This window comes from Variovorax sp. LjRoot130, from assembly GCF_964253755.1.
GTDB lineage: Bacteria > Pseudomonadota > Gammaproteobacteria > Burkholderiales > Burkholderiaceae_C > Variovorax.
Window position 1 is genome coordinate 824,680 of the sequence record NZ_CAXURM020000001.1, and the last position, 47,821, is coordinate 872,500.

A 47,821-nucleotide genomic window follows, 5' to 3' on the forward strand; every position below is an offset into this window, starting at 1 on the left:
ACAGGTGTAGCGCAAGGCCCCGCGCAGCCGAAGAAGTACGAAAGCGTCGCGGTGTCGGTGGCCCGCAACCCGTTTGACGATCCCCAATCGTTGGACGACTCGGCGCTGCGGCCAGCGTTTTCAGTCAGGCGTCTTTGGCCGCGCGTTTGACAGTAGCCAGAAGAGCCCCGGCACCCATGAAGGTGAGACCTGATAGTCGGTTGAAGAGCTTGGCTCGCCCTTTGACCCGCAACCATGGCGCAACACGCGAGGCAAACGTGGCGTAGAACATGAGCCAGAACAGCTCGAAGCACACGAATGTGCCCCCGAGAAGCAGGAACTGCGGAAGCTGAGGCGCGGCCGGATCGATGAACTGAGGGAAGAACGCCGTGAAGAACAGCAATGCCTTCGGATTGCTCGCGCCGACCAGCAAACCCTTGACGTAGAGCGCCAGGCGGCTTGCTCGGCTAGCGACCTGGGACGGAAGGTCAAAACTCGATGTCGTGGACCGCAGCGTGCCGATGCCGATGTAGAGGAGGTAGCCGACGCCAAACCACTTGATCGCGTGGAACAGCGTCTCGGACGCGGCAAGCGCCGCGCCTACGCCGACGGCAGAGCACGTCATGATGCCGACCACCGCTGTGACGCTGCCGATGGCCGAAAAGAATGTGCGTCGCGCACCATGGTTGACTGCGTTGGTGACGCACATCAGGACGCTGGGGCCGGGCGTTACGGTCAGAACAAAGACAGCTGCGACATACAGCAACCATGTTTGGAGGGACATGCAGATTCCTAGCGAATGAAGAGGACTTCTCCGTCCCGAACTGGCCGCGATGCGGCAACCGGCATCGAAGTGCCGCGATGCGACGTGCGAATTCTCGCCTCCTAAGACCGAACCGGGAAATTTCAGCGGGCTGCTGTTGCAGATCTACCGCGCGGCGCAGGAGCTGGCCAAGGCTGCGAGGTCTACTCGGCCGCGACATAGTCCGGGTACTGACGGCAGATCTCGTCCACCGCGCTGAGCGTGCCCGACAGGTGCTTGCGTAACGCGGCCTGGGCGGCGGTCGGGTCCTTCGCTTCGATGCCGCGCACGATGGCGCGGTGGTCGCGCAGGATCGCCTCGGTCTTGCCGGCAGTGGGCAAGTGCAGGAGGCGCAGCCGGTCCACGTGGCCCGAGACGCGGCCCACCAGCTCCCACAGGTCGGGCACGCCGCCGGCTTCGTACATCAGGCGATGGAAGGCGCGGTCGGCGCCGACGAAGTCGCCGTAGCGCTGTGCCGCCGACAGCGCTGCCTGCCGGGCGATGGTGGCCTTCATCTGCTCGACCAGCCCCGCGGGCGCGTCCAGCGCGAGCTGGTGTACCAACTCCAGCTCGATGGAGCGGCGCAGGAAATGCGCCTGGCGCGCCGCCGCGATGTCGATGCGGCTGACCAGCGTGGCGTGCTGCGGGAACACGTCCACCAGTCCTTCTTCGCTGAGGCGCAGCAGCGCCTCGCGCACCGGCGTCTGGCTCACGCCGAAGTGGTCGGCCAGTTCCTGCCGCGCCAGCACGGTGCCGGGTGCCAGTTCCAGAGAGAGGATGGCGTCGCGCAGTTGCTCCAGCACCTGGGGCGCGGCCAGGCGGGTGCGGTCGAGTCGGATCTTGGGGAGGGCACTCATCGGGGTCGGATTGTGGCATTGACGTACTAATATATTAATGTTTTAATCCCGTCGACGCGACCTGCGGTCCAAGAGACAACCCCCAATGAAACGCCCCTACGAATCGCTGCGCAGCGCCCGCTGGTTCGCGCCCGACGACTTCCGCTCCTTCGGCCACCGCTCGCGCGTGCTGCAGATGGGCTACAGCTATGCCGACTGGATGGGCAAGCCGGTGATCGCCATCGTCAACACCTGGAGCGATGCCAACCAGTGCCACGCGCATTTCAAGCAGCGGGTGGAGGACGTCAAGCGCGGCATTCTGCAGGCGGGCGGCTTCCCGCTGGAACTGCCGGCCATCTCGCTGTCGGAAAGCATGGTCAAGCCCACCACCATGCTCTACCGCAACTTCCTGGCGATGGAAACCGAAGAGCTGCTGCGCAGCCACCCGGTCGACGGCGCGGTGCTGATGGGCGGCTGCGACAAGACCACGCCCGGCCTCACGATGGGGGCCCTCAGCATGGGCATCCCCTTCATCTACCTGCCGGCCGGGCCCATGCTGCGCGGCAACTGGAAGGGCAAGGTGTTGGGCTCGGGCTCCGACGCCTTCAAGTACTGGGACGAGCGCCGCGCCGGCCGGCTCGGCGAGCAGGCCTGGGCCGAGATGGAAGCCGGCATCGCCCGCAGCCATGGCACCTGCATGACCATGGGCACGGCCGCCACCATGATGGGCATCGCCGAGGCGGTGGGCCTGAGCCTGCCGGGCGCCTCCAGCATTCCCGCGGCCGACGCCAACCACATCCGCATGAGCGCCGACTGCGGCCGCCGCATCGTCGAGATGGTGTGGGAAGACCTCACGCCCGCGAAGATGCTCACGCGCGCCAGCTTCGAGAACGGCATCGCCTGCGCGATGGCCATGGGCTGCAGCACCAACGCCATCGTGCACCTGATCGCGATGTCGCGCCGCGCCGGCCATGCGGTGAGCCTGGATGACTTCGATGCCTTCAGCCGCCGCGTGCCCGTCATCGCCAACATCCGGCCCAGCGGCGACGCCTACCTGATGGAGGACTTCTTCTACGCCGGCGGCCTGCCCGCGATGCTGGAGCGCATCCGCGGCCACCTGCACACCGAGGCGCTCACCGTCAACGGCCGCACCCTCGGCGAGAACATCGAAGGCGCCGAGGTCTATGACGACGATGTCATCCGTCCGCTCGCCAACCCCATCTATGCGGAAGGCGCACTCGCCGTGCTGCGCGGCAACCTGGCGCCCGACGGTGTGGTGATCAAGCCCAGCGCCTGCGCGCCGCACCTCCTGCAGCACAGCGGCCGCGCGCTGGTGTTCGACGACTACCCGGCGCTCAAGAAGGCGGTGGAGGACCCCGAACTCGACGTGACGGGCGACGACATCCTGGTGCTGCGCAACGCCGGCCCGCGCGGTGCCGGCATGCCGGAGTGGGGCATGCTGCCGATCCCGACCAAGCTGCTCAAGCAGGGCGTCAAGGACATGCTGCGCTTGTCCGATGCGCGCATGAGCGGCACCAGCTACGGCGGCTGCCTGCTGCACTGCTCGCCCGAGGCGGCCATCGGCGGCCCGCTGGCGCTGGTGAAGACCGGCGACCGCATCAGCGTGGACGTGCCGGCGCGGCGCATCCACCTTGAGGTCAGCGACGAGGAACTCGCGCTCCGCAAGGCCGGATGGACGCCGCCGCCGCCGCGCTACGAGCGCGGCTACGGCTGGATGTTCGGCCGCCACATCAAGCAGGCCAATGAAGGCTGCGACTTCGACTTCCTGGAAACCGGCTTCGGCAAGCCGGTGCCCGAGCCCGACATCTTCTGATCAGCCTTTAAACCCCACCTTCTTTCGAGAACGGAGACCCTACGTGAATCCCGCCACCCGCGAGCAGCTCATGAAGGTGAGCACCGCCACCCTGTGCACGGCCCTGTTCAAACGCGGCCTGCGCAACCAATTCATCCAGGACGTGCGACCGCTCAACCCGGCCTTGCCCAACATGGTGGGCGAGGCCTTCACGCTGCGCTACATGCCGGCGCGCGAAGACCTGAACCCGATCAGCGTCTTCCTCGACCGCAACCATCCGCAGCGCCAGGCGGTGGAGCAATGTCCCGAAGGCGCCGTGCTGGTGATCGACAGCCGCAAGGACGCGCGCGCCGCCTCGGCCGGCGGCATCCTGGTCACGCGGCTGATGAAGCGCGGCACCGCCGGCGTGGTGACCGACGGCGGCTTCCGCGACAGCCCCGACATTGCGAAGCTCGGCTTCCCGGCCTACCACTGCCGCCCCAGCGCGCCGACCAACCTCACGGTGCACCAGGCCATCGACATCAACGTGCCCATCGGCTGCGGCGACGCGCCGGTGTTTCCCGGTGACGTGATCGTGGGCGATGCCGAAGGCGTGATCGTCATCCCGGCCCACCTGGCCGACGAGATCGCCGCCGAAGCGATCGAGATGACGGCCTTCGAAGACTTCGTGCAGGAAAAGGTGCTCGAAGGCCGCTCCATCCTCGGCCTGTACCCGCCCACCGACGAACAGAGCCGCGCCGACTTCGCAGCCTGGCGCCAGGCCAAAGGCCGCTGAGGTCTTTTCCTTTTTTCACCCCCGAGGAGACAAACCATGCGCTTCACCCGCCGCGCCGCCGCGCTGCTTCTGGCCGCGCTCGCCCCTGTGGCCGCCTGGGCCCAGGCACCCGAATGGCCGGGCGCCAAGCCCATCGTCTACGTCGTGCCCTTCACGGCCGGCGGCTCCACCGACATCGTCGGCCGCACGCTGGCCCAGAAGCTGAGCGAAAGCCTCAAGCAATCGGTGGTGGTCGAGAACAAGCCCGGCCAGGCCGGCGGCATCGGTGCTGCCTACGTGGCCAAGGCCGCGCCCGACGGCTACACCCTCTTCGGCGGCACCATCAGCACGCATGCCATCAACGCCAGCCTCTACAAGAAGCTGCCCTACGACCCGATGAAGGACTTCGAGCCGGTCTCGCTGGTCGCGCGCCTGCCCAACGTGCTGATCGTCAACAGCCAGCTCGGCGTGAACTCGGTGGCCGAACTGGTGGCGCTCTTGAAAAAGGACGAGAGCAAGCGCAGCTTCGCGTCATCCGGCGCCGGCACCTCCACCCACCTGGCCGGCGAGATGTTCGCCGACCTGATCGGCGTGAAGCTCACCCATGTGCCGTATAAGGGCACGCCGCCGGCCATGACCGACGTGGCCGCGGGGCTGGTGCCCTTCATGTTCGATCAGGTGACGGCGGCGCTGCCGCTGGTCAAGAGCGGCAAGCTCAAGCTGCTGGCCGTGACCACCGGCAAGCGCATCGCGCTCGCGCCCGAGCTGCCGACCATGATCGAATCGGGCATTCCCGGCTTCGAGATGTCGTCGTGGCAGGCGGTGTACGCGCCCAAGGGCACACCCAAACCGATCGTGCAGCGCCTCAACGCCGAGATCGTCAAGGCGCTCAAGCAGCCCGACGTGCAGGCCAAGCTCTCGGACCAACTGGCGATGGAAATCGTGGGCAGCACGCCCGAAGAACTGCGCGAGCACATGGCCCGCGAGATCCCGCGCTGGGCCGAACTGGTGAAGAAGTCCGGCGCGACGGCGGACTGATCCGAATCAACCGCGATCAGTGATCGTGGTGCAGGTAGGCCGCCTGCCGCGGCAGCCGCCAGCTCACGAAGAAGGCGATCGCCATCATCGCTGTCACGTACCAGAAGAAGCTCGATTCGTGGCCCAGCGACTTGAGGCCCAGGGCCACGTATTCGGCCGAGCCGCCGAAGATCGCGTTGGCCACCGCGTAGGCCAGGCCGACTCCGAGGGCGCGCACTTCGGGCGGGAACATCTCGGCCTTCACGATGCCGCTGATCGATGTGTAGAAGCTCACGATCGCCAGCGCCACGATGATCAGCACAAAGGCGAGCCCCGGGCTCGTCACGCTTTGCAGCGCAGTGAGGATCGGCACGGTGGCCAGCGCGCCGAGTCCACCGAACAGCAGCATGTTGTTGCGCCGGCCGATGCGGTCCGACAGCGCGCCGAAGACCGGCTGCATGCACATGTAGACGAAGAGGGCGCAGGTCATCACGTAGCTGGTGGTCTTGATCGGCAGGCCGACCGTGTTGACCAGGTACTTCTGCATGTAGGTGGTGAAGGTGTAGAAGATCAGCGAGCCGCCCGCGGTGAAGCCCAGCACCGTGAAGAAGGCCGCCTTGTGGTGGCGGAACAGGCCCGCGAGCGTGCCGGCCTCCTTGTTGCTGCGGCTCTCGGTGCTCGAAGTCTCGTGCAACTGCCGGCGCAGCTGCATCGCGACCACGGCGGTGATGGCGCCGATCACGAAGGGAATACGCCAGCCCCAGGCCTTGAGTTCGGCCTCGCTCAGCAGCTGTTCGAGAACCACGATCACCAGCACCGCGAGCAGCTGGCCGCCGATCAGCGTGACGTACTGGAAGGACGAGAAGAAGCCGCGCTGGCCGCGCAGCGCCACCTCGCTCATGTAGGTGGCGGTGGTGCCGTACTCGCCGCCGACCGAAAGTCCCTGAAACAGACGCGCGACCAGCAGCAGCGCTGGCGCCCAGGCGCCGATGCTGTCATAGGTCGGCAGACAGGCGATCGCCAGCGAGCCCGCGCACATCATCGTGACGGAGATCACCATCGAGGTCTTGCGACCCTTGCGGTCCGCGATGCGGCCGAACAGCCAGCCGCCGATCGGCCGCATCAGGAAGCCGGCCGCGAAAACGCCCGCGGTGTTGAGCAGTTGCGCGGTGGGGTCGGATTTCGGGAAGAACGATGCCGCGAAGTAGATCGACGAGAACGCGTAGACGTAGAAGTCGAACCACTCGACCAGATTGCCTGAAGAGGCCCCGACGATGGCGAAGATGCGGTGGCGCTTTTCTTCGGCGGTGTAGTGCTGCGGCACCGTGGCGTCCGCGGCGATGCCCGAAACGGGCGTGACTGCGCTCATGCGAGCCTCCGTGTCTTGGTGTGTTGTACGGGAGAACCCTCATGCTAAGGCCGCCGGCCACCCGGCATCGGCCAGACGCCGCGATGTCCCTAGAAATCGACCAGGCTCAGGCCGATGCTCAGCACGGTGCGCTTGCGGTTGTAGTCGACCAGCGTGTCGCCATAGCCGTGAAACAGCTGCGTGTGGAAGCGCAGGTTGCTCCTGCTCGAGTTGCCGAGGTCCTTGAGCCATTCGAGCCGCATCGAACCGCGCCCGCTCTCGCGCAGGTTGTTGCGCACCGTCAGCCCGAGCGTGTTGTAGGGGTTCAGATTCCAGCGGCCCGTGAGCTCGGCGCGGCCGATGTAGTTGGAGATGTCGGGGTTGTCGTCCTTCGCAGCATCCTCATGCAGGCGCTGCCACACGCGGCCGGTGAGGGTGAAGCGGTCGTCCAGCTCCATGCCGCCCATCAGGTAGACGCGGTTCCAGCTGCGCGAATAAGGCAGGCTCTGGCCGTTCGACTGGTGCACCAGGCCGAGGCCCGCATAGCGCCAGCGCCAGCCGCCCGCCAGCTGCACGTCGGTGGGATAGACATACATCAGTTCCGGCTCGTGGTCGGTGGTGCGGAAGGGCCGCGAGATCGCGCCGTTGAAGAGCTGCCAGGTGGACTGCTGGCTGTAGCCGAACCACAGCGAATCCTTCTTGACCGGATCGTTCAGCGTCAGCATGCCCTGGATCAGCTTGGTGCGCACCGAAAGCCCGATGCGCATCTCGTTGGCCTGGTAGGCGATGTCGCTGCCGTTGTGGCCGGCAGAGGGCGAGGTCGGCGTCTGCGGCTTGTCCTTGGCCGCCGAGGCGGACACGTTGAGCGGCCGGTAGGCGCGGAAGCTGAAGGTGCCGCAGTCGGTGCCATTCTCGAGTTCCCAGAAACGCGAGAGCGCGGAGTACTGGCGGTCGCGGCAGCCTTCTTCGGTGGCGACGGAGACCACGCGCGTGGCGGGCACGGCGGCGTCCACCGGCGCGGGCGGCTGCGTGTTGGCGAGCACGGGCGGCGCCGCCGGTACCGAGGCCGCGGGCAAGGTCTGCTGCTGGGCCCAGCGGTCGAAGCAGGCCAGCCGCGCCTCCTTACTGTCGGCGAGGCGCTGGCACTGCTGCCAGGTCAGCTGCGCTTCGGCCAGCGGGCTCTGCGGTCTCTCTGCAGGTTGCGCGTGCGCGCCTGCGATGCCGAGGCCGGCAAAGAGCGCCGCGAAAGTGGTGGTGCGTGTGTTCATCATTGCCAACTGCCCGTCTTGGTTAGTACAAAAGGACGTGTGCTGTCGTCGGCGGCGTTTCGCCAGGTTCCTTTGAACTCCTTGCCGCAGGATCCGGCCTGCAGCTCGCCGAGCCAGACGCCGCTGATCGCGCGGCCGTCCATCGATTCGTCGATGTTGAGTTGGCCCTCGTCGTCGATGTCGCCCGCGAGCTGCGCGACCGAGCGGCTTGCCGCGCCGCCGTCACGCGTGATGGTGCCGCGCACGCCGGCGTATTCAGGATGCTTGGCGAGTTGCAGCCGCGCGATGCCCGGCACGCCTTCGAAGCGTGCCTCCCATTGGCCATAGAGCGCCTCGACCGGCAGGTCGCGGCCGCTGGCGGGGCATGCCGGCTGGGCTCCGGCGCTGCCGGCGGCAATGCACAAAGCAGTGAGCAGCGCGTGGCACTTCATGGGGCTGCCGCGGCGGCCGCCGCTGCGGCAGCGTTGTCCTGGACCTTGCGCGCGAATTCGGCGCGCAGTGCCTTGAGTTTCTCGCGCGGGTCTTCCTTGATGGTCTTCTTGTCGAGCGCCATCTCGGCGATGAAGCGGCTCGGCTGCGCCGGCACCATCTCGCGGCCCTGCTTGCGTCGCTTGGTCCAGCTCACCGCCAGGCTGCGCTGCGCGCGCGTGATGCCCACGTACATCAGGCGGCGCTCTTCCTGCAGGCGCTGCAGCGTGTCCTCGCTGACCTTCTCCTGCCGGCCGCCGTCGTCGTCGAGCTTGAAGGGCAAGAGCCCCTCGGTCACGCCGATCAGCATCACGTGCGGCCATTCGAGGCCCTTGGCCGCATGCAGCGTGGAGAGCGTGACCACGTTCTGGTCCTTCTCCCGTTCGCTGATGGTGGAGAGCAGCGAGATGGTCTGCGCGACTTCGAGCAGGCTCTTGCGTTCGCTCTCGACCGTCGCTCCGGAGGCATCGTCGATCTGCCCGCCGCAGCGCTGCGACATCCAGTCGCAGAACTCGAGCACATTGGTCCAGCGGCTGGCCGCGGCCTGTTCGCTGTCCTCGCCGTCGTAGAGGTGCTTCTCGTAGTCGATCTCTTTCAGCCAGTCGGCCAGGAAGCTGCGCGCGTCCTCGGCGCCCATGGTGCGGCGCGCGCGGTATTCGAGGTCGTTGATGTAGCGGCCGAACTCGTGCAGGCCTTCCTGCGCGCGCTTCGGCATCACGCTCGGCAGCGAGGGCGAGAACAGGGCCTCGAACAGGCTCAGCTTGTACTGGCTCGCGAAGGTGCCCAGGCTGGCCAGCGTGGTGTGGCCGATGCCGCGCTTGGGCGTGGTCACGGCGCGCAGGAAGGCCGGGTCGTCGTCGTTGTTGACCCAGAGCCGGAACCAGCCGCACAGGTCCTTGATCTCGGCGCGGTCGAAGAAGCTCTGGCCGCCCGAAACCTTGTAGGGGATCTGCGCTTTGCGCAAGGCCTGCTCGAACACCCGGGCCTGGTGGTTGGCGCGGTAGAGGATCGCGAAATCGCGGAACTCCTTGTACTGCTGGCCTTGCGTGGTGGCGTCGCCGCCGCGCAGGCTCTGGATGCGCGCCACCGTGCGTTCGGCCTCGTGCGCCTCGCTGTCGGCATCGACCACGCGCACCGGCTCGCCCTCGCCGAGTTCGCTGAACAGCGTCTTCGGAAAGAGCTTGGGGTTCGGTCCGATCACGTTGTTGGCCGCGCGCAGGATCGCGCTGGTGCTGCGGTAGTTCTGCTCGAGCTTGATGACCTTGAGATTCGGGTAGTCGATCGGCAGCTTCTTCAGGTTGTCGAGCGTCGCGCCGCGCCAGCCGTAGATCGACTGGTCGTCGTCGCCCACCGCTGTGAAGCGCCCGCGCTCTCCTACAAGCGCCTTCAGCACCTCGTACTGCGTGGCGTTGGTGTCCTGGTATTCGTCGACCAGCACGTGGCCGAGCGCGGCCTGCCACTTGGCGCGCACCTCGTCATGCTGCTGCAGAAGCTTGAGCGGCATGCCGATGAGGTCATCGAAATCCACGCTCTGGTAGGCAGCGAGCCGCTCTTCGTAGCGCCCCATGATGCGCGCCGTGATGCGCTCGTTGTCGTCGGCAGCCTGGGCCTCGGCCTGGGCGGCATTGAGCCCCATGTTCTTCCACTTGCTGATGGTCCACTGCCAGATGCGCGCGGTCGCGGCGTCGGTGGTGCCGCCGGCGTCCTTCAGGATCTTCGTCACGTCGTCGCTGTCGAGGATGCTGAAGGCCGGCTTCAGGCCCAGCACGGCGCCGTCTTCGCGCATCATGCGCACGCCCAGCGCGTGGAAGGTGCACACCACCACATGCTTCGCGTCGCGTCCGATCAGCCCCTTGGCGCGCTCGCGCATCTCGGCTGCTGCCTTGTTGGTGAAGGTGATGGCCGCGATGCGCTTGGGCTCCAGCCCCGCCTGGATCAGGCGCGCGATCTTGTGCGTGATGACGCGCGTCTTGCCCGAACCCGCACCCGCGAGCACGAGGCAGGGACCGTGCATGTAGTTGACGGCTTCTTGTTGCGCGAGGTTGAGACCGGAGGACATGAGGCGAGGGGAAGGGGGCGCAAAGCGGGCAATGATACGGGGCGCCGTCGGACGACCTCAGATGTATGGCGGTGTTAAACCCGTTCGCATTTGTGATCGGCGCCGCCGCATGTAGAAAACAAGACATCCGCTCACCATCGCCTTCTGGTCCGCGCTCGCCACGGTGGCGGCAACGCTGGTCGTGCTGAACTTCCTGCCCGGCGAAAAGAAGATCGAGCAGCACATCGAGCGCGAGTACAGCCTGCACGATGCGCAATTCCGCCGTGCGATGGGCGTCCTGCTCGGGCCGCCGGTCACGGAGGGCAACCGGTTCGAGGCGCTGATCAACGGCGACCGGATCTTGCCGCCGATGCTCGCGGCCATCCGCGGCGCGAAGAAGAGCGTCACCTTCGAGACCTAGATCTACTGGTCCGGCGACATCGGCCGCGCCTTTGCCGATGCGCTGTCGGAACGCGCCCGCGCCGGCATCAAGGTGCATGTGCTGCTCGACTGGGTAGGCAGCCAGAAGATCGAGGAGAAGCTTCTGCAATCGATGGAAAAAGCAGGCGTGGAGATCCGCGGGTTCCACAAGCCGAGCTGGTACGACATCGCGCGTTTCAACAACCGCACGCACCGCAAGCTGCTGGTGGTCGACGGCGTGGTGGGCTTCACCGGCGGCGTGGGCATCGCGCCCGAGTGGACCGGCAACGCGCAGGACCCCGACCATTGGCGCGACTCGCGCTACAAGGTGGGACGCGCAGACCGTGCGCCGCGCGTCGCGCGCCGGATGGGGTCCGCTGCTCGAAGCCGGCGTGCAGATGAGCGAATACCAGCCGACCATGTACCACTGCAAGGTGATGGTGGTCGACGACCTGTTGGTGTCTGTCGGCTCGACCAACTTCGACAACCGTTCCTTGCGCCTCAACGACGAGGCCAACCTCAATATCTACGACGAGGCCTTCGCCCGGGCGCAGGTGGCGGTGTTCGAGGACGATCTCGCGAAGAGCAAGGCGGTGAGCTTCGCCCAGTGGCAGGACCGGCCATGGCGCGAGAAGTTGATGGAGCACCTGGCCGCGCTGCTGGGGCCGCAGCTCTGAGTACCGCGGCAACGACAATCGCCCGCGTGCTGCAGATCCTCTTCGTCACCATCCCCTTCTTCGCCTTGATCGCGGCCGGCTACGCAGCGGCTCGCACCGGTGCGCTGCCGCTCGCGGCAATTCCGGGGCTCAATGCCTTCGTGCTCTATTTCGCGCTGCCGTGCATGCTGTTTCGCTTCGGCGCTGCAGCGCCGATCGCGCAGCTGCTCGATGCCGGCGTGGCGCTGGTGTGGGGGGCGAGCGCGTTGATCGTGGTTGCAGCCACGGTGGCCCTGGCGCGCAGGCAGCGCATCGGTTGGAACGATGCGGCCTTCGGTGCGCTGGTGGCTGCGTTTCCGAACACGGGCTTCATGGGCGTGCCACTGCTGGTCGCGATCCTCGGCACGCAGGCGGCGTCTCCGATGATCATCACGATCGCTTTCGATCTGGTCGTGACCTCTTCGCTGTGCATCGCGCTGTCGCGCCTGGCCGGCGCCGACGAGCACGGTGCGGCCAAGGCAGCCCGACAGGCCTTGCGCGGCATCGTGCAGAACCCGATGCCATGGGCCATCGTGCTCGGCGGGCTGGCATCGGCCACGCGCCTTGGGCTCCCGGCGCCGGTCGAACGCACGATCGCGATGCTGGCCGATGCCGCCTCGCCGGTGGCGCTGTTCACCATCGGCGCGGTGCTGGCGCGCTCGTCGCTGCTGGCGCGCAAGCACCGGGCGAGCGCGCTCGTCGCCGCCGCGATGGGCAGCGCCTCGCAGCCGCTGCGAAAGGCGCCGCTTGCCGACGTGCTCTGCGTCGCGGCGATCAAGCTGCTGCTGCATCCCTTGCTGGTCTATGGCCTCGCGCGAGGCGCGATCGCGCTGGGCCTGCCGCTCGGCCAACCGGCGCTGATGGCGATCGTTCTGGTGGCCGCGCTGCCGAGCGCAAGCAACGTGTCGATGCTGGCCGAGCGCTTCGGCGCCGACAACGGGCGCATTGCGCGCGTCATTCTGTGGACCACCGTGGCAGCCTTCTTCAGCTTTCCCCTGGCGGTGAGATGGATGGCTAGTCGGGGCTAACTTCGGAAGCCCATTGCCGTCGGCAATCTCTGTTTCAGAATATTTCCTACAAGACGCCGTCACTCCTCGGTGGATAGTGTGAACTATTGCTTTTGACTAATGCTTAGGTTTGCATTCGCGCTGCTAAAGTGGCGCCAGATACCGGGGGAACGGCATGACGACTTTGACGCGCTGGGTGCTTTGGGTAGCGTGGCTCGCTACCGTCAGTTGGCTTTGGCTCGTGGGTGCGCTGGGCATCGGTAGTGCGCTCGCGACGGGCGCAGCGAGCCTTTTGCTGTTCGCATGGCCGGGTCATTCGCACCGGCGGCGCCGGTCGGAACTGCGCTATATCGAGATGGGCAAGCAGCCCGTGGGCCTGCCCTGAGCCGCACTCAGATGCTGTGCGGGTCCACGTCGACCAGCCAGCGGATCACGCCCTTGCCCTCGGGCTGCCGTCGCAGTTCGTGCAACAGCGGCTGCCAGGCCGCCAGCAGGCGCTGAAGCGCCGCGCGCGACGCGCTTTCGACCAGCATCTGCGCCCGCTCCACATTCGCCACGCGCTGGATCGCCAGCGGCACGGCCGGGTAGCGGGTCACGCGCTCGGCCCCTTCCAGCGCATCGGCCGCCTCGCTGGCGGCATTCAGAAAAGCCTGTGCCGCCTCCTGCGTACGGGCGTCGGCCCGCAGCAACGCCTGGAAGGCGTAGGGCGGCATGCCGGCAGCGGCGCGCTCTTCGAGTTCGCGCTGGGCGAAAGCCGGGTAGTCATGCCGGCGCAGCGCCGCGAACAGCGCATGCTGCGGATGGTGGGTCTGGATCCACATCTCGGCGGTCGCGCCCTGCGCTGAAAGATAGGCGGCGTCGCGTCCCGCGCGTCCCGCCGACTGCATCAGCAGGCTGAACAGCCGTTCCGGCGCGCGGAAATCACTCGAGAAGAGCGCGCCGTCGGGATTGACCGCGGCCACCAGCGTGATGCGCCGGAAGTCGTGGCCCTTGGCGATCATTTGCGTGCCCACCAGCACGTCGACCTCGCCCGCATGCACGGCGGCGAGCTGCGATTCGAGCGCGCCTTGGCGGCGCGTACTGTCGGCGTCGATGCGCGCGATGCGCACCGCGCTGCCATCGGGCCGCTTCACGCTCGCGAACAGCTCGCCCAGGTGCTCCTCGAGACGTTCCGTGCCGCGGCCCACCGGCGCGATGTCGGGGTTGCCGCAGGCCGGGCAGGCGCGCGGCACGCGCTCGGTGAAGCCGCAGTGGTGGCAGCGCAGCGTGCGGTCGATCTTGTGGAACACGCGGTAGGCGCTGCAGTGCGGGCATTCGCTCTTCCAGCCGCAGTCGCCGCAGGCCAGCACCGGCGCATAGCCGCGCCGATTGAGGAACACCATGCTTTGCTCGCCGCGCGCGATGCGCTGGCCGATGGCATCGAGCAGCGCGGCCGAAAGCACGGTCCTGGGCGGCTGCAGGTTCATGTCGACCAGCCGAACGGCGGGCAGCGCCACGGCGCCGATGCGCGAGGGCATCGCCAGCCGCAGATAGCGCCCGCCGGCATCCTCGCCCGCGGCCGGCCGGCTCTGGTGCCAGCTTTCGAGCGAGGGCGTGGCCGAGCCGAGCATCACCTTCGCGCCTTCGCGCTGGCCGCGCCACACCGCCAGGTCGCGCGCCGAGTAGCGCGCGCCTTCCTGCTGCTTGTAGCTGGGGTCGTGCTCCTCGTCGACCACGATCAACTTCAGCGCCGGCATCGACGCGAACACTGCCATGCGCGTGCCGAGCACGATGCGCGCTGCGCCGTTGTGCGCCGCGAGCCAGCTGGCCAGGCGCTGCGGATTCGTCATGCCGCTGTGCAACGAGACCACGGTGCCGTCGCCGAAGCGCTCCTTGAAGCGTGCTTCGAGCTGCGGCGTGAGGTTGATCTCGGGCACCATCACCAGCGCTTGCGCGGAGGGCTCGCGCGCCAGCAGCGCCGCCACGGCCTGCAGGTAGATCTCGGTCTTGCCGCTGCCGGTGCTGCCGAACAGCAGGAAGGGGCCGGTCTCGGCATCGAAGCGGGCCAGTGCGTCGGCTTGCTCGGCAGACAGTGCCAGGCCGTCGGGCGCCGTGCCGGCGGCAGGGGAGTGCGCCGGCACGGCTTGGCGCTTGAGCCGCCGCGCCAGCTGCACCGCGCTCAGGTCGCGCAGCTGGGGCGGCAGCGCGGCCAGCGCAATCTCGCCGAGCGAGCGCTGGTAGTAGCGGGCGGCAAAGGCCACCAGGTCGCGCCAGGCATCGTTCAGCGGCGGCAACCCATCGAGCACGGCGGCGACGGGCTTGAGTTCCATGGCGGGCGCCGCGCCGTCCTCGAGCGCATGGACCGCCCATGCCACGCCCAGCACCTCGCGACGACCCAGCGGCACCCGCAGCAAGGACCCGATGGCCGGCGTTTCGGCGCTGGCGTAGCTCAGTACATCCCCTAATGCGCTGTGCGCAGGAGTCTGGACCGCGACGTCGATGCGCCAGTTCAAGGCGTGGTCCTGTTACGGCCGTTGGTTAAAGCAAGTTGTAGCAATGCGGCTTAAGTCGTTGATTTGCCTGCGCTTTGGAAGCCATCCAGAGTTTGTGTGGATAACTTTGTTGATATCCGGGCCCGACTCGCCGCCAGCCCTTGAAAATCAAGGCTCCGGCTGGAATGCCCGCAAAAAAAGCAAAGTTCAAAGTCCATATAAATCAATGACTTAGCGACGCTATCGCTTTAGGAGCAGGGATTTGCGGTCCAAAGATATTTTTGCGCAGCGCAGCAAGTGTTTTGTGCATAAGTCAGTCGGTCCTCACCCTTTCGACTTGACAAATGCGAATCGGTCGTTCTTAGGTACTTACAACCTATAACAGTCGCTTCAGACACGCAGCGCGCGCGATTGCGCATGCACCGCAGCGACCAGCGCCGCAACGTGATCGGGTGGCGTGAACTGGCTGATGCCGTGGCCCAGGTTGAAGATGTGGGTCGGCCCGGTCGAAGCGCGATCGGTGTGCGGCCGTCCGAAGCTCTGCAGCACCTTCGCCACCTCGGCCTCGATCTGCGCGGGCGCGGCGAACAGCACGTTGGGATCGATGTTGCCCTGCAGCGCCTTGGCCCCTGCACCTTCGCCCACGAGTGCGCGTGCGTGGCCGAGGTTGACGGTCCAGTCCAGGCCCAGCACCTCGCAGTCGAGCGCGCGCATGTCTTCGAGCCAGAGTCCGCCGCCCTTGGTGAAGACGATGCGCGGCACCGGCAGGCCGTCGGCACCTTCGCGCTTCAGCTGCGCGAGCACGCGCGCGGTGTAGGCCAGGCTGAAATCCTGGAAGGCGCCGTCGGCCAGCACGCCGCCCCAGCTGTCGAACACCATCACGGCCTGCGCGCCGGCGTCGATCTGCGCGTTGAGATACGCGGCCACGGCATCGGCATTCACCGCGAGCAGGCGGTGCATGAGATCGGGGCGGCTGTAGAGCAGGGTCTTGACCTGCCGATAGTCGCTCGATCCTGCCCCCTCGACCATGTAGCAGGCCAGCGTCCAGGGGCTGCCCGAGAAGCCGATCAGCGGCACCCGGCCATCGAGTGCGCGGCGGATCGATGCGACCGCGTCGAACACGTAGCGCAGCTTGGCCATGTCGGGCACTGCGAGCGCGCCGATCGCGGCTTCGTCGCGCACCGGCCGTGCGAAACGCGGCCCTTCGCCGGCCTCGAAGGAGAGGCCCAGGCCCATCGCATCGGGCACCGTGAGGATGTCGGAGAACAGGATCGCGGCATCGAGCGGATAGCGCTCGAGCGGCTGCAGCGTGACCTCGGTGGCGTAGTCCACGTTGGTGGCCAAGCCCATGAAGCTGCCGGCGCGGGCCCGCGTCGCCACGTATTCGGGCAGGTAGCGCCCGGCCTGGCGCATCAGCCAGACGGGGGTGTGATCGGTGGCCTGGCGCCAGCAGGCGCGCAGGAAAGTGTCGTTCTGAAGTGGCGCGAAAGGCATCCTGCGATTGTCGCAGGGCAGGCTCATTCGGCGGCGCGCCCGGCCTGCCCCAATGCCTGTGCGAGGAAGTCGACGAAGGCGCGCACGCGCGTCGACAGCTGGTAGCGCTGTGGATAGACCGCGTAGATATCGGCCCCGGGCGTGCGGTACTGGGGCAGCACCTGCACCAGGCGGCCGCTGCGCAGGTAGCGGTTGATGTCCCATTCCGCGCGCATCACGATGCCATGCCCGTCGAGCGCCCACCTGACCGCGATCTCGCCGTCGTTGGTCGTGAGGCTGCCGCGCGTCTTGATGGCCTCGGTGCGCTGGCGCGCGCCGCGGCCGGTGCTCAGGCGCCACAGGCCGTAGGCCTCGTCGCCCTGCCGGATGCCGATGCAGTTGTGACGCATCAGGTCGCGCGGCACTTTCGGCTGGCCGCAGCGCGCCAGGTAGGCGGGCGAGGCGCAGAGCAGGCGCTGGTTGGCCGCGATGCGCCGCGCGATGACGCGTGCGTCCGGCGGCTCGCCGAAGCGGATGCAGACGTCGAAGGCATCGTCGCTGAAGGGCGGCGGATTCACCGACAGCTGCAGCTGCACGTCGACCTCCGGATGGCTGCGCACGAAGCGCGAGATCACCGGCGCCACATGCGTGCGCCCGAAGCCCAGGGTCGCGTTCACGCGCAGCAGGCCCTTGGGGCTGCCTTTCGACTGGCTCAGCAGTTCGTCCAGGTCGGCGATCTCGTCGAGGATGCTGCGTGCGCGTTCGAGCAGCACCTCGCCCTCGGGCGTGAGGCTCATGCGGCGCGTGGTGCGGTTGACCAGCGTCACGCCCAGGCGGCCTTCCATCTGCGCCAGCCGCTTGCTGACGGCGGCCGTGCTGATCCCCAGGTCGCGGCCGGCAGCGCTCAGGCTGGGGGCGCTCGCCAGCGCCGAGAAGAAGCCGAGCTCGGCCGGTTGGATGCCGCTGGTCATGGGTATCGATTGTTGAACGCAGGTTAACGATGGCTTGAATCCAGGCCCGCATCGTAGAGCTGTCCGGCTCCTACAGTCAGCCCATCTTTTCAACAGGGGCTGACTCATGAAGACATACCGCATCGCCACCATTCCCGGCGACGGCATCGGCAAGGAAGTGATCCCGGCCGGCCGTCAGGTGATGGAAGCGCTGGCCGCCGCCTCGGGCGGCCAGCTGAACTTCGAGTTCGAGGATTTCGGCTGGGGCGGCGACTGGTTCCGCCAGCACGGCGTGATGATGCCGGACGACGGCTTGGCCGCACTGCGCGACAAGGACGCCATCCTGTTCGGCTCTGCCGGCGACCCGCACATCCCCGACCACGTCACGCTGTGGGGCCTGCGCCTGAAGATCTGCCAGGGCTTCGACCAGTACGCCAACGTGCGGCCGACGCGCATCCTGCCGGGCATCGACGGGCCGCTCAAGCGCTGCACGCCCGAGCAGTTGAACTGGGTGATCGTGCGCGAGAACTCCGAGGGCGAGTACGCCGGCGTCGGCGGCCGCGTGCACCAGGGCCATCCGATCGAGGCCGCGACCGACGTCAGCATGATGACCCGCGCCGGCGTCGAGCGCATCATGCGTTTCGCCTTCCGGCTCGCCCAATCGCGCCCGCGCAAGCTGCTGACCGTGGTCACCAAGTCGAACGCGCAGCGCCATGCGATGGTGATGTGGGACGAGATCGCGGTGCAGATCGCGAAGGAGTTTCCCGATGTCACCTGGGACAAGGAACTGGTCGACGCCGCCACCGCGCGCATGGTCAACCGCCCCGCCACGCTCGACACCATCGTCGCTACCAACCTGCATGCCGACATCCTGAGCGACCTGGCGGCCGCGCTGGCCGGCAGCCTGGGCATCGCGCCCACCGGCAACATCGATCCCGAGCGCCGCTACCCCTCGATGTTCGAGCCGATCCACGGCTCCGCCTTCGACATCATGGGCAAGGGCCTGGCCAATCCGGTCGGCACCTTCTGGTCGGTCGTGATGCTGCTCGAACACCTGGGCGAGGCCGCGACCGCCGCGCGCCTGATGGAGGCGGTGGAGCATGTGACCGCCAACCCTGCGCTCCATACCCGCGATCTCGGCGGCAGCGCGACGACCGACGACGTGACCCGCGCCGTCTGCGGCCACATCGCCGCCGCGCAGGCGCAGCGCCGCGCGGCCTGAGAGAGCGCCGCCGAACACAACGACATGGAGACAGCATGAACTTCCTCTTCGAGCCCCGCCGCCGTCGCTTCGTGCAAGCCGGCGCCCTCGCATTCGGCCTGGCCTCCACGCTGGGGTCCACGCAGGCTTTTGCGCAGCAGCCCTGGCCCGCCAAGCCCATCAGTCTGATCGTGCCCTTCCCCTCGGGCGGCACCACCGACGTGCTGGCCCGCGCGCTGGCCGACCGACTCTCGCAAAGCCTCGGCCAGCCCGTGGTGGTCGAGAGCAAGCCCGGCGCCGGTGCGACGCTGGGCGCCGACTTCGTGGCCAAGGCCAAGCCCGACGGCTACACGCTGCTGATGGGCGCGGTGCACCACACCATCGCGACCAGCGTCTACAAGAAGCTGCCCTACGATTTCCAGAAAGACCTGGCGCCCATCACCGTCGTGGCCATGGTGCCCAACGTGCTGGTGGTCAACGCCGCCAACACGCCGGCCAAAAACGTCGCCGAACTGGTGGCGCTCGCCAAGTCCGCGAAGGACAAGCTGGCCTACGGCTCCAACGGCAACGGCACCGCGCAGCACCTGATCGGCACGCAGTTCCAGGCCAGCACCGGCGCCGAACTGCTGCACGTGCCCTACAAGGGCAGCGGCCCGCTCACCACCGACCTGCTCGGCGGCCAGGTGGCGATGTCCTTCGACACCATCACGCCGGTGCTGCAGCACATCAAGAGCGGCAAGCTGCGCGCGCTGGCCGTGACCACGGCGAAGCGCTCGTCGGTGCTGCCGGAGGTGCCCACCCTCGAGGAGGCCGGACTCAAGGGCTTCGACATCGGCACCTGGTTCGGCGTGCTGGCGCCGGCGGCCACGCCGAAGGAGGTGGTGGCGCGCCTCAACGCGGAGATGGTGAAGATCATCCAGTCGCCGGACTTCGCCGAGCGCATGCAGGCCATCGGCGCGGAGCCGCTGGGCGGCAGCTCGCAGGAAATGGCAGGCCGGATCCGCGAGGAGACGGCGAAGTTCGCGAAGCTGGTGAAAGAAGGAAAGGTCGCGATCGATTAGGGCCTGAGCAGGCCCTTAGCGCCAGGGCGTTGCGCCCCTGGTGAGCCGCGAATGCTCGACCATGATGCAGCGGTCCTGCACCACTTCCAGCCCGGCCGAGCGACCCTTGGCCGCTGCTGCCTGATTGATGATGCCGAGCTGCATCCAGAGCGCCGGTGCGCCGATGGCGATGGCTTCGCCCATCACCGGCGGCACGTCTTCGGCCTGGCGAAACACGTTCACCAGGTCGATCTTCTCGTGCTTCGCGGCCTCTCTCAGCGTCGGATAGGCCTTCTCGCCGAAGACCTCGCGGGTGTTCGGGTTGACCGGCACGATCCGGAAGCCGCGCGCCTTCATGTATTGCGAGACGCCGTAGCTGGTGCGATGCGGGCTCGGCGAGAGGCCGACGACGGCGATGGTGCGCGTGCGCGCGAGCAGCGCTCCGATGTCGGTGGGTGGGGTTGCGTCTTTCATCGCGCCATTTTGCGGCGCGGCGCGCAACCGTACCGTGCTCAGGCCTTGTACTTGATCGAGCAGCCGTAGGGCTTGGTGGCCGCCGCGCTGATCGGCTTGCCGCCGACGGCTTCGCCGAGCGCCTGGTTCACGTAGTTGGTGGCGCTCTTGATGTCCTCGGCGCGCGCCGACGCAATGCTGTCGATGCCGCCCGCGTACACCAGCACGCCCTTGGGATCGATGATGAAGAGATGCGGCGTGGTGCGCGCGGCGTAGGCGCGGCCGATCACGCCGTCTTCGTCCATCAGCACGGCCGTGGGCGCGGCCGACTGCTCCTTCATCCAGGCATCGAGTGCGGCCGGTTTCAGGTAGTCGCTGGCGGCGCGCTCGGTCGAGTTGACCGATAGCCAGACCACGCCCTTGTCGGTGGCCGCCTTCTGGGTGGCAGGCATGTTGCCGCTGCCGTAGTGCTTGCGCACGAACGGGCAGCCCGGATTGGTCCATTCGAGCACCACGAACTTGCCGGCGAAATCCGACAGCCGGTGCTGCTTGCCGCTGGTGTCGACGGCGACGAAATCGGGCGCCTTCTGGCCCACGGCCGGCGCGGCCATGGCGTGGGTGCCCATGAGGAAAGTGGCGCCGAGCGCCACCGCGGCGGCCACCACGGCGCGGCGCGAGGCCCGGCTCAGGGCCGCGCGGGCATTGCGCGCGGCACGGTAGGAACGCGAGTCGGAGGATGACGATGAAGGCATGGTCAGCTTGAACTCCCAATCAATATATTCAACAACCGCCACAGCTTAGAGCGGTTTTCTCACCTGCTTGTGACAACCCGTAGAGACTCGGGGTCAAAGCGTCGCCAAGGCCGAGCGTACCTCTTCTTTGCTAAGGATTTCGGTCAGCACCACGGGCGCCTTGCCCGGCGCCTGCAGCACGTAGACCGGCACGCCGCTGCGCCCCAGCGCGGTCAGCGCGGCGGTGATCGCCGGATCGCGGCGCGTCCAGTCGGCGCGCAGCATGGCGACCTGCCTGGCATCGAACTCGGCCAGGAGCGCCGCATCGGCCAACGTGCTGCGCTTGTTGTACTGGCAGGTCACGCACCAGGCGGCCGTGAAGTCGATGAACACCGGCCGACCGGCGGCCGCGAGTTCGCTCACGCGCGTCGCAGACCAGGGCTGCCAGCGGTCGCCGGTCGCGGCCACGGCCGGCGCCGCGCTGCGCATCACGTTGCCGCCGATGGCGCCCGCCAGCACCGCGGTGGCCGCGATCAGCAGGCTGGCCACCACGATGCGCGTGCGCCCGCGCAGCGTGAACGCCCAGACGATCGCCGCCAGGCACACCAGGAGGCCGAGCAGCGCGCCCGCGCCGTCGATACCGCTTTGCTGGCCCAGCACCCAGACCAGCCAGGCGACCGTGGCGAACATCGGAAAAGCGAGCAGCCGGCGCAGCGTGTTCATCCACGGTCCGGGTCGCGGCAGCAAGCGCGCCACCGCCGGCACGAAGCCCGCCGCCAGGTAGGGCAGGGCGAGGCCGAAGCCGAGCACCGCGAACATCAGCAGGGCCTGCGTGGCCGGCAGCCCGATCGCGAAGCCCAGCGAGGCGCCCATGAAAGGCGCCGAGCAAGGCGAGGCGATCACCACCGCGAGCACGCCCGACAGGAAGTCGTTGACCACCGGGTGCCGGGCCTGGGCGCCGCACAGCGAAGCCGGCGCCAGCATGCGGAACTCGTAGACGCCCGCGAGGTTGAGCCCGATCAGCGTGAAAAGCGCGGCCAGCACGGCCACCACCGCCGGCGACTGGAGTTGGAAGCCCCAGCCCAGTTCGGCGCCGGCCGCGCGCAGCGCGAGCATCGCGCCGCCCAGCGCCAGGAAGGACAGCATCACGCCGGCCGTGTAGGCGACGGCGGCCATCCGGTGGCCGCTGTGGTCTTCGGCCTGGCGCGTGAAGCCCAGCACCTTGATCGCGAGCACCGGGAACACGCAAGGCATCAGGTTGAGCAGCAGGCCGCCGAGCAGCGCGCCCAGCAGCGCGGCGACAAAGCTGCCTGCCGGTTGCGGCAGGGGCGCCGCGGTGTTGGCTTCGAGCGCGGCCTGCAAAGCCGGCGAGACCTCCGCCCGCGGGGCCGTGGCCGGCCAGGTGCCGGCAACCGGCGCTTCGGCGCGCCAGGCAATGGGCTGGCCGGCTTGCCGATCGGCCTCGGCCAGGGCGACCACCACCGGCATCGTCGTCGGGCTGGCGCTGCGCTGATCGGAGAGCGGCACGGTGGCGGTCCAGGCGTCGCCCTGCCAAGCCTGCGTCCAGTCCTTGCCCTGCACGGCCGCCGTGTGGATCACCTCGCCGGTCTCGGGGAAGAACTCCAGGGTCTTGCCGCGCGCCGCCGCCGGCAGGCCTTCGAGGCGGACCTGCAGCTTGTCGCCCTCGATGGCGATCGTGCCCGGCTTCGCGAGCGCGGCCGGCTGGGCGGCCAGAGCGGCGTCGAAGGCGCTCTTGTGCAGTGCGGTCGAGCCCTGCAGCGGCAGCTTGAGCAGGAACTCGCCGTCTTCTGGAATGCATTCCTTGCGGCAAACCAGCCAGGAGGCCTTGAGTTTGATGTCGAGCCCGTTGGCGCCGGCGAGGCTTGCGGTGGGCTTGAAGTCGGACGCCACGGTCAGTGGCACCGGCAGCAGCACCGTGCCTTCGTAGCCGTAGTTGGCCAGGGTGCCGATCGGGATCTTCTTCGGCACCGGCCACGCGATGTCGCCGTTGGAGATGCCGGCCGGCAGCGACCAGGCGAGCGCGGTCGGCAGGCCGGAGTCGCCGGCGTTCTTCCAGTAGGTGTGCCACTCGGGCTGGTGCGTGATCTGCAGGCCGACCCAGACCGGCGCGCCGGCGACGACGCCCTGCGGCGCATGGGCGATCAGTTCCGCCCGCACATGGGGCGTGGTGACGACGGGTCCGACCTTGGAAGCCAGCTGGCCCGCAGCCGGCAGGCAGGCCGCGAGAGTGGCGGCCAGGAAGGCCGCAAGACGAAGGGAGGGGAGAAATGCCATGCCGGTCAGTCGGAGCGCCCGCGCGGGGCGAAGTTCCGGGTGGCCCTCATGCGGCCCACCCCAGCACCACCCTGCGGGTGGTGGCGCTCTTCTTTTCGATCTTGGTCACGATGACCTGGCCGATCTCGCGTGTGTTCGCCACGTGGGTGCCGCCGCAGGGTTGGAAATCGATCTGTTCGGCATCCCCGATCCGGATGGTGCGGACCGTGCCCGTGCCGCGCGGCGGCTGCACGCTCATGCTCTTGACCAGCGCGGGATTGGCGTCGAGCTCGGCATCGGTGATGGCGCTCACGGCCAGCGGATGGCCGGCCGCGACCAGGCGCGCCAGGCCGGTCGTGAGCGCTTCCTTGTCCAGCGGATCGGTCATGTGGAAGTCCAGCCGCGCGTACTCGGGGGTGATCGAGCAGCCGTTGACCGGCTGCGGCACCAGGTGGCACAGCAGGTGGGTCGCGGTGTGGAAGCGCATGAGCTTGTGGCGGCGCTCCCAGTCGATTCGGGCCGTCACGGCATCGTCCGGCTTCAGCGTGCCCAGCAGTTCGGACTGGCCGGGCGCCGGCAGATGGACGATCTCGTTGGTCGCCCGGCCCTCGGCGTCTTTGCCCTTGCGCGTGTCGGCGATCGCCAGTTCGCGCCCGTCGGCCACCAGCAGGTGGCCGCTGTCGCCGGCCTGGCCGCCGCCCTGCGGATAGAACACCGTGCGGTCGAGCACGATGCCGGCTTCGTCGGCGCGCACGACGTGGGCCCGGCATTCGCGCAGGTAGGCGTCGGAGCGGAACAGGTCGTCGGTCATCGCCCGATGGTAGCGGCGCCACCGCGCCGGGGTGCACCCACGCCAGAAAGCGCCCACAACCGACAGCGGGAGCTTGCGCGATCCGGATGATTCGTGGCTGCATGGCCTGTAGTCGCCTGAAGGACATCCGACCCATGAAGCATTCCAAGCTTTCTTCGGCCGCTGCGCTGCTGGTCGCCGTCATGCTGCTCGCGGCTTGCGGGGAAACGGCCAAGCTGCCGCCCGAAGCCGGCATCGGCCCCACGCCGCAACTGCCCGCGCCCAACAAGACGCTGATCCCGACCGTCAACATCGCCCCGGCCACCGGCTGGACCGACACCGCCGGCCCGAGCGTGCCCAGCGGCTTCACCGTGACGGCGCTGGCCCGCGGGCTGGACCATCCGCGCTGGGTCTACCCGCTGCCCAACGGCGACGTGCTGGTGGTCGAGAGCAACAAGCCGCCGAAGCCGGAAGGCGCGAACGGCGGCGGCCTGATGGACATGATCAGGGGCGCGGTGATGGGTCAGATCATGAAGCGCGCCGGTGCCCAAGTGCCGAGCGCCAACCGCATCACTCTGCTGCGCGATGCCGACGGCGACGGCGCGGCGGAGGTGCGCCAGGTGTTCATGCAGAACCTGGTGTCTCCTTTCGGGGTCGCGCTGGTCGGCAACGAGCTCTTAATCGCCAACGCCGACGCGCTGGTCAAGGTGCCCTACGCCGAGGGTCAGACCTCGATCACGGCCGCCCCGACCAAGGTGACCGATCTGCCGGCCGGCATCAACCACCACTGGACCAAGAACGTGATCGCCAACCGCGAGGGCACCAAGCTCTACGTAACGGTCGGCTCCAACAGCAACATCGGCGAGAACAGCTTGGCGGCCGAAGAGGGCCGGGCCGCGATCTGGGAGGTCGACGTGAAGAGCGGCGAGAAGCGGTTGTTCGCCACGGGTCTGCGCAATCCCAACGGCATGGCCTGGGAACCGGAGACCAACGTGCTGTGGACGGTGGTGAACGAGCGCGACGAGATCGGCAGCGACCTGGTGCCCGACTACCTGACCTCGGTGAAGGATGGCGCCTTCTACGGCTGGCCCTGGAGTTATTACGGCCGCCATGTCGATGTGCGGGTGACGCCGCCCCGGCCCGAGATGGTGGCCAAGGCTGTGGTGCCCGACTATGCGCTGGGCTCGCACGTCGCAGCGCTGGGCTTGGCCTTCTCCAACCCGCGTGGCATGCCGCCCGAGTTCGCCAACGGCGTGTTCATCGGCGAGCACGGCTCGTGGAACCGCAGGCCGCTGTCGGGCTACAGGGTGGTGTTCGTGCCCTTCAGCGGCGGCCGGCCCAGCGGGCCGCCGGTCGATTTCGTCACCGGCTTCCTGAGCGCCGACGAGAAGGCGCAGGGCCGTCCGGTCGGCGTGGCGCTCGACAAGAGCGGCGCGCTGCTGGTGGCCGACGATGTGGGCAACGCCGTCTGGCGCGTCGCGCGAGCGAAGTAGCTGCCTCTAGAAGCCTTGCAGCACCACCTTGCCCTGCGCCTTGCCGCTCTCGATCAGCGCATGGGCGCGGCGCAGGTTCGCCGCATTGATCGTGCCGAAGCTTTCGTTGGCCGTGGTGCGGATGCGGCCCGCATCGACCAGCGCGGCGACTTCGGCCAGCAGCTCGCCCTGGCGCGCGACGTCGGGGGTCTCGAACTTCGAGCGCGTGAACATCGACTCCCAGTGCAGCGAGATCGCCTTGCCCTTGAGCGGCATGGCATCGAACACCGCCATGTCGTCGATCACCGCGAGCTGGCCCTGGGGCTTCAGGCTTTCGACGATCTGCGCGTAGTGCTGCCCGGTCTGCGTCAGGCTGGCGACCATGTCGACTTCGCCGATGCCGGCAGCCTTGAGTTCGCCGGCGAGCGGCTTCGAGTGGTCGATCACCGCGTGTGCGCCCAGCGCCAGGCACCAGGCGCGCGTTTCGGCGCGCGAGGCGGTCGCGATGATGCGCAGCTGCGTGAGCTGGCGCGCCAGCTGGATGAGGATCGAGCCGACGCCGCCGGCGCCGCCGACGATCAGGAGCGTCTGCCCGGCGCCGCCGTTCTTCGGCACCCGGAGCCGGTCGAACAGCAGCTCGTAGGCGGTGATCGTGGTCAGCGGCAGGGCTGCGGCCTGCGCGTCGTCCAGGCGCTTCGGCGCGAGCGCTGCGATGCGTTCGTCTACCACATGCAGTTCGCTGTTGGTGCCGGGCCGGGTGATCGAGCCTGCGTAGTACACGCGGTCGCCCGGCTTGAAGCCTTGGACCGCCGCACCGACGGCCTCGACCGTGCCGGCCGCGTCCCAGCCCAGCACCTTCGTCTCGGCCGCCCCCGGCCGCGCGCCCTTGCGCACCTTGGTGTCGACCGGGTTCACGGAAATCGCCTTCACCCGCACCAGCAGGTCGCGCGCGCCGGGCGTGGGCTCGGGCAGGCTGAGGTCTTCGAGCGAGGCGGGATCGTCGATGGGAAGGGATTGGCGGTAGCCGACGGCTTTCATGGTGTGTCCTTGGAGGAATGGAATCGATGCGGTCGAATGTAGGCATCGCGGCCGGCTTTGATAAGCTGCCCGCAAAGCGCATCAGTTTCAAATGAAAATTGAAAATATCGCGGACCTCCACGTGCTGGTGCACACGGCGCGCGGCGGCACCCTCACGGCGGCGGCGCGCGCGCTGGGCATCACGCCCGCGGCGGCCAGTGCGACCTTGAAGCGGCTCGAGGCACAGCTCGGCGCACGCCTGTTCGAGCGCTCGACCCGCGCGATGCGGCTCACGCCGCAGGGCCAGACGCTGCTCGACTACGCAAGCCGCGCCTTCGAGCTGCTGGCCGAAGGCGAGTCGCTGGTGGCGGCCGATCGCGGCGCGCTGGTCGGCACGGTGCGCGTCGCCGCGCCTTCGGACCTCACGCGCAGTGCGCTCCTGCCGTGGTTCGACGACTTCCTCGATGCGCATCCGGGCCTGCAGCTCGCGCTCTCGGTCGGCGACCGGCCGCTCGACGTCACGCGCGACGAGGTCGACGTGGCGCTGCGCTACGGCGCGCTGGCCGATTCGCGGCTGGTGGCGCGCAAGCTGGCCGATTCGCGTCCAGTGCCGTGCGCTTCGCCCGCCTACCTTCGCCGGCACCCAGCGCCGCAGGTGCCGCAGGACCTGCTGCAGCACAACTGCCTGACCTTCCATCGCAGCGGCCGGCGCCAGCGCGTCTGGCGCTTTGCGCGCAACGGCCAGTGGACCGAGGTGCGCGTCGACGGCGACCGCATCGTCGACGACGCCTCGCTCGCGCGCCAGTGGGCGCTCGCGGGCCGCGGCATCACGCTCAAGTCGGCGCTCGACGTGCAGCAGGACGAGGCCTCGGGTGCGCTGGTGCGGCTTCTGCCCGACTGGGACACCGAGCCCTATCCGCTGCACGCCCTGCTGCCCAGCGGCCGCTTCGTGCCGGCGCGGGTGCGTTCGCTCATCGATTTCCTGGCGGCCAAGTTCGCGGCGCTGCCCTCGCACCACTAAGCTCGCACCACTAAGATTGCCTCATGACTGCCCTTGCCAGCCGCTTCTGGTCCCAACTCACGACACGCGATTTCGCCGCGCTCGATCCGGCCGCGACCGTCGCGGTGCTGCCCCTGGGCGCGACCGAGCAGCACGGCCCGCATCTGCCGCTGGGCGTGGACTCGACCCTGGTCGACGGCATCGTCGCCGCCGCGCTGCCGCTGCTGCCGGCCGAGCTGCCGGTGCTGTTCCTGCCGACCCAGCAGATCGGCCTGAGCCCCGAGCACGCGCGCTTTGCGGGCACGCTCACCCTGTCGGCTGAGACGCTGATCCGGGTCTGGAACGAGATCGGCGCCGGCGTCGCGCGTGCGGGCGTCAGGAAGCTGGTGCTTTTCAATGCGCACGGCGGACACACCGGCGCGATGGACATCGTCGCGCGCGAGCTGCGTGCGGCGCACGGTCTCATCGTCTACAGCGCGAGCTGGTTCAACCTGCCGCTGGGCGATGCGGGCGCGCAGTTCAGCGCCGACGAACACCGTTTCGGCGTGCACGCCGGCGAGATCGAGACCTCGATGATGCTGGCCCTGGCGCCGGGCCAGGTGGCGATGCAGGCGGCGCGCGATTTCGGCTCCAGCTCGCGCCAGCGCGCGGCCGATTACCCGGTGCTCGGCAACGGCAGGAGCGCCAGGCTGGGCTGGGCCATGGAGGACTACAACCCCGCAGGTGCCGCCGGCAACGCCGCCGCGGCGACCGCAGAGAAAGGCCGCGCGGTGATCGACGCCGCGGCGCGCCAGCTCGCGGCGCTGCTGGCAGAAGCATCGCGCCTGCCGCTGTCGACCGCGCACACCGGGCCGTTGGGCTGAACAGCCTCAGCCGGCCACCGCCGGCCCGCCCGGCGCGGCTTCCTTGATCTTGATCGTGCCGTCGGGCCGCTCGCAGGTGCCGATGAGCAAGCCGCTGGCGACCGCATGCGCGCGCAGCGCATCTACCACCTCATCGCGCCCCGGGCTGGCCGAGAACGCGGGCGCGCTGGCCAGCGCGAAGAGCTGGAAGGCGTAGCGGTGCACGCCGTGTCCCGGCGGCGGATCGGGCGGCAGCCAGGCGGCCTGGAGGTAGGAATTGCGGCCGGTGTGAACGCCGGTTCCCTCGTTGCCGGCACTGGCGATCGCGGCCTCGGGCAGGTTGCCGTCCTCCCCCGGAAGGTCGACCACGATCGCATGCACCAGCGGATGGGGCGTCGGCGAATCGGCATCCTCGACCAGCAGCACCAGCGAAGCGGCGCCGGCCGGCACGCCGGTCCATTGCAGGGGCGGCGACAGGCCCTCGCCGTCGGCCGTGTAGCGCGGCGGCAGCGGCGCATGGTCGACGAAGGCCAGGCTGGCGACCGAGATCGAGGCCATGCCCTGGCGCAGCCCCAGGGTGTTGAAGGCGATCTCGTCGAGGCCGGCGCGCACGCCGTGCAGGGCGTGGCCGATGGCTTCGGGAAGCTTTTCGAGCATCCCGCCTGTATAGCTCGCGGGCGGCAGCAGGCGTGTAGGCAGGCTCCGCTATCATGAAACGGCGCTGCGCTCCCGCGGTCGCCTCTTCCCTCCCATTCCAATACCAAGGAAGCGTATGAGCATCGTCTGGACCATCCTGATCGGTTTCGTCGCGGGCCTCGTGGCGCGCGCCATCAAGCCCGGCGACGACTCGGCCGGCTTCATCGTGACCACCTTGATCGGCATCGCCGGTTCGCTGATCGCGACCTACCTGGGGCAGGCGATGGGCTGGTACACCGCGGGCCAGGGGGCCGGCTTCATCGCCTCGGTGGTCGGCGCGATCGTGCTGCTCTTCATCTGGGGCCTCGTCAAACGCAAGTGAGCGTGCCGGGCAGCGATGGCCCGCAAATCCAGGGCGCACCACCATGTCTACGTCGTCGAACTCGACGACCGGGTCTGGAACATCGCCCGCTTCCGGCGCGCCAACCCCGACTATCGGCTCGGCCAGCCCTTCGTCTACGTCGGCATGACGGGGCTGGATCCCGACGTACGCTTCGACAAGCACAAGGCTGGCATCCAGGCCAACGCCTTCGTGCGTGACTATGGGCTCAGGCTGTTGCCGGCCCTTTATGCGGTCTACAACCCGATGCCCTACGAGGCCGCGCGCGAGATGGAGGTCGAACTCGGCATCGCGTTACGCGAAGCCGGCTATGGCGTCTGGCAAGCTTGAAATAAGCTCTCCCCCAGGCTTCGCGCACTTTGTGTCGCTACGCCAACCCCCTCACCGGGGGCAACACCAGCGGGCCGGCAAAGCCGGTTCCGCGGTGTTCCTGGAAGGGAGCTCGGGAACGCTTTGACGTGCAACGACAGGAGGCGCTATGGACGGTACGGCCTGCATCGTGATGACCACCGCCAGCACCGAGGACGAGGCGGAAGCGCTCGCCGCCGCGATCGTCGAGGCGGGCCTCGCGGCCTGCGTGCAGGTGCAGCGCGTGCGCAGCTTCTATGTCTGGCAGGGCACGCTGCACCGCGAGCCCGAATGGCTGCTTTTCATCAAGACCCTCGCCGCGCGCTATGTGGTGCTGGAAGCCTTCATCCGGGAACGCCACAGCTACGAAATGCCGGAGATCGTGCAGCTGCCGATCACGGCCGGGTCCGCGGACTACCTGCGCTGGCTCGCTGACGGCAGCGCGGGCGTCGCTCAGGCGTAGGTCACCCAGTCCGCCCAGGCCGGGCCGTCGAGGTGCGGCAGCGTGTTGTAGGTCACCAGCATGTGGCGCTTGGGCGTGAAGGCGAATTCGGTGACGGCGGTGTTGCGGATGCGCAGGTTCAGCTCGATGGTGGTCTCGGGGCTGGTGCCCAGCACGTGGCCGACCGCGGTGCTGATCGGGCCGCCGCTCGACACCACGAGGACCCGGGCGCCGTGGTGCTTGCCGCGCACGTGGTCCAGCGCGCTCGTCACCCCGGCCAGGAAGTCGACGTAGCTCGGCATCCCGGCCGGTGCCGTCCGGCCCTGCATCCAGGCACCCAGCCCGTCGCGCAGCAGCCGGAAGTGGTGGCGGTACTTCTCGGGTGAATCGGGCTTCTCGAGCTTCTCGGGATGGATGGTCGCAATGACCGCTTCGGCGTCGTACTCGTCGAGTCCCGGCCAGGGCAGCACGTCGTCGCGCGCGAGGCCCAATCCTTCGGCGATGCCTTCCCAGGTCTGGCGATGGCGTTTCAGGGTGCCGGTGATGACGGCATCGAACTGCATGCCGCGCTCGCGCCAGTACTCGCCCAGGCGCCGCGACTGCCGATGGCCCAGTTCGCTCAGCTGGTCGTAGTCGGCCGCGCCGAAGCTGGCTTGTCCGTGGCGTACGAGATAGAGGGTTCCCATGCGCGGAATTCTGCCGGCGCGCGCCGGAAAAGCGGGTCACTGCTGCGACCTTTCTGCGCTGGACGGGTGGGGTGATGGGCGCTGAAGTGTGAACTTTTTCATACAAATCATGTAATGAGTTGAATCACAAAGTTCTCATTCTGTAAGAATGCAAACTTTCGTTAACACCGATCGAGAGCTGCCGGTCCAGGGACGCCGCTTTCATAACAAGAGGACAGCAGAGCATGAACAAGTCATATCGGAGCGTCTGGAATCCCGCACTCGGGGCATGGGTCGCGGTGTCGGAGATCACGGCCGCGCGCGGCAAGCGCTCCGGCGGCCTGGGCAGCCTGCTGGTCGCGGCGGGCCTGAGCGTCCTGGCGGCATCCGGCGCCGCGCAGACCGTCGACTACAACGACGGCGACAACCTGGCGGCTGCGATCGACACGACGCCGTCGGACGTGACCCTCAACAGCCTCGGTGCGGGCACGGCCACGCAGAGCGGCGTCGTCAGCGGTACCAACGGCATCGTCAAGACCGGCGCCGGCATCATCGTCCTGGGCGCTTCCAACACGTACCAGGGCACCACGACGATCAATGCGGGCGCCTTGCAGGTGAATTCCGATGCCAACCTCGGCACCGGCGGAGCCATCGCTTTCGGTGGCGGCACGCTGCGCCTGGGCGCCGACAACTTCTCGAGCGGCCGCGCGATCGTGCTCGGCGCCGCCGGCGGCACCGTCGATGTGGCCGGCACCCAAACCAATACGCTGAGCGGCCAGATCACGGGCAGCGGCGTGCTCACGCTGCGCAACACCGGCACCAATGCGCTAGGCAGCGAGACCCAGCGCCTGAGCATCGACAACGCCGCGAACAACTACACGGGCGGAACCGTCCTGCAGGGCAACGGGACGGCCGGCCGCCTCAATGTCTGGACGCACACGACGGGCTCCTTCGGCAGCGGCCCGATCACCATCCTTGAGAACGCCGAGTTGCGCTTCCAGGACGCCACCGCGAGCGCCGGCAACCTCGCCATCACGGTGCCGGTCGGCGTCAACACCAACGTCAACGGCAGCAACAGCGGCCTCCAGTTCCAGAACGGCGCGAACGCCGGCACGGCGACGATCACCAACAACGGTGCAGGCACCTATGTGCTGTTCGGCGGCGGAGGAGCCAGCGCGCAGCAGGCGACCCTCAACAACAACGGCGGCCGGCTGATCTTCCAGGAGAACAGCAACGGCGGCACCGCCACCCTCAACAACGGCGGCACGCTCCAGATGGCGAACACGGCGGACCTGAGCGGTGCCACCGTCGTCAATACCGGCCAGGTCTACGTCAACGACATCAGCGCGCCGGCGGCGGCGATAGGTTCCCTGTCGGGCTCGGGCAGTGTCGTACTCGGCACCGCCACGCTGCAAGTGGGGGCGCTGAACAAGAACGACACCATCAGCGGGGTGATCTCGAACACGGGCCCGGGCTCGCAGGACAAGAACGGGTCGCTCTACATCAATCCCGTGATGCTCGGCAACGGCGCCGTGGTCAAGGTCGGCGCCGGCACCCTGACCCTGACGGGCGACAACACCTACACCGGCGGCACCACCATCAGCGGCGGTGCCCTGCAGCTGGGGGCGGGCACCGCCAGCGGCAGCGTGCAAGGCAACATCGCCATCGGCAGCGGCGCTTCGCTGATCGTCAATCGCTCGGACAACATCACACTGACCAACGCGCTCAGCGGCAGTGGCTCGCTGGCGCAGAGCGGCCCCGGCACCACGACCATCGGCACGGCCAACACCTACAGCGGCGGCACCACGCTCAATGCCGGCGGGCTCACCATCACGGCCGTTGGCGCGCTGGGCACTGGCGCCGTGACGATCAACGGCGGCACTTTCGGCACGCAGGTCCAGCTGGACAACGCCGTCGTCGTGAACAACAGCTTCAATGTCGCGCCGGTCGCCTCCTCCACCTGGACCGGCCCGGTGACGCTGAATGCAGACGCCACGCTGACCCACGTCGCGCCGCTGGGCTCGATCGTGTTCGCGGGCAGCATCGGCGGTGCGCACGGCATCACGCTCGATGGGGTCGGCGGCGGCTGGAGCGGCTACGCGTACAACGCCGTCAATACCTACAGCGGCACGACCACGGTGCAGGGCAACGCTAACCTGCTGCTGGCAGCCGCGGGCACCGTGCCGGGCGACCTCGTCGTCAACGGCAACGGCAGCGTGCTCGTGAACGGCAACGGCCGCCTGGCGCCGACCGCGAACCTCACGGTCAATTCCACCGGCAATGTCGTCGCGGGGCAGCCCGTGTCCGGCGTCGAATTGCTCAACGCGACCCAGACCATCGCCCTGCTGAACGGCAGCGGCACGGTCGGGCTGAACGGCAGCGAGCTGACGGTCGGCGCCGGCAATTTCAGCGGCGCGATGTCGAACGGCGTCTTCATGCCAGGGCCGCCCCCCGGCGCTGGTTCGCTGGTCAAGGCCGGCACCGGTACCCTGACGCTCTCAGGCGCCAACACCTACACCGGCAGCACCGCCGTCAGCGGCGGCACCTTGCGTGCCGGCGCGACCAACACCCTGAGCGCCGTGTCGGCGCACAGCGTGGCAGCCGGCGCCACGCTCGACCTGGCGGGCTTCAGCCAGAGCATGGCCTCGCTCAACAACGATGGCACCGTCTCGCTGGTCGGCGCCACGCCCGGAACCACGCTGACGGTGAACGGCCCCTACGTCGGCAACAACGGCACCTTGCGCCTGGGCACCATGCTCGGCGCCAGCGGCCCGTCCGACCGGCTGGTGCTCGACGGCGCCACCGCCGTCGCCAGCGGCAGCACCACCTTGCAGATCACCAACCTCGGCGGCCTCGGCGGCCAGACCGTGGGCAGCGGCATCGAGGTGATCACCGCGCTGAACGGCGCCGCCACCACGGCGCAGACGACCAAGAGCGCCTTTGCGCTCGGCGGAGCGGGCCACGTCGATGCCGGCGCCTTCGAGTACCGCCTGTACGCCGCCGATGCGAGCGGCGCCGGGGAGAACTGGTATCTGCGCTCGGAAGTGATTCCGCCGCCCCCTCCGCCCCCGCCACCGCCCCCGCCGCCTCCCGGCCCGCCGGCGCCTCCGGCTCCACCTGCGCCTCCGGCTCCGCCGGCTCCCCCGGCGCCACCCGCTCCGGCGCCCGCGCCGGTACCGGTCACGGCCTACCGCGCCGAGGCCCCGATGCTCGCGGCCCTGCCGTCGCAGCTGCGCCGCACCGACCTCGCGATGATCGGCAGCCTGCGCAGCCGCCTCGGCGACGACGATGCGAGCGCGCGCGCGATCGCCAGCCTGACGCCGGTGGGCGGTGCGCTCTCGGCCGAGCGCCGCGCCTGGGCACGTGCCGTCTATAGCGATGTCGACATCCGCCAGTCGGGTGTCGTCAGCCCATCGACGCAGGGCCACGTCGCCGGCGTCCAGGCGGGCACCGATCTCTACGTCTCACAGCTCGGGGATTGGCACGCCGGCGTGTATGTCGGCACCCTCGACGGCGATGCCGACCTGAGCGGCTTCGCCAGCGGCGTCTATCGCCCGGTCGGCAGTACCGATCTGCGCGCCCGCTACCTCGGCGCCTACGCCTCGTATGCCAACGCGACCGGCTTCTACGTCGACACCGTGCTGCAGTACGGCTCGCATCGCTACACCATCCGTCCGCTCGGCGGCCTCGCGGCCTCGGGCAAGGGCAACAGCCTGACGGCCTCGGTCGAAGTCGGCCAGGCCTTTGCGCTCGGCGGCGGCTGGACGATCGAGCCGCAGGCGCAGCTGAGCTACCGCAAGGCGCGTGTCGACGACCTGGCGATCGCAGGCGCCCTGGTGCAGCAGGACGATTCCGGCAACTGGACCGCCGGCCTCGGCGTGCGCGTGAAGGGGGACATTTCCACCGCGGCCGGGCGGCTGCAGCCCTATGCACGCGTCGGCGTGGTTCGCGGCAGCGGCGGCAGCGATGTCGCGCGCTTCGTCAACGGCCCTTTCGTCACGCCCATCGGTAGCACGGGCAACTACACCTCGGTGGAACTGGCGGGCGGCGCCACGCTGTCGCTGAGCAAGACCGTGAGCCTGTACGGCGAAGTCGGCAAGGTCTTCAGCGCCGGCGGCGACACCAAGGTGAAATCGTCGATCCAGGGCGCGATCGGCGTGCGCGTGCGCTGGTAGCAAAGAAAACGCGGCGGGTGGAACTCGCGTGCGCCGGGCGGCTCGTACCGCCATGCGTGTCCTGACCACCTCCCCCGGTTCTCTTCCCCGGCGCACGGTCGCCGCCGCGCTGGTCGCAGCGCCCGCCCTCTGGCTCGGCGCGCGCGCGCAGGCGGCGCGCCTCGCCACGCCGTCGCAGACCGAAGGGCCGTTCTACCCCGTGCGCCTGCCGCAGGACGTGGACAACGACCTGCTGCGCAACGGCACGCTGAACTACCGCAGCGGCCAGCCGGCCTGGGTCGAGGGCAGCGTGACCGACCTGGCCGGCCGGCCGCTGCGCGGCGCCCAGGTCGAGATCTGGCAGTGCGACCAGGACGGCCACTATCACCACCCCGGCGACGGCGACCGCGCCGATGCCGCGTTCCAGGGCTTCGGCCGAGTGGCGGTCGATGCCGACGGCCGCTATCGCTTTCGCACCATCCGGCCCGTGGCCTACAGCGGCCGCACGCCCCACATCCATGTGAAGGTGAAGTTGGGCGCACGCGAGTTGCTGACGACGCAGCTCTATGTGGAGGGCGACCCCGGGAACGCGCGCGACTTCCTCTGGCGCAACCTGCCGGAGGCCTCGCGTGCCGCGATCACCGTGCCTTTCGAGCCGGCGGCGGATGGCGTGCGGGCGCGTTTTCCGATCGTCATCGCGGCCTGAGGCGGGCCGCTCTCAACGCTGCGACAGCACCTCGGCGAACATCGCGGCATCGACGTTGCCACCGGTCAGCGCAATGCCGACCGTCTTGCCCTGCCAGCGCGAGCGCTGCTGCATCGCGCCCGCCAAGGCCGCCGCGCCCGCGCCTTCGGCCACGTTGTGGGTGTCGGTGAACAGCGCGCGCATCGCCGCGGCCACTTCCTCGTCGCTCACCGCGACCACCTCGTCGGCTTCGCGCCGGATCACTGCCAGCGCCTCCGGCACCGGTGTGCGGCAGGCCATGCCGTCGGCCAGCCGCGTGCTGACGGGCGCTTCGATCGCCCGGCCGGCACGGAACGAATCGAGATACGCGGTCGCATGCGCCGACACCACGCCGACGAGCCGCGTCTTGACGCCGCAATGCGCACGCGCCGCCGCCGCGGCCGCGAAGCCGGAGCCCAGTCCGATCGGCACGAACAGCACCTCGGGCGGCGCATCGGCCAGCGCTTCGAAGAATTCCACATAGGCGGTCGCGACGCCGCGCACCAGCTCGCGGTGGAAGGAGGGCACGCGATGCAGCCCGTCGCGCTCGGCCAGGTGCGCGGCATGCTCGCTCGCGGTCTGGAACTCGTCGCCGTGCTCGACCAGCGTGACGCCGAGCGCGCGCATGGCTGCGTTCTTCTCGACCGAGTTGCCGTGCGGCACCACGATGGTCGCCGCCAGGCCGTGGCGCCGCGCGGCGAAGCCGACCGACTGGCCGTGGTTGCCGCGCGTGGCGCTGATCACATGGCGCACCCCGGGCTCGTCGCGCGCCAGCGTCTCGAAGTAGGTGAGCCCGCCGCGCAGCTTGAAGGCGCCGGCCGGCGTGTGGTTTTCATGCTTGGTCCACACCGTGCAGCCCAGGCGCCCGGCCAGCAGCGGCCAGGCATACTGCGGCGTCGGCGGCATCGCCGCGTAGACGGTGCGGCGCGCGGCGGCGATCTCTTCGCGTGTGAATCGCATCGGCTACTTGCGTTCCGGCAGCGCGATGCGCACCGCGAGCGCGGCCAGCACGCTGCCCATCACATAGCGCTGGGCGCGCAGCCAGCCTTCGCTTCGCGACAGGAAGGCCGTCAGGCGCGCGGCACTCAGCACCAGCAGCACGTTGACGGCACCGCTGACGCCGATCTGCACCGCGCCCAGCATCAGGCTCTGCAGCAGCACCGAGCCGCGCTCGGGATGCAGGAACTGCGGGAAGAAGGAGAGGTAGAACATCGCCACCTTGGGATTCAGCAGGTTGGTGACGAAGCCCATGCTGAAGAGCTTGGCCGGCGGATCGTCGGGCAGCAGCCGGGCCTCGAAAGGCGCGCTGCCGCCCGGCTTGACCGCCTGCCAGGCAAGCCACATCAGGTAGGCCCCGCCGGCCAAACGGATGGCGTCGAAGGCGAAGGGCACGGCGATCAGCAGCGCCGTCAGCCCCAGCGCCGCGGCCATCAGGTGCACCACGAAGCCCAGCAGCACGCCGGCCAGCGACATCAGTCCGGCCGCGCGGCCCTGGCACAGCGCGCGCGAGACGCAATAGATCATGTTCGGGCCGGGCGTCAGCACCAGCACCAGCGCGGCGAGCGCGAACAAAGCGAGTTCGGTGAAGCTCATCGGCATGTCAGATCCCCTCGGAGTCGAGCGTGACGGTGCCGCGCGGCGTATCGAACACCGCGCGGAGCTTGGGCGCGCCGGTGCTCACCGGCACGTTCGAAAGCCCGATGGCTTCCATCGCCGCGTCCAGGTCGCCGGCGCGCGGATGCGCGACGGTCAGCGAACGCAGCCTGACGCCGGAATCGGCCATGCCGTCGCTCGGATGCACCGGGCCCCATTCGATCAGCGTGGGCAGCGTGCCGTACATCAGGCGTTGGCCGTCGTCGCGCACCGTGATCTGCCATGCGAGCCGGCCGGCCGGCGTCTCGCGCGAGGCTTCGAGCACGCGGCCGCGGTCGATGCGCTGCCGCGCCAGGGCCTGCACGGCCGCGCCGGCATCGGGCACCTCGGCCACGAAGTGCACCAGCCGCGGCCCGCCGCGTGCCAGGCCGGCCTGCAGCTCGGCATCGTCGAGGTCGAACCAGCGATGGGTGCCGGCGGCCCGCGTCGGCCTGGCCTTGGGGTCGATCGCGATGATCTCGAGATAGGCGCGCGGGAATTCGACGGTTGCGATCTTCATCAGGCGGTTGTGTGTGCCCATCAGCGGATGCGCGCCGCCTGGGCCGGGCGCGATGCCGAAAGTGGCTTCGCACCACTGGACGCCTTCGTCGAGGTCGCCGGCGGCGATCACAAGGTGGTCGATGCGCGCTTGCACGAGGCCTCCTAGAGCGTGACCTTGCCGTCGATGCAGGTGACCGAGTCGCCGCCGATCCAGACCTGGCTTTCCGCGTCGCGCGACACATGGACGCGTCCTGCGCGGCCCAGGCACTGGCCTTGCGCCGCGAGGTAGCGTTCGGGCAGGTGCCCATCGGCGATCAGCCATTGCGCGAGGCTGGCGTTGAGGCTGCCCGTGACCGGATCTTCCTCGACGCCGATCGGCGCCGCGAAGGCGCGCACCTCGAGGCCGATGCCTTCGTCGTTCGAGCGCGCGAAGGCGCGCGCCTCGCGGTTGGAACGCGAGATCAGGGGCGAGGCTGCATCGTCTTCCGCCGCAGGGACGCCCGCCACGCCGACCTTCTGGCCGAGCTCCTTGAGCATGCGGTGGTCGGGCTTGAGCGCGAGCACGGTGTCCGCGTCGTCGAGCAGCAGGCCCAGCCACACCGGACCGTTGTCGAGCTGCTGCGCAGCCACGATCTGCTGCGATTTGAGGCCCAGCGCGGCGGCCACCTTGGCCAGCAGCGAGGGGCTCGGCGCGCTGCGCCTGAGCGGCGGCGCGGCGAAAACGAGGCGTTCGCCCTCGTGCCGGATCGGCACCAGGCCTGCGGCGCACTGCTGGACGATGCGGCCTGCCGCCTTGGGCCGGCCGCCGGCCTGCAGCCAGGCATGGCAGCTTCCCAGCGTCGGGTGGCCGGCAAAGGGCAGCTCGCCGCCCGGCGTGAAGATGCGCACGCGGTAGTCGGCCGACGGTTCGCTGGGCGGCAGCAGGAAGGTGGTCTCTGAAAGGTTGGTCCACTTCGCGAAGCTCTGCATCGCGGCATCGTCGAGGCCGGTGGCGTCGAGCACCACCGCGAGGGGATTGCCGAGATAGGGCTTCGCCGTGAAGACGTCGACTTGCTTGAAGGGGCGGGTTTTCATGAGCTTCATTCCAGTGCGAGGTCGAGCACGCCGCGTGCGCCGGCGCGGCTGCGCAGATCGGCGAACCAGCGCTCGACATGCGGCCAGGCGGGCCGCGTGTATTCGGTCTGCGGCAGGCCGAACCAGCGGTGCGCTTCACAGCCCACCGGGATGTCGGCCATCGTGAATGCATCGCCGAGCATGAAGGCGCGCGTGGCGAGGTGCGCGTCGAGTAGCGCGAACAGCGGCTCGGTGGCATGCACCGAATGCGCGATCACGGCCGGGTCGCGCTGGCCCGAAGGCACGCGGACCCACTGCCTGAAGGCACCGGCGCTCACCGGATTCAGCGTGGTCTGCTGCCAGTCCATCCAGCGCTCGGCGTCGAAGCGTGCGGCCAGCGGCTCGGGATAGAGCTTGCCGGGCGAGTGCTTGGCGCAGAGGTAGCGCACGATCACGTTCGATTCCCAGAGCGTGACGCGGCCCTCGCCCTCGCCGTCGTCGATGGCCGGCACCAGCGCGTTCGGATTGAGCCTCAGGTATTCGGGCGTCTGGACGATGCCGAACTTGCCGCCGGCCTCGGTGCGCTGGAAATCGAGCCCGATCTCCTGCGCGCACCACACCACCTTGCGGACGTTGATGGAGCTGATGCGCCCCCAGATATTGAGCATGGTCAGAATCCCTTCGAGGGGCGGTCGATCAAGAGAAGACGAACGGCCAGCGCGAGCATCACCGTGGCGAGCAGGCCGCGCTGGAAGCCGGCGGAGCCGCGCCGGCGCTGCAGCCAGCGGCCGATCTGTCCGCTGCAGGCACTCAGCACGGTGTTGAAGACGAGCCCGGCCAGCGAGAGCGCGACACCCAGCAACACCAGCTGCATCGGCACGCTGCCGCGCGCCGGGTCGACGAACTGCGGCAGGAAGACCATGAAGAACAGCAGCGCCTTCGGATTCACCAGGTTGTTGAGCCAGGCCATGCGCAGCACGCGCGCGAAGCCGGCGCGATCGGCGTGCGCCTGCAGGCGTGCATCGCCCGAGCGGAGCGCCTGCCAGGCGAGCCACAGCAGGTAGAGCGCGCCCGCATAGCGCAGCAGGTCGAAGGAGGGCGGCCATGCCGCCACCAGCGCGGTGACGCCGGTCGCGGCGCACAGGGTGTGGACCAGGTCCGCCGCCGCGATGCCGAGCCCGGCCGCGAAGCCGGCGCGCGGCCCCAGTGCGACGCCGTGCGAGAGCACGAAAGCCATGTTGGGCCCGGGCGAGAGGAACAGCGCCAGCACCGCCACCAGGAAGAGCGAGAGGGTCGCGAGGTCGATCATGGCGTGCGCGTCTCGAGGTAGGGCGTGATGTTCTTCATGGCGCGCGCGACATAGGCTTCTTTTTCGCCCACCGGCGCGACGTAGTGGAGCGCATCGGCCGCGGCCTCGGGGCCCTCGGTGCGCGCGATGATCCACGCAGCGAGATAGGGCGACGCGAGGCAGCCGCCCGCGGTCGCCACGTTGCCGGCCGCGAAGAAGGGCTGGTTCAGCACCTCGATGCCGGCCTCCTGCACCCAGGGCTTGGTCGTCAGGTCGGTGCAGGCCGGCACGGCGCCCAGCAGGCCCAGCTTGGCCAGCAGCAAGGTGCCCGAACACTGCGCGCCGATCAGCTGGCGCGACGGGTCGAGCGTGAGCGCCGAGAGGATGGCCGGATCGGCCGCGATCTCGCGCGTTCGGATGCCGCTGCCGACGATCACGGCCTCGGCCTCGCAGGCATCCGCCAGGGATGCGCTGAGCTTCACCGTCACGCCGTTCATGGACGTGACTGAGGCGCTCGGTCCGGCCAGGCTGACGCGCCAGCCCGGCTTCTTGATCCGGTTGAGGACGCCGAGCGCGATCAGCGAGTCGAGCTCGTTGAACCCTTCGAAGGTGAGGATGGCGATGTGCATCGTCGTGCCTTGATTCGATGCCCGTTACACGGGACTGGCGGCGAGTTGGCGCTCGACCTCGGCAGCCGCGTTGTGCGCCAGCTGCTCGCGCACGGCCTCGCCCAGCGCGGTGATCGCGGTGTCGATCTCCTCGACGCTCGCGGTCACGAAGGACAGGCGCAGCGTACGCGGATCGCTGGCTCCCGCATAGAAGGGCGCCCCCGGCACGAAGGCCACGCCGCGTTCCACCGCCTTCGGCAGCAGCGCCACCGCGTCCATGCCCTCGGGCAGGCGCAGCCACAGGAACATGCCGCCGGCCGGCTTGTTGAACTCCACGCCCAGGCCCTTCATCTCGCGCGCCAGTGCGGTCAGCATCGCATCGCGCTGGCGCTTGTAGAGCGCGCGGATGGTCGGCACGTGGCGATCGAGGAAGCCCTCTTTCATCACTTCGGCCACCATGCGCTGGTTGAAGCCGGGGCTGTGCAGGTCGGCCGCCTGCTTGGCCTGCAGCAGCTTCGGGAAGATGGCCTTGGGCGCCACCATGAAGCCCAGCCGCAGGCCCGGCGCCAGCACCTTCGAGAAGGAGCCGAGGTAGACGCAGCCTTCGGGGTTGCGCGCGGTCAGCGGCAACGGCGGGGCTTCGTCGAACCAGAGGTCGCCGTAGGGGTTGTCCTCGACGATCGGAAGCCCGGCCTTCGCGGCCGCGGCCGATACTGCGGCTCGGCGCTCCTCGGTCATCGTGCGGCCGGTGGGGTTCTGGAAGTTGGGCAGCAGGTAGACGAAACGCGCGTCCTTCGCTTTTGCCACGAGGTCGTCGACCGACACGCCCTCGTCGTCGCTGGCCACGCTCACGGGCTCGGGCTCCATCGGCGAGAAAGCCTGTAGCGCGCCCAGGTAGGTGGGCGTCTCGACCAGCACGCGGCTGCCCGGATCGAGCAGCACCTTGGCGATCAGGTCCAGGCCCTGCTGCGAGCCGGTGGTGATCAGCACCTGCGCCGGATCGACCGGCCAGGGCAGCATCGCCGCGACCGCTTCGCGCAGCGGGGCGTAGCCTTCGCTGGCGGCGTACTGCAGCGCGGCCTGGCCGTCCTTGTGCAGCACTTCGGCGCAGGCCTCGGCGAAGGCGCTGATCGGGAAGGTCTTGGGCGAGGGCAGGCCGCCGGCCAGGCTGATGATGCCGGGGCGCTCGGTGACCTTGAGGATTTCACGGATCACCGAAGGGTTCATCTTTTCGGCGCGGGCGGCGAGTTTCCAGTTCATGTCGTTTCCTTGGATGTGCGAGTCGTTATCGTGATGCCGCTGCGAGCACGGCGGGCGTGCGCGGTTGCGAGAGCTTCTTGCCGGCCACCACGGTGGCCACCACCGCCCCCGCGAAGCCGAGGGTGACGATGTCGATCGGCTCGCCGAGCAGCGGCACCGCGGCGAGGATCGAGAGAAAGGGTTGCAGCAGCTGGGTCTGGCTCACGCGCAGCGCACCGCCCATCGCGAGGCCGCGGTACCAGGCGAAGAAGCCCATCCACATCGAGAATACGCCGACGTAGACGAAGCCGATCCAGGCCGAGACGGCCACCGGCTGCTCGGGCCACAACCACAGCGTGCCCGGCAGCGTGACGGGCAGCGCCATCACGCAGACCCAGCAGATCACGCGCTCCGCGCCCAGGGCTGTAGTGACCTGCGCGCCGTAGATGTAGCCCAGCGAGGCGGCGAACACCGCGCCGACCAGCAGCAGGTCGCCCCAGGCGAAGCCGAAGGCGGCGCCCTGGTCGCCCGCGCGCAGCACGGAGAACACGATCACCAGCGCGCTGCCTGCCAGCGCGCAGAGCCAGAAGCCGAGCCGCGCGCGCTGGTGGAGCACCCAGGCCGCGCAGGCTGCCGTGACCAGCGGCAGCAACGCCGTGACCACCGCCGCATGGCTCGCGCTGACCACGCGCAGCGCATAGGCCAGCAGCAGCGGGTAGCCGATCGCGTTGCCCAGCACGGCCATGCCAAGCGGCTTCCACTGATGGCGCTGCGGCAAGGGTGGCCGCGTGACGAGCAGGAAGATCGCCGACAGCACGCCGGCCAGCGCCGCGCGGCCCAGCGTCACGAACCAGGGCGAGAGTTGCGGCGCGTCCTGCGTGCCGGTGGCGAGCCGCGTCATCGGCAGCGTGACCGCGAAGAAGGCGACGCCCAGCACGCCGAGCCACATGCCCAGAGTCTCGTCCTTGATCTTCATACGCTCGCCATCCACCAGGCCGTGAGCACCAGCACGGCGGCCATGGCGCGGTTGAACCAGAGCAGCCGCTTTCCCTGGGCCAGCCAGTTGCGCAGCAGCGCGCCGGCCAGCGCATAGATGAAGTTGCTGGTGAAGGCATAGACCAGCATCACCGGCGCCACGATCGCAAGACGCTGCAGCGCATCGGCATGGCCGGCGATCCAGCCCGCCACCAGCGTCAGCGCCAGCAGCCAGGCCTTGATGTTGAGGAACTGCAGCAGCACGCCCTGCTTGAAGCCGACCGAGAGGCGCCGGCCGTCGGCCTGGCCCATCGTCGCGCTGCCGCTGAGTTTCCACGCCAGCCACAGCAGATAGGCGACGCCGAGCGCCTTGATGGCCCAGCGCAGCGACGGCGCGGCGAGCACCAGCGCGCCGATGCCGGCCGCGCACAGCAACAGCAGCAGGGTCCAACCCACCGGTACTGCAAAGACGAAACGCATCGCGCGCGGCAGGCCGCCGTTGGCGGCGAGCGTGGTCGACAGCGTGGTGTTCGGTCCGGGCGAGAAACTCATCGCCGTGGCCAACACCAGCAGCGCGGTGAATTCTTGCCAGTTCATGGGACACACTCTAAACTGAGGACCATTACAGTACCGATACAGATCGCCGGACAAGAGTCGAGCCTGTATCGGTCCAACGATCGACACAGAACACAGACGCGCATGCTGACACGGACCTCGACCCAGTCGCTGACGGAGCAACTCGCCGACCGTTTTTCCGAGCGCATTCGCACGCGCCTGCTGGCGCCCGGCGCGCGCCTGCCCTCGGTGCGCGAGTGCGCGCGGCAGCAGGGCGTGAGCCCGCACACGGTGGTCGCGGCCTATGACCAGTTGCTCGCGCAGGGCCTGGTCGAAGCCCGGCGCCAGCGTGGCTTCTATGTGCGCGACTCGATCGCGGCACAGGCCGGGCCGGCCTTGTCGACCATGGGCCCGATCTCCGAGCAGCCCGCCGCCAAGCCCGTGCCCGCCGATGCGAGCACCCTCATCCGCGGGATGTTCCATCGTCCCAGCGACAAGCCGCAGCCTGGCATGGGCGTGTTCCCGTCCGAATGGCTGGACTCGCCCTTCACGGCCGCTGCGGTGCGCCGCGTGACGAGCACCCGGGCGCTCAAGGATTTTTCGCTGCAGTACGGCGAGCCCGCGGGCGACAGCGGCCTGCGCCGCAGCCTGGCGACCAAGCTGGCGAACATCAACGTGCCGGCCGGGCCGGAACAGATCGTGACCACCGTCGGGGCGACGCACGCGCTCGACATCGTGAGCCGCACGCTGCTGCGCGCCGGCGACGCGGTGATGGTCGAGGAGCCCGGCTGGGCGCTGGAATTCGCGCGGCTCGAGGCGCTCGGCATGCGCATCCTGCCCGTGCCGCGCAAGGCCGAAGGGCCGGATCTCGAAGTGATGGAGCGTTACTGCGATGCTGGGAACGGCCACAAGCCCAAGCTCTTCGTGAGCGTGAGCGTGCTGCACAACCCGACCGGCTACAGCCTCACCCCGGGCAGCGCGCACCGCGTGCTGCAGCTGGCGAACAAGCACAACTTCCACATCGTCGAGGACGACACCTACAGCCATCTCGCGCCCGAGCATGCCACCCGGCTCAGCGCGCTCGACGGACTACAGCGCACCATCTACGTGAGCGGCTTCGCGAAGATCCTGGCGCCCAACTGGCGTATCGGCTTTCTCGCTGCCTCGCCGGCCTTGGTGGGGCGCATGCTCGAAACCAAGCTGCTCACGACCTTGACCACGCCCTCGCTGTTCGAGCGCGCGCTGGCGTGGTGTATCGACCAGGGGCAGTTGCGCCGGCATGCCGAGCGCATCCGGCTGCGGCTTGACGGCGCACGTGGACGTACTGTCAAGCTGGCGCTCGCAGCCGGCTGCACGCTGGCCTCGGAGCCGGCGGGGCTGTTCGGCTGGGTCGACACCGGTGTCGACACCGATGCGCTGACCCAGCGCATGCTCGACGAGGGCTATCTGCTGGCGCCGGGCTCGCTGTTCCATGCGCGTCGTCCGCCGAGCACCCTGATGCGGATCAACTTCGCGACGGCGCAGGACGCGACTTTTTGGAAGGTGTTCGCGCGGGTGAAGACGCAGCTCTGAAGCCGGGCGCCTCAGAGTAGCCGGTCCGGCGCGAACGGGCCGAACAGCTTCAACAACAGCCGCAAGCCGACACTGGCGTCGGGCTCGGTGGCGCTGTCCTTCAGTCCGCTGTTCTGCGGCGCGCGCCATACGAGGCCGTTGTCGTCGCGCTCCACATGCCATGCGCCGTCGCGCATGGCAATCTCGATCTGGCCACTCGCGACGCGGCAGAGTTCGTCGCTGCGGATCAGGAGCGCGATCTCGGTGTTCTGCAGTTGCGAGCGCAGATCGAGGTTCATCGAACCGACCACCAGCAGCCGGCCGTCCATCACCAGCGCCTTGGAATGCAGCATCGAGCGTGATTCGCCGGGCTCGCTGCCGCCCGCGGAGCCGAAAGCACTGCCGAGCCCAGCCTGTTCGCTGCGCATCTCGTACAGGCCGACGCCCATCGACAGCAGCTCTTCGCGGTGCCGCGCATAGCCCACATGGGCGACCGGCGCATCGTTGGAAGCCAGCGAGTTCGTCAGCACGCGGATCCGGACGCCGCGCGCGAGTGCCGCCGCGAAAGCCTGCTTCATGTCCTGCCCAGGCACGAAGTAGGGCGAGATGATGAGCAGCTCGCTCTTCGCCTGGCCGATCAGCTGCAGCAGGCCCTCGACCACCGTTTCGCCGTCGGCAGCCGTATCGGCCGCGGCCGCGAGCGAGCTGCCGCCGCGCGTTGCGGCCGAAGAAGGCCGTCGGCCTTGCTGCGTCACGACGAGGCCCGGTGCCTTCTCATTGCCGGGACTGCCGCGCGGCACATCCGCCGGGATCTTGGCTGGCTTGTCGACCAGCACCGCCGCGGGTGCCCAGACGAAGGTCGCGCTCGTCAGGTCCATCGGCTTCTCGTCCCAGGCGCGAGCGCGCCGTTCGGTCGCAGGCGCAGCATTGGGAGGGCGTGGCTCGCTATCGTTCTCTTGCGTCTTGGGCTCGGCGCGGGTCTCGTTGCGAATCGCCTCGAGTTCTTCACGCGTCACCAGCGACTGCACCGGATAGGCGCGTTCGTTGTTCCAGTAGGCGTCGAAGCTTCGCGAAAGGTCTTGCACGACCGGCCCCGCGGCCAGCACATCGAGGTCGACGAAATTGCCCGCTTCGCCATTGCCGAAATAAGCATCGCCCAGGTTGCGCCCCCCGGTCACGCCGAGCACGTTGTCGGCGATGAAGAGCTTGTTGTGCATGCGCTGCTGGATGCGCGACGCATCGTCGAGCGCATTGAAGAGGCGGCCCAGGCTCGAGCCCCTCGCCCCCGCCAGCGGGTTGAACATCCGCATCTCGATGCTCGGAACGAAGGCCAGGCGCATCACCAGCGCGTTTCGCCCCGTGCTGTGAAAGTCGTCGAGAAGGATGCGCACGCGCACGCCGCGCTGTGCCGCATCGCGTACCGCCTGGAGCAACCGGTCGGTGCTGGCGTCGGCATGAATGGCGTAGTACTGCAGGTCGAGGGTCTTCTGTGCGCCTTCGGCCAGCGCGAGCCGGCTGCCGTAGGCGGCCGGCGGACCGTTGAGCAGCAGAAAGCCGGATTCGGAGCGGGCGCCGGCGGCGGTTCGGCGTTGCTGCACCAAGGCTGCGAGCGGGGTCCCGGCGGGCGAGGCCAGCGAAGTCGAAACCGGCCGTTGCACATCCTTGGGCAGTTCGGCGCAAGCCGGCAGTACCAGCGCAATGCCCACTGCCACGCACCAGCGGCGGGCGGATCGTCCGAGAGCGCGGAATGCGAACATGCAGCAATTGATGAGTTTGGGTAACTACATGTATAGCGCAGCCGCGCCACGCCGCGCGTCGGACGAAAGCCCGGCTATCCCTGGCGCGCCGCGCCGAGTTCTTCCCAGCGCTCGAGCGCGGCCAGCAGTTCGTCGTCGATCTGCGCATGGCGCTCGCCCAGTTCAGCTGCGCGCGATGCCTCGTTGGCGTAGATGGCGCCGCCGTCGAGTTCGAGCATCTCGGTGATGCGCTTCTGTTCTTCTTCCAGGGCTGCGATCTGCGTGGGCAGTGTCTCGAGTTCGCGCTGCTCCTTGTAGCTGAGCTTCTTGCGGGGCGTCGCGCGCGGGGCGGCTTCGGCGGCGGGCGCCGCGGCGGCCGCCGCAGGGGCTGGAGCGGGCGCAGATGCGGCCGCTCTTTGGGCGGCGAACTCTCGTGCGCGCTTCGACTGGATCAGCCAGTCCTGCACGCTGCCTTCGTACTCGCGCCAGTGGCCGCCGCCTTCGAAGGCGATGGTGCTGGTCACCACGTTGTCGAGGAAGGTGCGGTCGTGGCTCACGAGGAAGACCGTGCCGTCGTAGTTCTGCAGCAAGTCTTCGAGCAGCTCCAGCGTGTCGATGTCGAGGTCGTTGGTCGGCTCGTCGAGCACCAGCACATTGGCCGGCCGCGCGAACAACCGCGCGAGCAGCAGGCGGTTGCGTTCCCCGCCGCTGAGCGAGCGCACCGGTGAATGCGCGCGCGCGGGCGAGAACAGGAAGTCTGCGAGGTAGCTCTTGACGTGCTTGCGCTGGTTGCCGATCTCGATCCACTCGCTGCCGGGGCTGATGAAGTCTTCCAGCGTGGCGTCGAGATCGAGCGCATCGCGCATCTGATCGAAGTACGCCACCTGCAGGTTGGCGCCGCGGCGGATCTTGCCGCTGTCGGGCTCGAGTTCGCCGAGGATCAGCTTCAGCAACGTGGTCTTGCCGGCGCCGTTCGGGCCGATCAGGCCGACCTTGTCGCCGCGCAGGATGGTGCCGGTGAAGTTCCGGATGACGGTGTTCTCACCGAAGGCCTTGGAGGCTCCCGTGAGTTCCGCGACGATCTTTCCGCTCGACTGGCCGGAGGCGACGTCCATGTTCACGCTGCCGATCACTTCGCGCCTGGCCGCGCGGTTG

The 47,821-nt window shown here is 68.8% G+C and carries 44 protein-coding genes and 1 pseudogene (1 of these 45 cut by a window edge); 17 read left to right on the top strand and 28 right to left on the bottom strand.

Going from position 1 to position 47,821, the window contains the following annotated elements; all coding sequences use genetic code 11:
• Positions 1 to 124: 124 nt before the first annotated feature.
• Both ACSQ86_RS04170 and ACSQ86_RS04175 read right to left on the bottom strand, forming a co-directional pair.
• Positions 125 to 763 (bottom strand): LysE family translocator, encoded by a 639-nt coding sequence (locus tag ACSQ86_RS04170; RefSeq protein WP_436302785.1) that lies wholly within the window; start codon positions 761 to 763, stop codon positions 125 to 127.
• 182 nt (positions 764 to 945) lie between these two features.
• Complete coding sequence (locus tag ACSQ86_RS04175; protein ID WP_436302786.1) at positions 946 to 1,638, bottom strand: GntR family transcriptional regulator; 693 nt, start codon at positions 1,636 to 1,638, stop codon at positions 946 to 948.
• A gap of 85 nt (positions 1,639 to 1,723) precedes the next feature.
• Here ACSQ86_RS04175 and araD point away from each other — a divergent pair, with 85 nt between their 5' ends.
• Genes araD through ACSQ86_RS04190 form a run of 3 tightly spaced genes read left to right on the top strand, consistent with a single transcriptional unit; the run spans position 1,724 to position 5,222 of the window.
• Positions 1,724 to 3,451, top strand: a complete 1,728-nt coding sequence (gene araD / locus ACSQ86_RS04180) for an L-arabinonate dehydratase (RefSeq protein WP_436302787.1) — start codon at positions 1,724 to 1,726, stop codon at positions 3,449 to 3,451.
• A gap of 43 nt (positions 3,452 to 3,494) precedes the next feature.
• Positions 3,495 to 4,205 carry a ribonuclease activity regulator RraA gene (locus ACSQ86_RS04185; protein ID WP_436302788.1) on the top strand — a complete coding sequence of 237 codons (711 nt, stop codon included), beginning with the start codon at positions 3,495 to 3,497 and terminating at the stop codon, positions 4,203 to 4,205.
• Positions 4,206 to 4,241: 36 nt separating this feature from the next.
• Positions 4,242 to 5,222 carry a Bug family tripartite tricarboxylate transporter substrate binding protein gene (locus tag ACSQ86_RS04190; RefSeq protein ID WP_436295422.1) on the top strand — a complete coding sequence of 327 codons (981 nt, stop codon included), beginning with the start codon at positions 4,242 to 4,244 and terminating at the stop codon, positions 5,220 to 5,222.
• A 16-nt stretch (positions 5,223 to 5,238) separates the two neighbouring features.
• Here ACSQ86_RS04190 and ACSQ86_RS04195 read toward each other — a convergent pair whose 3' ends face one another.
• From ACSQ86_RS04195 to ACSQ86_RS04210, 4 genes are all read right to left on the bottom strand, one after another.
• Positions 5,239 to 6,570: an MFS family transporter gene (locus ACSQ86_RS04195; RefSeq protein ID WP_436302789.1), complete on the bottom strand. Its 1,332-nt coding sequence runs from the start codon at positions 6,568 to 6,570 to the stop codon at positions 5,239 to 5,241.
• An 89-nt stretch (positions 6,571 to 6,659) separates the two neighbouring features.
• Positions 6,660 to 7,817, bottom strand: a complete 1,158-nt coding sequence (locus ACSQ86_RS04200; RefSeq protein WP_436295424.1) for a phospholipase A — start codon at positions 7,815 to 7,817, stop codon at positions 6,660 to 6,662.
• Positions 7,817 to 8,248, bottom strand: coding sequence for a hypothetical protein (locus tag ACSQ86_RS04205; protein WP_436302790.1), 432 nt, complete (start codon positions 8,246 to 8,248; stop codon positions 7,817 to 7,819). Before ACSQ86_RS04205 ends, ACSQ86_RS04200 begins: the two co-directional genes overlap by 1 nt.
• Complete coding sequence (locus ACSQ86_RS04210) at positions 8,245 to 10,344, bottom strand: ATP-dependent helicase (RefSeq protein ID WP_093111321.1); 2,100 nt, start codon at positions 10,342 to 10,344, stop codon at positions 8,245 to 8,247. The genes ACSQ86_RS04205 and ACSQ86_RS04210 overlap by 4 nt, the downstream gene beginning before the upstream one ends.
• Positions 10,345 to 10,480: 136 nt before the next feature.
• Between ACSQ86_RS04210 and ACSQ86_RS04215 the strand changes: the two are divergent.
• From ACSQ86_RS04215 to ACSQ86_RS04225, 3 genes and pseudogenes are all read left to right on the top strand, one after another.
• Positions 10,481 to 11,420: pseudogene (locus tag ACSQ86_RS04215) on the top strand (phospholipase D-like domain-containing protein).
• A 26-nt stretch (positions 11,421 to 11,446) separates the two neighbouring features.
• On the top strand, positions 11,447 to 12,466 hold the full coding sequence (locus tag ACSQ86_RS04220) for an AEC family transporter (protein ID WP_436302791.1): 1,020 nt from the start codon (positions 11,447 to 11,449) through the stop codon (positions 12,464 to 12,466).
• Between the two features lie 154 nt (positions 12,467 to 12,620).
• The gene (locus ACSQ86_RS04225; RefSeq protein ID WP_093111325.1) at positions 12,621 to 12,830 is read left to right on the top strand and encodes a hypothetical protein; all 210 of its coding nucleotides are present in this window, start codon (positions 12,621 to 12,623) and stop codon (positions 12,828 to 12,830) included.
• A 7-nt stretch (positions 12,831 to 12,837) separates the two neighbouring features.
• Here the strand turns inward: ACSQ86_RS04225 and ACSQ86_RS04230 are convergent, their stop codons facing one another.
• From ACSQ86_RS04230 to ACSQ86_RS04240, 3 genes are all read right to left on the bottom strand, one after another.
• Positions 12,838 to 14,937 carry a primosomal protein N' gene (locus tag ACSQ86_RS04230; RefSeq protein WP_436302792.1) on the bottom strand — a complete coding sequence of 700 codons (2,100 nt, stop codon included), beginning with the start codon at positions 14,935 to 14,937 and terminating at the stop codon, positions 12,838 to 12,840.
• Between the two features lie 369 nt (positions 14,938 to 15,306).
• Positions 15,307 to 16,410 carry a uroporphyrinogen decarboxylase gene (gene hemE, locus ACSQ86_RS04235; protein WP_436295427.1) on the bottom strand — a complete coding sequence of 368 codons (1,104 nt, stop codon included), beginning with the start codon at positions 16,408 to 16,410 and terminating at the stop codon, positions 15,307 to 15,309.
• Between the two features lie 23 nt (positions 16,411 to 16,433).
• The gene (locus tag ACSQ86_RS04240; RefSeq protein ID WP_436295428.1) at positions 16,434 to 17,360 is read right to left on the bottom strand and encodes a LysR family transcriptional regulator; all 927 of its coding nucleotides are present in this window, start codon (positions 17,358 to 17,360) and stop codon (positions 16,434 to 16,436) included.
• 106 nt (positions 17,361 to 17,466) lie between these two features.
• On the opposite strand from ACSQ86_RS04240, the gene ACSQ86_RS04245 reads away from it, so the two are divergent.
• Both ACSQ86_RS04245 and ACSQ86_RS04250 read left to right on the top strand, forming a co-directional pair.
• Positions 17,467 to 18,561, top strand: a complete 1,095-nt coding sequence (locus ACSQ86_RS04245; protein ID WP_436302794.1) for a tartrate dehydrogenase — start codon at positions 17,467 to 17,469, stop codon at positions 18,559 to 18,561.
• 35 nt (positions 18,562 to 18,596) lie between these two features.
• Positions 18,597 to 19,601 (top strand): Bug family tripartite tricarboxylate transporter substrate binding protein, encoded by a 1,005-nt coding sequence (locus ACSQ86_RS04250; protein WP_093111335.1) that lies wholly within the window; start codon positions 18,597 to 18,599, stop codon positions 19,599 to 19,601.
• Positions 19,602 to 19,616: 15 nt separating this feature from the next.
• Here ACSQ86_RS04250 and ACSQ86_RS04255 read toward each other — a convergent pair whose 3' ends face one another.
• From ACSQ86_RS04255 to ACSQ86_RS04270, 4 genes are all read right to left on the bottom strand, one after another.
• Positions 19,617 to 20,054 (bottom strand): CoA-binding protein, encoded by a 438-nt coding sequence (locus tag ACSQ86_RS04255; RefSeq protein ID WP_436302795.1) that lies wholly within the window; start codon positions 20,052 to 20,054, stop codon positions 19,617 to 19,619.
• 38 nt (positions 20,055 to 20,092) lie between these two features.
• On the bottom strand, positions 20,093 to 20,785 hold the full coding sequence (locus tag ACSQ86_RS04260) for a redoxin domain-containing protein (protein WP_436302796.1): 693 nt from the start codon (positions 20,783 to 20,785) through the stop codon (positions 20,093 to 20,095).
• A gap of 93 nt (positions 20,786 to 20,878) precedes the next feature.
• Positions 20,879 to 23,059 carry a protein-disulfide reductase DsbD family protein gene (locus ACSQ86_RS04265; protein WP_436308529.1) on the bottom strand — a complete coding sequence of 727 codons (2,181 nt, stop codon included), beginning with the start codon at positions 23,057 to 23,059 and terminating at the stop codon, positions 20,879 to 20,881.
• Between the two features lie 46 nt (positions 23,060 to 23,105).
• Entirely contained in the window at positions 23,106 to 23,849 is a 744-nt protein-coding gene (locus ACSQ86_RS04270; RefSeq protein WP_436308530.1) for an alanyl-tRNA editing protein, read from the bottom strand.
• A 134-nt stretch (positions 23,850 to 23,983) separates the two neighbouring features.
• On the opposite strand from ACSQ86_RS04270, the gene ACSQ86_RS04275 reads away from it, so the two are divergent.
• On the top strand, positions 23,984 to 25,321 hold the full coding sequence (locus ACSQ86_RS04275) for a PQQ-dependent sugar dehydrogenase (protein ID WP_436308531.1): 1,338 nt from the start codon (positions 23,984 to 23,986) through the stop codon (positions 25,319 to 25,321).
• A 6-nt stretch (positions 25,322 to 25,327) separates the two neighbouring features.
• Here ACSQ86_RS04275 and ACSQ86_RS04280 read toward each other — a convergent pair whose 3' ends face one another.
• Entirely contained in the window at positions 25,328 to 26,338 is a 1,011-nt protein-coding gene (locus tag ACSQ86_RS04280) for a zinc-binding alcohol dehydrogenase family protein (protein WP_436308532.1), read from the bottom strand.
• A gap of 91 nt (positions 26,339 to 26,429) precedes the next feature.
• Between ACSQ86_RS04280 and ACSQ86_RS04285 the strand changes: the two genes are divergently transcribed.
• Together ACSQ86_RS04285 and ACSQ86_RS04290 are read left to right on the top strand one after the other, a co-directional pair.
• Complete coding sequence (locus ACSQ86_RS04285; RefSeq protein ID WP_436295436.1) at positions 26,430 to 27,338, top strand: LysR family transcriptional regulator; 909 nt, start codon at positions 26,430 to 26,432, stop codon at positions 27,336 to 27,338.
• Positions 27,339 to 27,361: 23 nt separating this feature from the next.
• A complete protein-coding gene (locus ACSQ86_RS04290; RefSeq protein ID WP_436302803.1) occupies positions 27,362 to 28,180 on the top strand; it encodes a creatininase family protein in 819 nt (272 codons plus the stop codon).
• A 6-nt stretch (positions 28,181 to 28,186) separates the two neighbouring features.
• On the opposite strand, the gene ACSQ86_RS04295 is transcribed toward ACSQ86_RS04290, so the two are convergent.
• The gene (locus ACSQ86_RS04295; RefSeq protein WP_436308533.1) at positions 28,187 to 28,816 is read right to left on the bottom strand and encodes a YbhB/YbcL family Raf kinase inhibitor-like protein; all 630 of its coding nucleotides are present in this window, start codon (positions 28,814 to 28,816) and stop codon (positions 28,187 to 28,189) included.
• Between the two features lie 115 nt (positions 28,817 to 28,931).
• On the opposite strand from ACSQ86_RS04295, the gene ACSQ86_RS04300 reads away from it, so the two are divergent.
• The 3 genes from ACSQ86_RS04300 (at position 28,932) to cutA (ending at position 30,006) form a co-directional block, all read left to right on the top strand.
• Positions 28,932 to 29,177, top strand: coding sequence for a GlsB/YeaQ/YmgE family stress response membrane protein (locus tag ACSQ86_RS04300; RefSeq protein ID WP_093111353.1), 246 nt, complete (start codon positions 28,932 to 28,934; stop codon positions 29,175 to 29,177).
• Positions 29,178 to 29,192: 15 nt separating this feature from the next.
• Complete coding sequence (locus ACSQ86_RS04305) at positions 29,193 to 29,525, top strand: hypothetical protein (protein WP_093111355.1); 333 nt, start codon at positions 29,193 to 29,195, stop codon at positions 29,523 to 29,525.
• 148 nt (positions 29,526 to 29,673) lie between these two features.
• Entirely contained in the window at positions 29,674 to 30,006 is a 333-nt protein-coding gene (gene cutA, locus ACSQ86_RS04310; RefSeq protein ID WP_093111357.1) for a divalent-cation tolerance protein CutA, read from the top strand.
• Here the strand turns inward: cutA and ACSQ86_RS04315 are convergent.
• Entirely contained in the window at positions 29,997 to 30,671 is a 675-nt protein-coding gene (locus tag ACSQ86_RS04315) for a histidine phosphatase family protein (protein ID WP_436295438.1), read from the bottom strand. The two genes, cutA and ACSQ86_RS04315, sit on opposite strands and share 10 nt — an antisense overlap.
• 224 nt (positions 30,672 to 30,895) lie before the next feature.
• On the opposite strand from ACSQ86_RS04315, the gene ACSQ86_RS04320 reads away from it, so the two are divergent.
• Complete coding sequence (locus tag ACSQ86_RS04320) at positions 30,896 to 34,825, top strand: autotransporter outer membrane beta-barrel domain-containing protein (RefSeq protein WP_436308534.1); 3,930 nt, start codon at positions 30,896 to 30,898, stop codon at positions 34,823 to 34,825.
• A gap of 52 nt (positions 34,826 to 34,877) precedes the next feature.
• The gene (locus tag ACSQ86_RS04325; protein ID WP_436308535.1) at positions 34,878 to 35,510 is read left to right on the top strand and encodes an intradiol ring-cleavage dioxygenase; all 633 of its coding nucleotides are present in this window, start codon (positions 34,878 to 34,880) and stop codon (positions 35,508 to 35,510) included.
• A 12-nt stretch (positions 35,511 to 35,522) separates the two neighbouring features.
• On the opposite strand, the gene ACSQ86_RS04330 is transcribed toward ACSQ86_RS04325, so the two are convergent.
• The 10 genes from ACSQ86_RS04330 to ACSQ86_RS04375 are packed head-to-tail and all read right to left on the bottom strand — an operon-like array spanning position 35,523 to position 43,421.
• Positions 35,523 to 36,488 (bottom strand): threonine dehydratase, encoded by a 966-nt coding sequence (locus tag ACSQ86_RS04330; RefSeq protein ID WP_436308536.1) that lies wholly within the window; start codon positions 36,486 to 36,488, stop codon positions 35,523 to 35,525.
• A gap of 3 nt (positions 36,489 to 36,491) precedes the next feature.
• The gene (locus ACSQ86_RS04335; protein ID WP_436302807.1) at positions 36,492 to 37,127 is read right to left on the bottom strand and encodes a LysE family translocator; all 636 of its coding nucleotides are present in this window, start codon (positions 37,125 to 37,127) and stop codon (positions 36,492 to 36,494) included.
• A gap of 1 nt (position 37,128) precedes the next feature.
• Complete coding sequence (locus tag ACSQ86_RS04340; protein WP_436302808.1) at positions 37,129 to 37,815, bottom strand: VOC family protein; 687 nt, start codon at positions 37,813 to 37,815, stop codon at positions 37,129 to 37,131.
• A gap of 8 nt (positions 37,816 to 37,823) precedes the next feature.
• The gene (locus tag ACSQ86_RS04345; RefSeq protein WP_436302809.1) at positions 37,824 to 38,735 is read right to left on the bottom strand and encodes a PhzF family phenazine biosynthesis protein; all 912 of its coding nucleotides are present in this window, start codon (positions 38,733 to 38,735) and stop codon (positions 37,824 to 37,826) included.
• Between the two features lie 5 nt (positions 38,736 to 38,740).
• Positions 38,741 to 39,382 carry a glutathione S-transferase family protein gene (locus ACSQ86_RS04350; protein WP_436295442.1) on the bottom strand — a complete coding sequence of 214 codons (642 nt, stop codon included), beginning with the start codon at positions 39,380 to 39,382 and terminating at the stop codon, positions 38,741 to 38,743.
• 2 nt (positions 39,383 to 39,384) lie between these two features.
• Positions 39,385 to 40,023 (bottom strand): LysE family translocator, encoded by a 639-nt coding sequence (locus ACSQ86_RS04355; RefSeq protein ID WP_436308537.1) that lies wholly within the window; start codon positions 40,021 to 40,023, stop codon positions 39,385 to 39,387.
• Entirely contained in the window at positions 40,020 to 40,631 is a 612-nt protein-coding gene (locus tag ACSQ86_RS04360) for a DJ-1/PfpI family protein (protein WP_093111377.1), read from the bottom strand. Before ACSQ86_RS04360 ends, ACSQ86_RS04355 begins: the two co-directional genes overlap by 4 nt.
• Before the next feature lie 24 nt (positions 40,632 to 40,655).
• A complete protein-coding gene (locus tag ACSQ86_RS04365; protein ID WP_093111379.1) occupies positions 40,656 to 41,870 on the bottom strand; it encodes a PLP-dependent aminotransferase family protein in 1,215 nt (404 codons plus the stop codon).
• Between the two features lie 25 nt (positions 41,871 to 41,895).
• Positions 41,896 to 42,825 carry a DMT family transporter gene (locus ACSQ86_RS04370; RefSeq protein ID WP_093111381.1) on the bottom strand — a complete coding sequence of 310 codons (930 nt, stop codon included), beginning with the start codon at positions 42,823 to 42,825 and terminating at the stop codon, positions 41,896 to 41,898.
• Positions 42,822 to 43,421 (bottom strand): LysE family translocator, encoded by a 600-nt coding sequence (locus ACSQ86_RS04375; protein WP_093111383.1) that lies wholly within the window; start codon positions 43,419 to 43,421, stop codon positions 42,822 to 42,824. Before ACSQ86_RS04375 ends, ACSQ86_RS04370 begins: the two co-directional genes overlap by 4 nt.
• Positions 43,422 to 43,523: 102 nt before the next feature.
• Between ACSQ86_RS04375 and ACSQ86_RS04380 the strand changes: the two genes are divergently transcribed.
• The gene (locus ACSQ86_RS04380; protein WP_436302811.1) at positions 43,524 to 44,951 is read left to right on the top strand and encodes a PLP-dependent aminotransferase family protein; all 1,428 of its coding nucleotides are present in this window, start codon (positions 43,524 to 43,526) and stop codon (positions 44,949 to 44,951) included.
• Positions 44,952 to 44,962: 11 nt separating this feature from the next.
• On the opposite strand, the gene ACSQ86_RS04385 is transcribed toward ACSQ86_RS04380, so the two are convergent.
• On the bottom strand, positions 44,963 to 46,687 hold the full coding sequence (locus tag ACSQ86_RS04385; protein ID WP_436308538.1) for a phospholipase D family protein: 1,725 nt from the start codon (positions 46,685 to 46,687) through the stop codon (positions 44,963 to 44,965).
• 74 nt (positions 46,688 to 46,761) lie between these two features.
• On the bottom strand, positions 46,762 to 47,821 hold the 3' portion of the coding sequence (locus ACSQ86_RS04390; RefSeq protein ID WP_436308539.1) for an ATP-binding cassette domain-containing protein. 848 nt of this gene lie beyond the right edge of the window; the window shows 1,060 of its 1,908 coding nt (coding positions 849-1,908); its start codon lies off the right edge, out of view; the stop codon is at positions 46,762 to 46,764.

Excerpts from the sequence above, each read along its gene's own strand:
- ACSQ86_RS04170 (WP_436302785.1), bottom strand. The coding sequence starts at position 763 with ATGTCCCTCCAAACATGGTTGCTGTATGTCGCAGCTGTCTTTGTTCTG.
- ACSQ86_RS04175 (WP_436302786.1), bottom strand. The coding sequence starts at position 1,638 with ATGAGTGCCCTCCCCAAGATCCGACTCGACCGCACCCGCCTGGCCGCG.
- araD (WP_436302787.1), top strand. The coding sequence starts at position 1,724 with ATGAAACGCCCCTACGAATCGCTGCGCAGCGCCCGCTGGTTCGCGCCC.
- ACSQ86_RS04190 (WP_436295422.1), top strand. The coding sequence starts at position 4,242 with ATGCGCTTCACCCGCCGCGCCGCCGCGCTGCTTCTGGCCGCGCTCGCC.
- ACSQ86_RS04195 (WP_436302789.1), bottom strand. The coding sequence starts at position 6,570 with ATGAGCGCAGTCACGCCCGTTTCGGGCATCGCCGCGGACGCCACGGTG.
- ACSQ86_RS04200 (WP_436295424.1), bottom strand. The coding sequence starts at position 7,817 with ATGAACACACGCACCACCACTTTCGCGGCGCTCTTTGCCGGCCTCGGC.
- ACSQ86_RS04205 (WP_436302790.1), bottom strand. The coding sequence starts at position 8,248 with ATGAAGTGCCACGCGCTGCTCACTGCTTTGTGCATTGCCGCCGGCAGC.
- ACSQ86_RS04210 (WP_093111321.1), bottom strand. The coding sequence starts at position 10,344 with ATGTCCTCCGGTCTCAACCTCGCGCAACAAGAAGCCGTCAACTACATG.
- ACSQ86_RS04225 (WP_093111325.1), top strand. The coding sequence starts at position 12,621 with ATGACGACTTTGACGCGCTGGGTGCTTTGGGTAGCGTGGCTCGCTACC.
- hemE (WP_436295427.1), bottom strand. The coding sequence starts at position 16,410 with ATGCCTTTCGCGCCACTTCAGAACGACACTTTCCTGCGCGCCTGCTGG.
- ACSQ86_RS04240 (WP_436295428.1), bottom strand. The coding sequence starts at position 17,360 with ATGACCAGCGGCATCCAACCGGCCGAGCTCGGCTTCTTCTCGGCGCTG.
- ACSQ86_RS04245 (WP_436302794.1), top strand. The coding sequence starts at position 17,467 with ATGAAGACATACCGCATCGCCACCATTCCCGGCGACGGCATCGGCAAG.
- ACSQ86_RS04250 (WP_093111335.1), top strand. The coding sequence starts at position 18,597 with ATGAACTTCCTCTTCGAGCCCCGCCGCCGTCGCTTCGTGCAAGCCGGC.
- ACSQ86_RS04255 (WP_436302795.1), bottom strand. The coding sequence starts at position 20,054 with ATGAAAGACGCAACCCCACCCACCGACATCGGAGCGCTGCTCGCGCGC.
- ACSQ86_RS04260 (WP_436302796.1), bottom strand. The coding sequence starts at position 20,785 with ATGCCTTCATCGTCATCCTCCGACTCGCGTTCCTACCGTGCCGCGCGC.
- ACSQ86_RS04265 (WP_436308529.1), bottom strand. The coding sequence starts at position 23,059 with ATGGCATTTCTCCCCTCCCTTCGTCTTGCGGCCTTCCTGGCCGCCACT.
- ACSQ86_RS04270 (WP_436308530.1), bottom strand. The coding sequence starts at position 23,849 with ATGACCGACGACCTGTTCCGCTCCGACGCCTACCTGCGCGAATGCCGG.
- ACSQ86_RS04275 (WP_436308531.1), top strand. The coding sequence starts at position 23,984 with ATGAAGCATTCCAAGCTTTCTTCGGCCGCTGCGCTGCTGGTCGCCGTC.
- ACSQ86_RS04280 (WP_436308532.1), bottom strand. The coding sequence starts at position 26,338 with ATGAAAGCCGTCGGCTACCGCCAATCCCTTCCCATCGACGATCCCGCC.
- ACSQ86_RS04285 (WP_436295436.1), top strand. The coding sequence starts at position 26,430 with ATGAAAATTGAAAATATCGCGGACCTCCACGTGCTGGTGCACACGGCG.
- ACSQ86_RS04290 (WP_436302803.1), top strand. The coding sequence starts at position 27,362 with ATGACTGCCCTTGCCAGCCGCTTCTGGTCCCAACTCACGACACGCGAT.
- ACSQ86_RS04295 (WP_436308533.1), bottom strand. The coding sequence starts at position 28,816 with ATGCTCGAAAAGCTTCCCGAAGCCATCGGCCACGCCCTGCACGGCGTG.
- ACSQ86_RS04300 (WP_093111353.1), top strand. The coding sequence starts at position 28,932 with ATGAGCATCGTCTGGACCATCCTGATCGGTTTCGTCGCGGGCCTCGTG.
- ACSQ86_RS04305 (WP_093111355.1), top strand. The coding sequence starts at position 29,193 with ATGGCCCGCAAATCCAGGGCGCACCACCATGTCTACGTCGTCGAACTC.
- cutA (WP_093111357.1), top strand. The coding sequence starts at position 29,674 with ATGGACGGTACGGCCTGCATCGTGATGACCACCGCCAGCACCGAGGAC.
- ACSQ86_RS04315 (WP_436295438.1), bottom strand. The coding sequence starts at position 30,671 with ATGGGAACCCTCTATCTCGTACGCCACGGACAAGCCAGCTTCGGCGCG.
- ACSQ86_RS04320 (WP_436308534.1), top strand. The coding sequence starts at position 30,896 with ATGAACAAGTCATATCGGAGCGTCTGGAATCCCGCACTCGGGGCATGG.
- ACSQ86_RS04325 (WP_436308535.1), top strand. The coding sequence starts at position 34,878 with ATGCGTGTCCTGACCACCTCCCCCGGTTCTCTTCCCCGGCGCACGGTC.
- ACSQ86_RS04330 (WP_436308536.1), bottom strand. The coding sequence starts at position 36,488 with ATGCGATTCACACGCGAAGAGATCGCCGCCGCGCGCCGCACCGTCTAC.
- ACSQ86_RS04335 (WP_436302807.1), bottom strand. The coding sequence starts at position 37,127 with ATGCCGATGAGCTTCACCGAACTCGCTTTGTTCGCGCTCGCCGCGCTG.
- ACSQ86_RS04345 (WP_436302809.1), bottom strand. The coding sequence starts at position 38,735 with ATGAAAACCCGCCCCTTCAAGCAAGTCGACGTCTTCACGGCGAAGCCC.
- ACSQ86_RS04350 (WP_436295442.1), bottom strand. The coding sequence starts at position 39,382 with ATGCTCAATATCTGGGGGCGCATCAGCTCCATCAACGTCCGCAAGGTG.
- ACSQ86_RS04355 (WP_436308537.1), bottom strand. The coding sequence starts at position 40,023 with ATGATCGACCTCGCGACCCTCTCGCTCTTCCTGGTGGCGGTGCTGGCG.
- ACSQ86_RS04360 (WP_093111377.1), bottom strand. The coding sequence starts at position 40,631 with ATGCACATCGCCATCCTCACCTTCGAAGGGTTCAACGAGCTCGACTCG.
- ACSQ86_RS04365 (WP_093111379.1), bottom strand. The coding sequence starts at position 41,870 with ATGAACTGGAAACTCGCCGCCCGCGCCGAAAAGATGAACCCTTCGGTG.
- ACSQ86_RS04370 (WP_093111381.1), bottom strand. The coding sequence starts at position 42,825 with ATGAAGATCAAGGACGAGACTCTGGGCATGTGGCTCGGCGTGCTGGGC.
- ACSQ86_RS04375 (WP_093111383.1), bottom strand. The coding sequence starts at position 43,421 with ATGAACTGGCAAGAATTCACCGCGCTGCTGGTGTTGGCCACGGCGATG.
- ACSQ86_RS04380 (WP_436302811.1), top strand. The coding sequence starts at position 43,524 with ATGCTGACACGGACCTCGACCCAGTCGCTGACGGAGCAACTCGCCGAC.
- ACSQ86_RS04385 (WP_436308538.1), bottom strand. The coding sequence starts at position 46,687 with ATGTTCGCATTCCGCGCTCTCGGACGATCCGCCCGCCGCTGGTGCGTG.